Annotated in this window: 50 protein-coding genes, 1 tRNA gene and 1 pseudogene; 24 read left to right on the top strand and 28 right to left on the bottom strand. The window is 71.1% G+C overall.

Features of this window, described 5'->3' with window-relative positions; translation table 11 throughout:
• Window positions 1-64 precede the first annotated feature (64 nt).
• From WH85_RS25445 to nagA, 3 genes are read left to right on the top strand one after another with little or no spacing between them, the layout of a single operon-like run.
• Complete coding sequence (locus tag WH85_RS25445; protein WP_045744519.1) at window positions 65-988, top strand: SIS domain-containing protein; 924 nt, start codon at window positions 65-67, stop codon at window positions 986-988.
• On the top strand, window positions 985-1,920 hold the full coding sequence (locus WH85_RS25440; protein ID WP_045744518.1) for an ROK family protein: 936 nt from the start codon (window positions 985-987) through the stop codon (window positions 1,918-1,920). Before WH85_RS25445 ends, WH85_RS25440 begins: the two co-directional genes overlap by 4 nt.
• Window positions 1,917-3,014, top strand: a complete 1,098-nt coding sequence (nagA, locus tag WH85_RS25435) for an N-acetylglucosamine-6-phosphate deacetylase (protein WP_045744517.1) — start codon at window positions 1,917-1,919, stop codon at window positions 3,012-3,014. Before WH85_RS25440 ends, nagA begins: the two co-directional genes overlap by 4 nt.
• A 6-nt stretch (window positions 3,015-3,020) precedes the next feature.
• Here nagA and WH85_RS25430 read toward each other — a convergent pair.
• Window positions 3,021-3,097 (bottom strand) — tRNA-Thr (locus tag WH85_RS25430).
• Between the two features lie 139 nt (window positions 3,098-3,236).
• Between WH85_RS25430 and WH85_RS25425 the strand changes: the two genes are divergently transcribed.
• Window positions 3,237-4,322, top strand: a complete 1,086-nt coding sequence (locus WH85_RS25425; RefSeq protein WP_045744516.1) for an ABC transporter ATP-binding protein — start codon at window positions 3,237-3,239, stop codon at window positions 4,320-4,322.
• Window positions 4,323-4,381: 59 nt separating this feature from the next.
• On the opposite strand, the gene WH85_RS25420 is transcribed toward WH85_RS25425, so the two are convergent.
• Window positions 4,382-5,968 (bottom strand): PQQ-binding-like beta-propeller repeat protein, encoded by a 1,587-nt coding sequence (locus WH85_RS25420; RefSeq protein ID WP_045744515.1) that lies wholly within the window; start codon window positions 5,966-5,968, stop codon window positions 4,382-4,384.
• A gap of 135 nt (window positions 5,969-6,103) precedes the next feature.
• On the opposite strand from WH85_RS25420, the gene WH85_RS25415 reads away from it, so the two are divergent.
• Entirely contained in the window at window positions 6,104-6,535 is a 432-nt protein-coding gene (locus WH85_RS25415) for a GNAT family N-acetyltransferase (RefSeq protein WP_045744514.1), read from the top strand.
• Window positions 6,536-6,627: 92 nt separating this feature from the next.
• On the opposite strand, the gene WH85_RS25410 is transcribed toward WH85_RS25415, so the two are convergent.
• Complete coding sequence (locus tag WH85_RS25410) at window positions 6,628-8,088, bottom strand: hypothetical protein (protein WP_157411209.1); 1,461 nt, start codon at window positions 8,086-8,088, stop codon at window positions 6,628-6,630.
• 123 nt (window positions 8,089-8,211) lie between these two features.
• On the opposite strand from WH85_RS25410, the gene WH85_RS25405 reads away from it, so the two are divergent.
• The gene (locus tag WH85_RS25405; RefSeq protein ID WP_045744512.1) at window positions 8,212-9,957 is read left to right on the top strand and encodes an NAD-binding protein; all 1,746 of its coding nucleotides are present in this window, start codon (window positions 8,212-8,214) and stop codon (window positions 9,955-9,957) included.
• Between the two features lie 34 nt (window positions 9,958-9,991).
• On the opposite strand, the gene WH85_RS25400 is transcribed toward WH85_RS25405, so the two are convergent.
• Entirely contained in the window at window positions 9,992-11,221 is a 1,230-nt protein-coding gene (locus tag WH85_RS25400; protein ID WP_045744511.1) for a DUF4032 domain-containing protein, read from the bottom strand.
• Between the two features lie 90 nt (window positions 11,222-11,311).
• On the opposite strand from WH85_RS25400, the gene WH85_RS25395 reads away from it, so the two are divergent.
• The gene (locus WH85_RS25395; protein ID WP_045744510.1) at window positions 11,312-12,772 is read left to right on the top strand and encodes a trypsin-like serine peptidase; all 1,461 of its coding nucleotides are present in this window, start codon (window positions 11,312-11,314) and stop codon (window positions 12,770-12,772) included.
• A gap of 10 nt (window positions 12,773-12,782) precedes the next feature.
• Complete coding sequence (locus tag WH85_RS25390) at window positions 12,783-13,523, top strand: phosphatase PAP2 family protein (RefSeq protein WP_045744509.1); 741 nt, start codon at window positions 12,783-12,785, stop codon at window positions 13,521-13,523.
• A 13-nt stretch (window positions 13,524-13,536) separates the two neighbouring features.
• Here the strand turns inward: WH85_RS25390 and WH85_RS25385 are convergent, their stop codons facing one another.
• The 3 genes from WH85_RS25385 to WH85_RS25375 are packed head-to-tail and all read right to left on the bottom strand — an operon-like array spanning window position 13,537 to window position 19,487.
• Window positions 13,537-13,917, bottom strand: a complete 381-nt coding sequence (locus tag WH85_RS25385; RefSeq protein ID WP_045744508.1) for a TY-Chap domain-containing protein — start codon at window positions 13,915-13,917, stop codon at window positions 13,537-13,539.
• The gene (locus WH85_RS25380; protein WP_045744507.1) at window positions 13,914-14,402 is read right to left on the bottom strand and encodes a DUF6301 family protein; all 489 of its coding nucleotides are present in this window, start codon (window positions 14,400-14,402) and stop codon (window positions 13,914-13,916) included. Before WH85_RS25380 ends, WH85_RS25385 begins: the two co-directional genes overlap by 4 nt.
• 51 nt (window positions 14,403-14,453) lie before the next feature.
• Complete coding sequence (locus WH85_RS25375; RefSeq protein ID WP_245674085.1) at window positions 14,454-19,487, bottom strand: polymorphic toxin-type HINT domain-containing protein; 5,034 nt, start codon at window positions 19,485-19,487, stop codon at window positions 14,454-14,456.
• A gap of 351 nt (window positions 19,488-19,838) precedes the next feature.
• Between WH85_RS25375 and WH85_RS25370 the strand changes: the two genes are divergently transcribed.
• Window positions 19,839-20,933, top strand: a complete 1,095-nt coding sequence (locus WH85_RS25370) for an outer membrane protein assembly factor BamB family protein (protein ID WP_045744506.1) — start codon at window positions 19,839-19,841, stop codon at window positions 20,931-20,933.
• Between the two features lie 3 nt (window positions 20,934-20,936).
• On the opposite strand, the gene rlmB is transcribed toward WH85_RS25370, so the two are convergent.
• From rlmB to WH85_RS25350, 4 genes are all read right to left on the bottom strand, one after another.
• Window positions 20,937-22,061 carry a 23S rRNA (guanosine(2251)-2'-O)-methyltransferase RlmB gene (gene rlmB, locus WH85_RS25365; protein WP_045744505.1) on the bottom strand — a complete coding sequence of 375 codons (1,125 nt, stop codon included), beginning with the start codon at window positions 22,059-22,061 and terminating at the stop codon, window positions 20,937-20,939.
• A complete protein-coding gene (cysS, locus tag WH85_RS25360; protein ID WP_045744504.1) occupies window positions 22,061-23,473 on the bottom strand; it encodes a cysteine--tRNA ligase in 1,413 nt (470 codons plus the stop codon). The genes rlmB and cysS overlap by 1 nt, the downstream gene beginning before the upstream one ends.
• Window positions 23,474-23,537: 64 nt before the next feature.
• Window positions 23,538-25,190, bottom strand: coding sequence for a S8 family serine peptidase (locus tag WH85_RS25355; RefSeq protein ID WP_045744503.1), 1,653 nt, complete (start codon window positions 25,188-25,190; stop codon window positions 23,538-23,540).
• A 72-nt stretch (window positions 25,191-25,262) separates the two neighbouring features.
• Entirely contained in the window at window positions 25,263-26,618 is a 1,356-nt protein-coding gene (locus WH85_RS25350; RefSeq protein ID WP_425394663.1) for a class II fumarate hydratase, read from the bottom strand.
• A 336-nt stretch (window positions 26,619-26,954) separates the two neighbouring features.
• Here WH85_RS25350 and WH85_RS25345 point away from each other — a divergent pair, with 336 nt between their 5' ends.
• Together WH85_RS25345 and WH85_RS25340 are read left to right on the top strand one after the other, a co-directional pair.
• Window positions 26,955-27,455, top strand: a complete 501-nt coding sequence (locus WH85_RS25345; protein WP_045744501.1) for a hypothetical protein — start codon at window positions 26,955-26,957, stop codon at window positions 27,453-27,455.
• Window positions 27,456-27,645: 190 nt separating this feature from the next.
• Window positions 27,646-27,885, top strand: coding sequence for a GntR family transcriptional regulator (locus tag WH85_RS25340; RefSeq protein ID WP_281179081.1), 240 nt, complete (start codon window positions 27,646-27,648; stop codon window positions 27,883-27,885).
• 461 nt (window positions 27,886-28,346) lie between these two features.
• Here WH85_RS25340 and WH85_RS25335 read toward each other — a convergent pair whose 3' ends face one another.
• The 3 genes from WH85_RS25335 to WH85_RS25325 form a co-directional block, all read right to left on the bottom strand.
• On the bottom strand, window positions 28,347-30,014 hold the full coding sequence (locus WH85_RS25335) for a fumarate hydratase (RefSeq protein ID WP_045744499.1): 1,668 nt from the start codon (window positions 30,012-30,014) through the stop codon (window positions 28,347-28,349).
• Between the two features lie 74 nt (window positions 30,015-30,088).
• Window positions 30,089-31,381 carry an outer membrane protein assembly factor BamB family protein gene (locus tag WH85_RS25330; RefSeq protein ID WP_052720787.1) on the bottom strand — a complete coding sequence of 431 codons (1,293 nt, stop codon included), beginning with the start codon at window positions 31,379-31,381 and terminating at the stop codon, window positions 30,089-30,091.
• Window positions 31,382-31,443: 62 nt separating this feature from the next.
• The gene (locus WH85_RS25325) at window positions 31,444-31,929 is read right to left on the bottom strand and encodes an Lrp/AsnC family transcriptional regulator (RefSeq protein WP_045744498.1); all 486 of its coding nucleotides are present in this window, start codon (window positions 31,927-31,929) and stop codon (window positions 31,444-31,446) included.
• Window positions 31,930-32,057: 128 nt separating this feature from the next.
• Here WH85_RS25325 and WH85_RS25320 point away from each other — a divergent pair, with 128 nt between their 5' ends.
• Window positions 32,058-33,017 (top strand): RDD family protein, encoded by a 960-nt coding sequence (locus tag WH85_RS25320; protein ID WP_045744497.1) that lies wholly within the window; start codon window positions 32,058-32,060, stop codon window positions 33,015-33,017.
• Window positions 33,014-34,096, top strand: a complete 1,083-nt coding sequence (gene hisC / locus WH85_RS25315; protein ID WP_045744496.1) for a histidinol-phosphate transaminase — start codon at window positions 33,014-33,016, stop codon at window positions 34,094-34,096. Before WH85_RS25320 ends, hisC begins: the two co-directional genes overlap by 4 nt.
• Here hisC and WH85_RS25310 read toward each other — a convergent pair.
• Window positions 34,086-35,306, bottom strand: coding sequence for an MFS transporter (locus WH85_RS25310; RefSeq protein ID WP_245674084.1), 1,221 nt, complete (start codon window positions 35,304-35,306; stop codon window positions 34,086-34,088). The genes hisC and WH85_RS25310 overlap by 11 nt on opposite strands.
• Before the next feature lie 47 nt (window positions 35,307-35,353).
• On the opposite strand from WH85_RS25310, the gene WH85_RS25305 reads away from it, so the two are divergent.
• On the top strand, window positions 35,354-36,625 hold the full coding sequence (locus WH85_RS25305) for an ROK family protein (RefSeq protein WP_045744494.1): 1,272 nt from the start codon (window positions 35,354-35,356) through the stop codon (window positions 36,623-36,625).
• Window positions 36,626-36,638: 13 nt separating this feature from the next.
• On the opposite strand, the gene WH85_RS25300 is transcribed toward WH85_RS25305, so the two are convergent.
• Window positions 36,639-37,787, bottom strand: a complete 1,149-nt coding sequence (locus WH85_RS25300) for an outer membrane protein assembly factor BamB family protein (RefSeq protein WP_045744539.1) — start codon at window positions 37,785-37,787, stop codon at window positions 36,639-36,641.
• Between the two features lie 52 nt (window positions 37,788-37,839).
• A complete protein-coding gene (locus tag WH85_RS25295; RefSeq protein ID WP_211275438.1) occupies window positions 37,840-38,682 on the bottom strand; it encodes a hypothetical protein in 843 nt (280 codons plus the stop codon).
• A 78-nt stretch (window positions 38,683-38,760) separates the two neighbouring features.
• Here WH85_RS25295 and WH85_RS25290 point away from each other — a divergent pair, with 78 nt between their 5' ends.
• Window positions 38,761-39,918, top strand: a complete 1,158-nt coding sequence (locus tag WH85_RS25290; RefSeq protein WP_045744493.1) for a homogentisate 1,2-dioxygenase — start codon at window positions 38,761-38,763, stop codon at window positions 39,916-39,918.
• Window positions 39,919-40,013: 95 nt separating this feature from the next.
• Here the strand turns inward: WH85_RS25290 and WH85_RS25285 are convergent, their stop codons facing one another.
• The 5 genes from WH85_RS25285 to WH85_RS25265 all read right to left on the bottom strand — a co-directional run bounded on the left by WH85_RS25285 (window position 40,014) and on the right by WH85_RS25265 (window position 43,624).
• Entirely contained in the window at window positions 40,014-41,183 is a 1,170-nt protein-coding gene (locus WH85_RS25285) for a tetratricopeptide repeat protein (RefSeq protein WP_045744492.1), read from the bottom strand.
• 18 nt (window positions 41,184-41,201) lie between these two features.
• Window positions 41,202-41,588, bottom strand: coding sequence for a PPOX class F420-dependent oxidoreductase (locus WH85_RS25280; RefSeq protein WP_045744491.1), 387 nt, complete (start codon window positions 41,586-41,588; stop codon window positions 41,202-41,204).
• A gap of 125 nt (window positions 41,589-41,713) precedes the next feature.
• The gene (gene ispF, locus WH85_RS25275) at window positions 41,714-42,190 is read right to left on the bottom strand and encodes a 2-C-methyl-D-erythritol 2,4-cyclodiphosphate synthase (RefSeq protein WP_045744490.1); all 477 of its coding nucleotides are present in this window, start codon (window positions 42,188-42,190) and stop codon (window positions 41,714-41,716) included.
• Window positions 42,191-42,382: 192 nt separating this feature from the next.
• The gene (gene ispD, locus WH85_RS25270; protein ID WP_045744537.1) at window positions 42,383-43,093 is read right to left on the bottom strand and encodes a 2-C-methyl-D-erythritol 4-phosphate cytidylyltransferase; all 711 of its coding nucleotides are present in this window, start codon (window positions 43,091-43,093) and stop codon (window positions 42,383-42,385) included.
• Between the two features lie 45 nt (window positions 43,094-43,138).
• Complete coding sequence (locus tag WH85_RS25265) at window positions 43,139-43,624, bottom strand: CarD family transcriptional regulator (protein ID WP_014447856.1); 486 nt, start codon at window positions 43,622-43,624, stop codon at window positions 43,139-43,141.
• Between the two features lie 335 nt (window positions 43,625-43,959).
• Between WH85_RS25265 and WH85_RS25260 the strand changes: the two genes are divergently transcribed.
• A complete protein-coding gene (locus WH85_RS25260; protein WP_045744489.1) occupies window positions 43,960-44,733 on the top strand; it encodes a hypothetical protein in 774 nt (257 codons plus the stop codon).
• 142 nt (window positions 44,734-44,875) lie between these two features.
• Here WH85_RS25260 and WH85_RS25255 read toward each other — a convergent pair whose 3' ends face one another.
• The 3 genes from WH85_RS25255 to WH85_RS25245 are packed head-to-tail and all read right to left on the bottom strand — an operon-like array spanning window position 44,876 to window position 47,554.
• Complete coding sequence (locus WH85_RS25255; protein WP_045744488.1) at window positions 44,876-45,328, bottom strand: DUF6023 family protein; 453 nt, start codon at window positions 45,326-45,328, stop codon at window positions 44,876-44,878.
• Complete coding sequence (locus WH85_RS25250; RefSeq protein ID WP_045744487.1) at window positions 45,325-46,389, bottom strand: type III polyketide synthase; 1,065 nt, start codon at window positions 46,387-46,389, stop codon at window positions 45,325-45,327. The genes WH85_RS25255 and WH85_RS25250 overlap by 4 nt, the downstream gene beginning before the upstream one ends.
• Window positions 46,390-46,399: 10 nt before the next feature.
• On the bottom strand, window positions 46,400-47,554 hold the full coding sequence (locus tag WH85_RS25245; protein ID WP_045744486.1) for an acyl-CoA dehydrogenase family protein: 1,155 nt from the start codon (window positions 47,552-47,554) through the stop codon (window positions 46,400-46,402).
• Window positions 47,555-47,957: 403 nt separating this feature from the next.
• Here WH85_RS25245 and WH85_RS25240 point away from each other — a divergent pair, with 403 nt between their 5' ends.
• From WH85_RS25240 to WH85_RS25225, 4 genes are all read left to right on the top strand, one after another.
• Entirely contained in the window at window positions 47,958-48,698 is a 741-nt protein-coding gene (locus WH85_RS25240) for a hypothetical protein (protein WP_052720785.1), read from the top strand.
• 138 nt (window positions 48,699-48,836) lie between these two features.
• Window positions 48,837-50,258: a DNA repair protein RadA gene (gene radA / locus WH85_RS25235; protein ID WP_045744484.1), complete on the top strand. Its 1,422-nt coding sequence runs from the start codon at window positions 48,837-48,839 to the stop codon at window positions 50,256-50,258.
• Between the two features lie 167 nt (window positions 50,259-50,425).
• The gene (gene disA / locus WH85_RS25230; protein WP_425394662.1) at window positions 50,426-51,526 is read left to right on the top strand and encodes a DNA integrity scanning diadenylate cyclase DisA; all 1,101 of its coding nucleotides are present in this window, start codon (window positions 50,426-50,428) and stop codon (window positions 51,524-51,526) included.
• Window positions 51,527-51,812: 286 nt separating this feature from the next.
• A complete protein-coding gene (locus tag WH85_RS25225) occupies window positions 51,813-52,439 on the top strand; it encodes a hypothetical protein (protein WP_045744482.1) in 627 nt (208 codons plus the stop codon).
• Window positions 52,440-52,466: 27 nt separating this feature from the next.
• Here the strand turns inward: WH85_RS25225 and WH85_RS25220 are convergent, their stop codons facing one another.
• Complete coding sequence (locus tag WH85_RS25220) at window positions 52,467-53,363, bottom strand: HhH-GPD family protein (RefSeq protein ID WP_045744481.1); 897 nt, start codon at window positions 53,361-53,363, stop codon at window positions 52,467-52,469.
• Window positions 53,364-53,384: 21 nt separating this feature from the next.
• Here WH85_RS25220 and WH85_RS25215 point away from each other — a divergent pair, with 21 nt between their 5' ends.
• The 4 genes from WH85_RS25215 (at window position 53,385) to WH85_RS25200 (ending at window position 55,793) form a co-directional block, all read left to right on the top strand.
• On the top strand, window positions 53,385-53,894 hold the full coding sequence (locus WH85_RS25215) for a glycine cleavage system transcriptional repressor (protein WP_045744480.1): 510 nt from the start codon (window positions 53,385-53,387) through the stop codon (window positions 53,892-53,894).
• Window positions 53,891-54,430, top strand: a complete 540-nt coding sequence (locus WH85_RS25210) for a peptide deformylase (protein ID WP_045744479.1) — start codon at window positions 53,891-53,893, stop codon at window positions 54,428-54,430. Before WH85_RS25215 ends, WH85_RS25210 begins: the two co-directional genes overlap by 4 nt.
• Before the next feature lie 93 nt (window positions 54,431-54,523).
• Window positions 54,524-55,276, top strand: a complete 753-nt coding sequence (locus WH85_RS25205; protein ID WP_045744478.1) for a hypothetical protein — start codon at window positions 54,524-54,526, stop codon at window positions 55,274-55,276.
• 7 nt (window positions 55,277-55,283) lie between these two features.
• A complete protein-coding gene (locus WH85_RS25200; protein ID WP_045744477.1) occupies window positions 55,284-55,793 on the top strand; it encodes a 2'-5' RNA ligase family protein in 510 nt (169 codons plus the stop codon).
• A 7-nt stretch (window positions 55,794-55,800) separates the two neighbouring features.
• On the opposite strand, the gene WH85_RS25195 is transcribed toward WH85_RS25200, so the two are convergent.
• Together WH85_RS25195 and WH85_RS25190 are read right to left on the bottom strand one after the other, a co-directional pair.
• Window positions 55,801-56,391 (bottom strand): DUF4291 domain-containing protein, encoded by a 591-nt coding sequence (locus tag WH85_RS25195; protein ID WP_045744476.1) that lies wholly within the window; start codon window positions 56,389-56,391, stop codon window positions 55,801-55,803.
• 174 nt (window positions 56,392-56,565) lie between these two features.
• Window positions 56,566-56,812, bottom strand: a pseudogene (locus WH85_RS25190) (ATP-dependent Clp protease ATP-binding subunit ClpC); the annotation flags it as partial.

Here is a 56,812-nt window from a genome sequence, read left to right as displayed (position 1 = left end):
GCTCTGTCGCGGTAATGCCCCGTAACGGGCGGTACCGCGCAGCAACTACCGGTGAGGAACAGTCATGAGCCATGTCAAAGCGGAAATCGCCACCCAGCCCGAATGCTGGCGGCAGGCGGCGAAACTAGCCACCGCACCGGGACTCCCGCTTCCCGGCGAACGGGTCGCCGTCGTCGGATGCGGCACCTCCTGGTTCATGGCCAAGTCGTACGCGGTGCTCCGCGAGCAGGCCGGCCAGGGCGAGACCGACGCCTTCCAGGCCTCCGACTTCCCGCACGGACGGCGCTACGACCGGATCGTCGCGATCACCCGCTCCGGCACCACCACCGAGGCCCTCGACGTGATGCGTGAGGCCGGTGCGAACACCCCGGTCACCGCCATCACCGCGGACGGCTCCCAGCCGGCCGCCGAGATCGCCCGGCACGCCGTGGTGCTCGACTTCGCCGACGAGCAGTCGGTCGTGCAGACCCGCTTCGCCACCAGCGTCCTCGCCCTGCTCCGCACCCACCTGGGCACCGACATCGAGGCCGCCGCGCAGGACGCCGAGGTGGCCGTCCGACTGCCGCTCCCGGTGCACCCGGCCCTCTTCGACCAGATCACCTTCCTCGGCCGGGGCTGGACCGTCGGCCTCGCCGAGGAGGCCGCCCTGAAGTGCCGGGAGACGGCCGGCTTCTGGACCGAGTCGTACCCGGCGATGGACTACCGGCACGGACCCATCTCGATCGCCGGACCGCGCCGCGTGGTGTGGGCGTTCGGCGACCTGCCGGCCGGTCTCGCCGACGAGGTGGAGGCCACCGGCGCGGCGTTCGTACACAGCCGCCACCACGGTGGGTACGCCTCGCTGGGCCGCTGGGTCGGCGGCCGGGAACCCCTGGACCCGATGGCCGACCTGGTCCTGGCGCAGCGGGTGGCCGTGCTCCTGGCCACCACGCAGGGCGTCGACCCGGACCACCCCCGCAACCTGACCCGCTCCGTGGTCCTCACGTGAGCGATCAGGTCGTCGTCGCCCTCGACGTCGGGGGCACCGGAATGAAATGTGCGCTGGTCCGGCCGGACGGCACGGTCCACCACGAGGAACGGCACGCCACCCCGGCCGACCGCGGCCCCGAGGCGGTCACCGAGACCATCCTGGCCGTCGCCGCGTCGCTGGCCGGGAAGGCGCGGGCCGACGGCCTCACCCCGATCGCGGCCGGCATCGGGGTGCCCGGGGTCGTCGACGAACAGAACGGCGTCGCGGTCTGGTCGGCGAATGTGGGCTTCCGGGACGTACCCCTGCGGGATCTGGCCGTGCAGCGGCTGGAGCTGCCCGTGGCGCTCGGCCACGACATGCGGGTGGGCGCCCTCGCCGAAGCCCGGCTCGGTGCCGGGCGGGGTCGGCGGCACGTGCTGTTCGTGGCCATCGGCACCGGCATCTCCGCTGGTCTGGTGATCGACGGCGCCGCCTATCCGGGCGCCCACGGCGCGGCCGGCGAACTCGGTCATGTGGTGGTCCGCCCCGGCGGCACCGCCTGCGGCTGCGGCATGCGCGGCTGCCTGGAGGCGGAGGCCGGCGGCAAGGCCATCGGGCGGCGGTACGCGGAGCTGTCCGGCGAGCCGGGCGCGACCGCGTACGACGTGACCACCCGTGCCGCCCGGGGCGAGGAACTGGCCGTCCGGGTCTGGCAGGACGCGATCGAGGCCCTGGCCGACGGGCTGATCACCGCGCAGGCGCTGTACGACGTCGGCGTGATCGTCCTCGGCGGTGGACTGGCCGAAGCCGGCGACGCGCTGCTCACCCCGGTTCGCGCCGCCGTCGCCGCGCGGGTCACCTTCCACCGCTCCCCGGAGATCGTCCGGGCCGGACTCGGCGACGCCGCCGGCTGCCTGGGCGCCGCGCTGCTCGCCCTCGACGCACTCCCCGCCCAGGAAAAGAGCACATGACCCGCATCTCCGGCCGGATCGTCACCCCCGGCGCGGTCGTCACCGGCCACCTCGACCTGGACGGCCCGACGATCACCGCGATCGTGCCGGATGCGTCGGCCGGTGCCGACGTGATCGTGCCCGGCTTCGTCGACCTGCACTGCCACGGCGGCGGCGGGCACACCTTCACCACCGGCGACCCGGACGCGGCCCGTGGCGCCGCCGGGTTCCACCTGCGGCACGGCACGACGACGATCCTGGCCAGTCTGGTGAGTTCGCCGTACGAGCTGATGCTGGCCGCCACCGGGGCGTACCGTCCGCTGGTCGCCGACGGGACCATCGCCGGGATCCACTTCGAGGGCCCATACCTCTCGCACGTCCGCTGCGGCGCCCAGAACCCCGCCTACCTGCGCGATCCGGTGCCCGCCGAGCTGACCGGTCTGCTCGCGGCGGGCGGCGGCGTGATCCGGATGATGACCGTCGCGCCCGAACTGCCCGGCGCACTGGACGCGATCGGTCTCCTGCGCGACAACGGGGTGCTGGCCGCCGTCGGGCACACCGACGCGACGTACGACCAGACCCTGGCCGGGGTGGCAGCCGGTGCGTCGGTCGCCACCCACCTGTTCAACGGCATGCGCCCGCCGCATCACCGCGAGCCCGGCCCGGTCGTCGGCCTGCTCTCGTCGACGGCGTCGGTGGAGTTGATCGCCGACAACATCCACCTGCATCCGGGCATGCTGGCGTTCGCCGCCCGCAGCGCCGGCCGGGACCGCTCCCTGCTGGTCACCGACGCGATGGACGCCACCGGCATGCCGGACGGCCGGTACGACCTGGGCGGTCAGGAGGTGGTGGTCGCCGACCGGGTGGCCCGGCTGGTCCGGGACGGCTCGATCGCGGGCAGCACCCTGACGATGGACGGTGCCCTGCGCAACGCGGTTGCGGCGGGTCTCTCGCTGCCGGAGGCGTCCGCGATGGCCTCGACGACCCCGGCCCGGTTGTTGGGCCTGGCGGACACGCTCGGCGCTCTGGCACCGGGCCTGCGCGCCGATGTGGTCGTTCTCAGCCCGGATCTGCGCCCTGAACGCGTGTTCCGGGCCGGCATTGCGGTGGAATAGAACGAGTGGAGCCCCCGGTCGGGATCGAACCGACGACCTCCCGTTTACAAGACGGGTGCTCTGGCCAGCTGAGCTACAGGGGCGGGTCGGAAGTCAGCATAACGTCCCGAGATGCCGTCACCATCTTGGCAGGTGGGTCAAAACGAAATACGGTGGCGGGGCTGTTCCTTCTACTCGGATCGTCCGGCACGTTCCTGCCGGTGGAAAGGAAGTCGATACACCATGGCTACCGTCACTTACGAGAAGGCGTCCCGGATCTACCCGGGCACCGAGCGTCCCGCGGTCAACGAGCTCAACCTCGAGATCAGCGACGGCGAGTTCCTCGTCCTGGTCGGCCCGTCCGGTTGTGGCAAGTCCACCAGCCTGCGCATGCTCGCCGGCCTGGAGGATGTCGACCGCGGCCGCATCCTGATCAACGACAAGGACGTGACGCACCTCCCGCCGAAGTCCCGTGACATCGCGATGGTGTTCCAGAACTACGCTCTCTACCCGCACATGACGGTGTACGAGAACATGGCCTTCGCCTTGAAGCTGCGCAAGACCCCGAAGGCCGACATCGACAAGGCCGTCAAGGAGGCCGCCGCCCTGCTTCAGCTGGAGGAGTACCTCTCCCGCAAGCCGAAGGCGCTCTCCGGTGGTCAGCGTCAGCGTGTCGCCATGGGCCGCGCGATCGTCCGTAAGCCGCAGGTCTTCCTCATGGACGAGCCGCTGTCGAACCTCGACGCCAAGCTCCGCGTCCAGACCCGTTCGCAGATCGCGTCCCTGCAGGCCAAGCTGGGCGTCACCACGGTCTACGTGACCCACGACCAGGTCGAGGCCATGACCATGGGTCACCGGGTGGCGGTCATGCTGGACGGCGTGCTGCAGCAGGTGGACACCCCGCGGGCGCTCTACGACACCCCCGGCAACGTCTTCGTCGCCGGCTTCATGGGCTCCCCGGCCATGAACATCAAGACCGTTCCGCTGACCGAGACGGGCGGCAAGTTCGGTTCGCTCACCATCCCGCTGACCCGCGAGCAGGTCGAGGCGGCGAAGAGCGGCGACGGCAAGGTCACCATCGGGTTCCGTCCCGAGGCGGCCTCCGTGGTCAGCGAGTCGCCCGACGCGCTGCCGATCGTCGTCGACCTGGTCGAGGACCTCGGCTCGGACGCCAACGTCTACGGTCACGCCGACCTGGACGGCACCCAGGAGCGTTTCACGGTGCGGACCGAGCGCAGCAACATGCCGAACATGGGCGAGACGGTCTACATCAAGCCGCAGCCGACCGCGCTGCACGTGTTCAACGCCGGCACCGGCATCCGGATCTGACGCCGGACACTGAGAACGGCCGGTCCCTTCGGGGGCCGGCCGTTCTCGTATGACGGGGACTATTCGGAGAACCGGTAGAGGACGAAGTTCTCCTTGCCCACACAGGCCAGGGCGTAGGTGTTCCACGAGCAGGTGTCCGGCCGGACACCCAGGGCCTGGCCCAGTTCGACCGGCTCGCCGCCGAGCGGGACTCCGGCCACCGAGCGGTCCTCCGCGTACCCGGTGGTCAGATCGTCCGAGAAGCGCAGCAGATTGCCGTCGTTGAGGCGGACCGTGACGCCGGGCTGATCGCTCCACACGGCTTTGCCGTCCGCGCCGATGAGCGTGGTGGTCGTGGTGGTGACCGCCGCGACCGCGTCGCCGACCGGCACCAGCGAGGTGACGTCGGGGACCGGGAGCCGCCACTTCTCGCCGAGACCGGTCACGTCCAGTGCCACCACTTCGGCTTTCTTCCGGTCGTACCCCGGCGTCTCCACGAAGCAGAGCAGTTCGCCGCACGGGGTCAGCTTGCCGAGGTCGGCGCCGGACTGTTGCGAGGTGTAGAGCGCCACCGGCTCCGCCGTGTTGATCTTCGCCAGGTCGTAGGACCAGATCCGCCGGGAACTGCCGCTCTCCGGGACGAAGAGCCGGCCGTCGTGCGCGACCATGCCGGAGCCGGTCGCGGCGATCTCGTCCCGCTCGGCGGTGGTGCCGAGCTCGCGCATGTCCCGGACCATCACCGCGCCGCGTGAGGTGACCTGCACGAACGGGTTGTCGTCCGCCAGGGCTGGGTTGATCGCGGTGCCGGTCGCGTCGGCCGGGCCGGTCAGATCCGCCGGCGTGGTCGGCACGACGATGGTCGAACCGATGGTGTTCCTGGTGACCTGAACCGTCCCGCCGGTGCCGGAATCCAGGCTGTACAGCAGCTTTCCGCCGTCGGCGACGACGAAGACGACACCGGTTCCCAGGTGGATGCTGTCCGCCGCGGCCAGACCGTCCCGGTGCCAGACGGAGGCGCCGCCGGACTCGTCGAGCAGCTCCATCCGGGTCTCCGTGCTGCCACTGCCGATCCCGGCGACGAGCAGCGGACCGGCCTCGGTCGCGACCAGCCTGTCCCAGCGAGCCGCGGAGAGGGTGGTGTTCCCGTGCCAGAGCTCCTCGCCGCTCGCCGTGTCGACAGCGGTCACCGCGGCCACCCCGTTCGCGGCCGCACTGACGTAGTAGGCCCGGTCGCCGATCACCGTCGCGTCCGAGAACGCCGAGGTCAGCGCGATGCCGGGGGTGAAGACGGATGGCTCGCCCAGGCGGTGGAAGTCGATCGAACTGCTCGGCCAGAGGACCACCGCGGCGGTCACCCCGAGTGCGACGGCGGCGGCGCCTGCCGTGCTCCAAAGACCGATTCTGTACGCTCGGCGCGACCGTCCACCGGTCTTCCCCGCGGGGTCGCCCACCCCTGGCGCCGGTGTGCCCGCCGAGGGGCCGCTGACCTGGTACGGCAGGTGACCGCCGGCCGCGACGGCCGCCGCCTCCGCCTCGGCCCACGGGTCGACGGGCCGGGCGTACTGCACGTCGGCGACGGTGGGTTCGGAGAACGACGGGTCGATCCGGGTCGGGTCCGGTGGTGAGCCCGGCTCTTGCCTGGTCTCGTCGTGGCCCTGTGCCGCCATCACGCTGCCCTTCCGCCGCTCGTACCGCCGCCACGCTACCGACCGGCGTGCGGTTGATCAGTCCACCGACCGGCCGTGACAGTGTCCAGCGATCGAGTGCTTCGTCACGCCGTCCGGCCTGGTTAACGTTGACGGATGCGGATCGAGCGAGCCACCGCGGTGGCCGAGGTGCAGCGTGCCGCCGACCTCTTCGACGCGCCGCCGCTCGAGGCGGCGACCCGTCGTTTCCTGTCCGAGCCCACCCACCATCTGCTGCTGGCGTACGACGACGCGGACCGCCCGGTCGGCATGATCAGCGGGGTGGAGACCACACATCCGGACAAGGGCACCGAGATGCTGGTGTACGAGCTCGGGGTGGCGCCGGTGGCGCGGTTGCAGGGCATCGGCGCGGCGCTGGTCGAGGCGCTGGCGGAGCTGGCCCGGCGCAACGGCTGTTACGGCATGTGGGTGGCGACGGAGACCGACAACAAGGCGGCGCTGGCGACCTACCGGCGGGCCGGGGCGCTCGAGGAGATGACGTTCACCCTGCTCAGCTGGGATCTGGTCGAGGATCCCGGCCGCGCCTGAAGCCGGCACGGCGGGACTGGCGGACGACAGCGCGGGAGCGCGTGCCGATGGACGTACGGCACGCGCTCCCGCGGGTTCTGCGACTGTTCGAACTACTTGGTCGAGGGGACGCCCTCGGCCGGCTCCTCGAACAGGCGCGGGTCGGCCTTGACCGGGTCCTCAGTGCCTGCGTCGGCCGTGGCCTGCTTCGAGGTCACGGACGGCGTGGCGGACGGGGTCACGGTCGCGGTGGCGGTCGGCGCCATCGTGCCGGTGGTCGCCGGGGCGGTGGTCGCCGGGGTGGCGGCCGACGCGCTCGGTGCCGCGCTCGGCGACTGGGTGGCGTTGTGCTTCTTCTTGTCGTGCTTGTCCTTCTGGCCCGGCTCGTCGGTGTCGTCGTCGACCGGCGTACCGCCGGCCGGCATGCCCAGGGCGGTGCCGACCCGCTTCTGCACGTTGTTGCTCACCGGGACGACCCCGCCGAGACCACCGAGCAGCGGGCCCTCGTCGTCGACCGAGGCGCTCTCGGTGAGGTGCCCGCAGCCGCAGTTCTTGCCACCCTGGTGGCCGTAGCCGCCGACCTGGTGGCCGTAGCCACCACCCTGCTGGTGGCCGCCGCCGAGGCCCGGGAAGCCCGGGATGCCGGCCGGGCCGAGACCGCCGGCCATCGGCAGCCCGGTCAGCGAGCCGAGGCCGCCGCCGTGCGCCAGGTTGTGCCCGGCGTTGGCGAACTGCTGGCCCAGGTTGCCGTGGGCCACGTTGTGCCCGGAGTTCGCGAGCCCCTGGCCCAGGCCGCCCAGGCCGTAGTCCCCGCCACCGTTGGAGACGGTGGTGTGGGTGTAGGTGTAGGTCCGCTTCTGGTTGCCGTTGCCCAGGCCGTAGGCACCGTAGTTCCCGTGGGCGAGGTTGTGGGCCAGGCCGGGGAGCGAGGTGCCGTTGCCCGCGCCGTAGTTCCCGTGAGCCAGGTTGTGGGCCAGGCCGGGGAGGGCGATGCTGTTGCCCGAACCCGCGAGGGCGTTCAGGGGCAGGGTGCCGAAGGGCAGGCTGCCGGTCGGCAGGTTCCCGACGGGCAGGTTCCCGGTCGGCAGGTTGCCGGCCGGGGTGTTGCTGTCGTTGCCGTACCCGTGCTTGTTCGGGCGGTTCGGCTTGGTTCCGCTGAGCACGTCGGCGTCGGCCACCGCCGGCTTCTTGTTCGGCTTGGCGTACGGCTTCTCGCCGCCACGCTGGTCGTCGAGGTCCATCGGGGCCTCGTCGTCGACGAGGACGTCGTCGTCCATGGCGCCGGCGTCGATGACGTCGTCGCCGTAGCCGCCGGCGCCCATCACGGCGTCGGGCTCGTCGCCGTGATGCAGTTCGATGAGCGACTGACCGCTGAGCGGGTCGGCCGCCATGGGGGTGGAAAGCTGCCAGTCACTGGTCGCCGCGTACGGGTGGGCGAGGCCGTGCAGAGCGCTCTGCAGGGGATCACGGGCCGCTCCGGCGCCGCCGACCACGTCTGCCTGGGCGGGCGTAGCCGCTCCGAACAGGAGGAACATCCCGCCGGCGACAGCTCCGGCACACCACAACTTACGCACTGAGTCTTCTCCTGACCACATCGGACAACGGGTTGGTGTATTTGCTACCAACTCGGACGAAAGGTTCGGATGGGGCAACGAGCGGCCCCGCGAGAGGGTTCCGGCTGACTACGATCTGCAAACGTGAGCGCCACATCCGTATCCGGGCAGCCCGACCACCATTCGTCCGATGAGGACGGACGGCGGCATCTGGTGCTCTGTGGAGCGGATGCGCTGGTCTACACCCTTGCCGAGGAGCTGGCGAATTCACGGCACGGAATCCGGATCACCGTCATCACGCCGCTCCGGTTGCGTTCTGACGTCCCAAATCTCTCCACACTTCGCGACCGCGGTGTCGAGTTGCGCACCGCCGACCGGCTGGACGAGACGACTTTCCGGGACGCCGGGCTCGACGGGGCCACGGCGCTCGCGCTGATCATGCCGGACGACATGGTCAACCTGCATGCCGCGCTCTGCGCCCGCGAGGTCGAGGCCGAACTGCGGGTGGTGGTGCGGATGTTCAACACCGGCCTGGGCCGCAGCGTGGCCCGGCTCTTCCCCGGCTGCACGGTGCTCTCCGACGCCGAGATGGCCGCACCCGCCTTCGTCGCCGCCGCGCTGGGCGAGGTCGCACCCACCCACTTCCGCCGGTCCAACCGCACCTTCTACCTCGCCGAACGCACGGACGTCCCGGACCGCCGGGTGATGCTGACCCTGGCCACCATCGCCGACGACGGGGAGATCGGCGTGCTCCCGGCCGAACCCGGCCCCGAGGGGACCCGCTCCACCGATCTGGTCCTCGCCGAAGCCGTCGGCGGACCACCCGGCGAGGACGTCACCCGGCGGCTGCTCGTCCGGGCCGGCCGCCGGCGGCGACCCCTGCGGGCCGTGGCACGCGCGATCAACGCGGCCCTGAGCCGCAAGCTCGGCCTCGCCGTGCTGATCACCCTGGCCACCACGCTGCTGGCCGGTGCGGTGCTGAACAAGTTCGACGACAGCCCGCACGGCGTCTGGGAGTCGATCTACATCACCCTGCTGACCGCGGTCGGGTCGTCCGATGTGGAGGTCGGGCGCAACGCGATCGCGCAGGCCGCACAACTGGTCCTCACCATCGCCGGCCTGGCCCTGCTCCCACTGATCACCGCGGCGGTCGTGGACGGCATGGTCAACGCCCGGCTCGCCCTCGCCGAGGGCCGGGTCCCCCGCGACCTGAGCGACCACATCGTGCTGGTCGGCCTCGGCAACGTCGGCACCCAGGTGCTACGCCAACTGCACGACCTCGGCGTCCGGGTGGTGGCGATCGACCAGGACCCGAACGCCCGCGGCATCGAATCGGCCCGCAGACGGGGAATCCCGGTGGTCGTCGGCGACGCGTCCGTCGAGGAGACCCTGCGGGCCGCCTCGGTCGACACCTGCCAGGCGCTGGTCGTGCTCTCCACCAACGACCCGGTCAACCTGCAGGCCGCGCTGCGCGCCCGGGACGCCCGTCAGGACCTGCGCGTGGTGCTGCGGCTCTTCGACGACGACTTCGCCAAGCGGGTCGAGTCGACGTTCCAGATCGACACGTCCCGCAGCGTCTCCCGGATCTGCGCACCGGTGTTCGCCGCCGCCCTGCTGGAACGGCACGTGCACGCCACCATCCCGGTCGGGCGGCACACCGTCATGGTCGCCACCCTGGAGGTCGCCGCCGGGTCCCCCCTGGACGGTGCACCGCTGTCCCAGGCCGAACAGGACGGGGCGTCCCGGGTGATCGCGCTGTCCGCGGTCGGCCAGGAGTGGATGGACTGGGTGCCGGATCGCCGCCGGGTACTGGCCGCCGGCGACCGGATCCTGGTGGCGGCCCGCCGCGGCGGGCTGCACGCGCTGTCCGAGATGACAGCGCAGGACTAGACACGTTCCGCGGTCCGGGCGCGAACCCCGTCCGTCAGATCAGCTCGGCTTCGACGGTGCTCAGCGCGTCCGCGTCCACACCGAGGACGGCCTGCTCGTCGGGCATGTTGACGAGCACCTCGGAGAGGTAGGACTGGACCGCCGGGGCCATGCCGACGTCCCGGCCGGCCTCCTCGGACAGCAGCCACTTGTGCTGGATGATCTGCGAGAAGATCTCCTGCGGCTCCAGCTTGCGGCGCAGGTTCACCGGCACCGCGCGTACCACCGGCTCGAAGACCTCGGTCAGCCAGCGGTGCGCGGCCTGCTGCTCGTCGGTCAGGTGACTCTCCGCGCGGTACGCGTCCAGATCGTTGAGCAGTGCCCGGGCCTGGTTCTCCTCGGCGTCCAGGCCGGTCAGGCGCATCAGGCGGCGGGTGTGGTAGCCGGCGTCGACGACCTTCGGGCGCACCCGGTAGCCGCCGTCCACGGTGGACATCGACACCTCGGCGATGTCGAAACCCATCTCGTTGAGGCGGCGGATCCGGCGCTCGATGTGGTGCCGCGCGTCCTTCGCCACCTCCTGCTCGTACGTCACCTCGTGCCACAGACGCTCGTAGCGCGCGACGATGTCGTCGACCACCGTCTCCGGGTCGATCGACTCGTGCAGCAGCTCGGCGGCCTGCAGGTCCAGGCACTCCCCGAAGATGTTCAGCCGCAGGATCTCGATGTCCTCGCTGCGCTGGCCCTCGGACAGTTTCGGATAGAGGTTGCCGGTCTCGGCGTCCACCAGATAGGCCGCGAAGGCGCCCGCGTCCCGGCGGAACAGCGTGTTGGAGAGCGAGCAGTCGCCCCAGGAGAAACCGGTCAGGTGCATCCGCACGATCAGCGCGGCGAGCGCGTCGAGCAGGCGGTTCATGGTGTCCGGCCGCAGCACACGGGAGAACAGCGCCCGGTACGGCAGGGAGAACTGGAGGTGCCTGGTGACCAGCACGGTCTCCAGCGGCTCGCCTTCGGGGGTCCGCCGGTCGGTGGCGATGGCGACCGCCTGCACGGCCGGGAAGTCGATCCGCTCCAGCGCGCGGAGCAGGTCGTACTCCTTCTCGGCGATCCGTTCCCGGGTCTCCTTCATCGCATAGACCGTGTCGTTCAGCTTGACGAAACGCACGATGTGCCGCGAGATGCCCTGCGGCAGGGCGACCAGATGGTCGGCCGGCCACTCCTCGAGCGGAATGTGCCAGGGCAGATCCAGCAGCGCGGGGTCGATGAGGGCGGAGGTGATGCGCACCGCCCAAGTGTGCCCGTTCGTTCGGCGCGTCGCGTCCGTACGTGGCTCGTTACACAGGTGCGAAACGGCCGACGACGTAACGGGAGTGGCATGCGACGCAGGACTGGCATCGTCATCGGAGCATGCGCCGCCCTGGCGCTGGCCGCAACGGCCGGCGCGGTGGCGTCCGGGTCGGCGGGGGAACAGCCGGCCGGGGTCTGGCACGAGGCGAGTGCTGTGGAGCGTACCCCCGTGTCGGCGCGGGGGAAGGCGACTGCCGCGCCCAGCGGGAAACCGGATCGTGCGGCCCGGCCGGAGACGACCGCCCCGACCGGAACCGACCCGTCCGTGCCGGGGAGGTCGGCGGGTCGGGAGTCGGCGGGTCGGGGGTCGGCGGGTCGGGGGTCGGCGACCGGGAAGCCGACGGACGAGAAGGCGACGGCGGGCGCCGGGACGCCGCGGAAGGGTCAGGACGCGCGGCTCGAGTCGGCGGCCACCAGCCGGCAGCGGGTCGGCGAGCTGCTGCGGGTGGAGAAGCTGCTCGGCTACCTCGCCGGACCGCAGACCGAGACGTTCCGCTACCCCGGCGCCTCCTACGTGAAGGTGCACTTCGACCGGATGGCGATGGCGCCCGGCGACCACGTGACCGTTTCGAACCCGGAGAAGACCGAGTCCTACCGCTACGACGCGCCGGCCGCGGTCGACACCGGCGGCGCCGACCGCTGGGCCATGTCGATCACCGGCGACACGGCGGTCGTCGAGGTGCACCGGGCGGCCGACCCGCTCGGCCTCGGCGCGGCGCTGGGCAGCCTCGGCGTCCACGTCGACCGGGTGGCCCGCGGGTACACCCGCACCGAGCAGCGTCGTGAGAAGGCGGGCCGGGCCGGGCCGGGGCGTGAGGAGTCGGTCTGCGGCGTGGACTCGTCGACCGACGCGGTCTGCTACCGCTCGGCGGATCCGGTGGCGTACACGAAGTCGAAGGCCATCGCCCGGCTGCTGATCAACGGCACCGAGCTGTGCACCGGCTGGCGGGTCGGCGCCAAGAACCGCATGATCACCAACAACCACTGCCTGACCTCGTCGGAGGAGGCCTACGACACCGAGGTCTGGTTCAACTACCAGTGCGCGACGTGCGGCGGCTACGACGTGTTCAAGCCGACCAAGGTGTGGGGCGACAAGGTGCTCGCCACCGACAAGGTGCTCGACTTCACGCTCTTCTCGGTGGACGGCTTCGCGTCGGTGGAGAAGTTCGGGTACCTGACGCTCGACACCGTGCGCCCGATCAAGGGGCAGGAGCTCTACGTGCCGCAGCACCCGGCGGGCGAGCCGACCCGGATCGCCGGGGGCCAGGGGGACAAGGCGGGCAACTGCGCGGTGGAGGATCCGGCCTACACCGGGTACGCGGCCCAGTCGGACGTCTCCTACTACTGCGACACCGCGGGCGGTTCGTCGGGTTCGCCGGTCCTGTCCCGCGCCACCAACAGGGTGGTGGCGCTGCACCACTTCGGCGGATGCCCCAACTCGGGCGTACGCGGCGACCTGCTCGCCGCCAAGTTGCGTACCTACCTCTAGTTTTGGAGGGGTGACCTCGCCCCGCACTCTGAGCTGGTGGCCCGACGCACTGGCCGCGGGTGCCCTCGTCTGGCTGACCGCGGCCCTCGCCACCGGCCTCCTGCTCGACCTGGACGTGGCGGTGGCCGACTGGGTGTTCGCCCACCAGCCGCCGGTCGTCTACTGGACCGCCCGCACCTTCAACTATCTGGGCCAGGGCCTGACGGTGGTGACGCCGATCGCGGCGATCCTCACCTTCTTCCTGGTCCGCCGGACCCGGTCGGTGCGGGCGATGCTGCCGCTGATCGTCACGTTCGTGCTGACCTACGTGACGATCGGCCCGATCAAGCTGGTCTTCGACCGGGCCGCACCGCGTTTCACCGGGCCGGACCGGGCCGAACTCTTCAACCCGGCGGCGATCGGCGATCTGGGGATGAGTTACCCGTCCGGGCACATGGGCAACGTGATGACCTGGTACGCGATCATCGCCCTGCTGACCGCCGCGCTCCTCGGCCGGCGCCTGCACCCGTGGGAGTGGGTGACGATCCGGGTCGCCCCCGTGGTGATCGTCTTCTGGACCACGGTCTACCTGGGTTTCCACTGGGTGACCGACTCGGTGGCCGGGCTGCTGCTGGGCCTGGTGCTGGCCCGCGTCCTGCAGCGCATCCCCTGGGAGCGGCTGCCACTGCCGGCGTTCCTGCACCGCTGGGACCGCCCGGCCGGCCTGAACGCCGACAGGCCCGGCCACGAATCGGCCGAGCCTGTCATCTAGCGATCGAATCCGGTCAGGACTGGAACGAACGGTGCCCGATGTCGGACACCTCGGTGACGCCGTAGACGTCCCGCAGCGTCGACACCATCAACTCGGCGATCCGGGCCGCGTCCCGGCTGTGCAACGGCCACTTCGGGACCTCCAGCCACCAGTTCAGCCGGGACGGCCGTTCCGGGGGCTGCCAGCCCTTCGCCGCCAACTCCCGCTCCTGCTCCGGGCCGAGACGCCCGTCCGGCGGCAGGAACTCGTTGGAGACCGCGTCCAGCGCGAGACCGCCCGCCAGCTGCACGAGTTCCGTGTACCGGTTGCCGGGCGCCTCGACGATGACGACCTGTCCGGTCGCCAGCCGCGGAAGGCGGTCGGCGATCTGCTCGGTCAGTTCCTCCCAGCTCATGACAGCGCCTCGGTGACCCGGTCCCAGTCGTCCTGGAACCGGTTGCTCGCCCAGGTCACCGTCACGGTCGATTCGAGGAGCGTGATCAGGACGGTGCTGTCGTCGAACCGCCAGCGCACCGTCGGCGGCTCGTCCTGCTGCCGGGCTGTCGGCTCGCCCAGGACGGTGGCACTGTCGTCCACCGCGTCGGCGAAGACGTCCCGGAGGAAGCTGTCCCGTTCCGGCCCCTCGTCCCAGATCGGCTGCGTGATGCGCAGCTTGAGATCGTCGACCTGACCGTCCCGGAACGCCATCCGGAGCCGGTCCCCGGGCACGCCCAGTCCGGCATCGGCGAAGGCGCCGTTGTCGTACGACTCGAGCAGCGTCCAGCCCATCGTCCGGCACAGCTCCTCGACGCCGTCCGGCTGCCAGGACCAGCGCACGTCCCTCATCTGTGTCACCGCTGTTCGCAGCGCGTCGGAACCGATCCGGGCCCAGGTCGTCACGCGTCTCTCCTCACGGGATGCCTTTCGCATCCTTTCACGGTCATCGGGTGGCTACGGAGTTCCGGCGATGGAGATGACTCCCCGGCCGAGGCCGGTCAGGGAGAAGTCGAGTTCGTACTCCACCGTCGTCACCAGGCCCGTGGGTGACGTCTTGACCTGCAGATAGATGATCTGTTTCGGATCGTTTCCGTCGAGGACCCGCTGGAACTTCCCACGCAGTACCGCATCCTTGGCGAGCAGCGGTCCGAGCTTGTTGTCGTACTGGAGCATGTGCCGCAGGTACGCGGTGCTCATCTGCTGCGCCCGGATGTACGGGCCGGTCAGGTCCTTCGGGTTCCGGACCAGCCGGCTGCCGAGGTTGCTGCCGGCGCCCTTCTCCTCGATCACGATGATCCGGCCGCCGTTGCTCTCGTCGAACAGGACCCGGTCGAGGTTGCCGGACGTCCCGGGTGCGTCATCGGCCGGCGTGATCTTCTTCGCGGTCGGGAACTCGGTCCGGGCGACGTAGTCACCGCCCGCGGTGCCGAGGTCCTGACTGGCGTCCCGGAGATCGACGGTCAGCTCGTTGTAGGTCTTCCCCTTCTCGCCCAGGTCGAGGAGTTCCTTGCCGGTGAGGTACGGTTCGGCCTTCTCCAGGAGGTTGGCCATCCTCTTCGGGCTCATCGAGGCCTCGTTGACGATGATGCCCTTCGGGGACAACTTGGTCGCGATGGGACCGAGGATCTTGTCCCAGATGTCCTTACGCGGATCGAAGACGTTCTTACGGCCCTCGACACCGATCTTGACCCCGGCATCGCTTGCCGCGTTGGTCGTCGTCGACTTGCCGGGAACAGCGGTCACGTCGATCTTCGTGGGACCGCTCGAGATGAACTCGCCGGACGCGGTGTCGTGCAGCTTGCCGTTCACATCCCGCCACGTACCGATCGGGTCACCGACGAAGTGCGTGTTGGCGTCGCTGCCGACCCGCAGCGGCTCGCCGCTCGGAGACGTCGGAGAGAACTCCGCGGGGGCCAGGTCGTTCTCGCCGTACCGCGGAATGTCGGGGTCGTTGATGCAGTCCTCGTTGTGCACGAGGACCGGCGTCCGGCCGGCCAGCACGTAGTACGTGTGCACGTCCGCCACGGTCAGGTCGAACATGTCCCGGGAGCCCCAGTGCCGGTGTACCCCGGCCACCGTGGCCTCGCCGTCGTGGGCGAGCAGCGCGTCCCCGGCGTCCAGGGCCGCCGCGTCGTCCCAGTGCTGGTCGGTGACGTTCCAGAACGGGTGGTCGGACGTGGTGCGCACGATCGCGCGGCTGCCGTCCGCCGCGGTGACGGTGACGTCGGCGAACCGCTCGTCGAGGTTCCGGTGCAGTGCGGTGACCGGCCGCGCCGAGGTCCGCCCGGTGAGCGGGTCGGTGGCGAGCACCTGGTCGCCGAGCCGGATGGACGCGATCCCCTTGGTCGACCCGTCGGCCATCAGCACCGGCGTCTCGGGGGTGAAGCTGCGGCCCTTGGTGCAGGCCTTCAGCAGGCCTTCCAGCAGGTCGGTGAGGTTGATGTCGATGTTGTCGAGCCCGCGGATGGCGGCCTCGACGGCGGAGAAGCCCTGGCTGTCGACGACGGCCTTGAGCGCCTTGAGTTCCGGCGTGGTGAACTTGAGCCGGTCCGGCAGGTCGACGTCCAGGTCGAGCAGCTTGGCCACGTTGATCGCGCCGAGGTCCTTCAGCGCCGCATCCATCGCGTCGGCACCGAACTTCTTGATGCCGGCCATCAGGTCGCCGTTGAGGAGCTTCTTGAGGCCGTCGGTGAGGGTGCTCTCCAGCACCCGGATGCCCCCGGCCACCTTGCTCACCTTGGGGATGACCAGGCTGGCGATGTCGTACGTCCACAGTCCGAGGAACTTGGCGTACTCGCCGTTCTGCCACTCCTCCAGGTGGATGAGCGAGCCCGGGTCCTGGATCAGGCCCTTGACGCCCTCCACGAGCATGTCGCAGGCCTCTTCGGAGTCCGGCGTGTTACCTGGGCTGTTCCCGCCGGGGCCGAACGCGCACAGACCGGACAGCCAGATGCCGCCGGCGGACTCCACCGCGCCCTCGTTGATGGACTTCAGGTACTCCCGTACCTTCGGGTCGTCGAACTTGCCGTCGATGAACTTGCTGAAGCTGTCGCGCCAGCTCTGCATCCACGCGGTCTGACGGGCCTGTTTCTCCGCCTTGGACAGCTCGGCGACCTGGTCGACCGCGCCGGTCAGGTTGTTGGCCAGGTTGGTCATCTCGACGGCGACGAGTTTCATCGCGTCGGCGACCTTCTTGGCGGCGGCGGCCGCGGTGGTGACCTTCTTGGTGATGGTGCTGACGTTGTCGGCGGCCTTCTCCGCGGTGTTCGCGAAGCTGCGGGCCGAGTTGGCGGCCTGCCGGGCCACCGCCGCGTCGTGACCGGCCTCGGTGGCGACCCGGTCGGCCCCGGCCGCGTACGCCGCCGCCTTCTTGGCCGCTGCGGCGGCGTCCTTGGCTGCGGTGACGGCGCCCTTCGCCTCGGCCGCGGCACCGATCGCCGCGTCGATGGCCACCTTGGAGGCGCGGATCGCCCGTTCGGCTTCCTCAGCGGCCTTCTTGGCCGCCTCGTACGCCGGTTTGACCTGGTCCTGCGCCTTGAGCGCCATCTCCGCGGCGTGCACCGCGGCGGCTTCGGCGTCGACAGCGTGCTGTTCGGCCTGAGTGCTCTGCTCGGTGCTGATCAGCAGGGCGCTGTGCGCGATGTCGATCGCCATGGCGGCGTCGTTGTCGGTCTCCGCGTAGTAGGACGCGATGTCGAGGGCCACCGCTACCGGTTCGGCGAGGGCCAGGGCGGACACCCGGGCGTTGACCGCGTTGCGGCCGGCCACCCGGCTCTGGAACGACGCGATGCCCGCCTCGTTCACCGCGGCGTCCGCCGCCGACTGGGTCAGTTCGGCGTTCGCCTTGGCGGCCACCGCCTGGTTGACGGCGGCGCGTGCGGTGTTGACCGCCTGCCGGGCGTACTCGTTGGCCTTCTGTGCGTCGGCGATGGCCTTGTTGGCCGCGTTCGCCGCGCTCTGCGCCTCCCGCTTGGCGCCGGCCGCCGCGGCTGCGGCGGCGTCGGCCTCGGCACGGGCGGCAGCGGCCGCGGCCGCTGCCCGCTGTGCCGCCACCGCTGCGGCGTCGGCTGCCGCGGCGGCGGTGTTCGCCGCACCTCGCGCGGCGGTCTCGGCGGCGCGGAGGCCCGGCAACTGCGCGTCGATGATCCGGACCTGCTCGGCCGCCTTGTCGCCCTCGGCGGTGCCCGCCTTGGCGATCGCGTCCGCCGCGTGCGCGGCCCGGCTCAGTTCCTTGGTGTTCCGTTCGTTGATGTACTTGTTGGCCTCGACGGCCTTGTTCCGGGCGTCCGAGGCGAGACCCTCGAAGCGCTTGGCCGAGGCGTTCAGCTCGTCGCCGGCCGCCTGCGCCTTGAGGCCCTTCTCCGAGGCGATCTCCTGCTGGGCGACCGCCTTCTGTGCCGCTGACAGCGCGATCGTCTGCTGGACCACGGCGATCGACATCTGCTGCCGGGCGATGTTGCGCTGCACGACGGCCGCGTTGTAGTGGTCCTCGGCCTGCTGGGCCTTGGCCCATGCGTCCTGGGCGTCCTGCTCGGCGCGCAGCCGCTGCTTGCGGGCGTCGGCCTCGGCGGCCTTCGCCGCGGTGGCCAGCTTCTCCGCCTGGTCGGCCAGCTTCGTCGCGGTGGCCTGGTTCCTCTCGGCGGCCTCCCGGTACTTGACCGCGTTCTTCATCTCGATGGTCGCGTTGCGGTCGGCGTCGAGTGTCTTGCCGGCCGCTTCGGTGGCCTTGGTGGCGCTGCAGACGGTGTCCGCGGCCAGCTTCGCCGCGGTGGCCGCCTCGCTCTGCGCCATGAGCACTTCGGCCCAGTCGACGCCGTTCGACAGCCCGGTCGCCATCAGCACCCGTGCGGCGGTATCCGCGACACCCGCGTGTGCGGCGACCTGGTCGGCGTTGCGGGCGGTGACGACCGCCTCGGCGCACGCGTCGGCGCTCAGCCGGGTCAGGTCGGCGGTGTGGGTCTGCCCGCCCGCCTTACGGATCGGCAGGTCGGCGGCGTAGATCGCGTCGGCCTGCTTGGCGTACCTGTTGGTCAGCAGCATCGAGTTGGCCGTGATGGTCAGCGACTGGGTCGCGGCCACGCTCGACTCGATGATCGTCGTGCGGGCGGTCGCCGCCCGGGTGGCCCGGTTCGCCAGGTCGATGAGGTCCTTGAGCGACTGGGACCGCGCCGCGAGGGCCGCCTCGATCTGGGTCTGCGCGGCGGCGTCCCGAGCGGATGCCGCCTTGTAGCCGGTGTTGTAGAACTCGGCGATGGTCGCCGGGTCCTCGCTGTCCAGCGCCATCTGGCCGGCGCTGGACACCTCGTAGCCGCCGGCGGCGACGATCTGCACGACCCGCGCCTTGATCAGCTTGGCCTGCTCGGCGGCGTTCAGCTCGTCCTGTTTGTCGGCCGCGACCGCGGCCTCCTTGCCGATCGCCACGAAGTCGGCGATCTTCAGGTCGTTGTTGGTGGCCAGCACCGCCGCCGCGCGCTCGCGCAGGATCGGCCCGCCGGTCTCCGCCCAGCCGGCCACCAGAACCCGGTTGGCCGCCGCGATCTGCTTCTTACGCTCGTCGGCCACGGCCCGGTAGATGGGCAGTGCCTTGTCGAGGAACGCGATGAACTCGTCCGGATCCTCGGTCAGCAGCACCGCCGCCGCGGCCGCCCGCACTTCCGGGTCCTCGTCGTAGTCGGCGAGATCCTGGATCAGCATCCGGTTCAGTTCGAACTCGTCGATCGGGCCCTGGGCGAGCAGGCGCTGTTCACTCTGCTGCGCGGCGACCCGTTCCATCTCGATGGCCTCGGCCAGGGTCAGCGACCGGGCCGCCACCGGCAGGCGTTCCGCCGCCGCGGCGGGCACCGACACCGCCTGCGGCAGCAACGTCACCGCGGCGAGGCCGGTGGCCAGGGCGAGCAATCGTCGGGATGGGACTTTGCGACGTGTACGCCGTGCGTACAGGTGGTCGCGGAACATGGAACCCCCGTAGAGCTGATCGATGAAGCGCACGAGGACGTCGGTATACGTGTGCGGCTGCTGTAGGGGCCGCGACAACGGACCTCGGCCGCAAACCTTCGTCGATCGACTGACATGCGCGGCCGGCGCGATTCATGGATCCCCCGAACGCCCTGGAGATCGACGCCGTGCGAGCCTTCCGCCCCGTCGCTTCAATGAAAAGGATTGATGCTGTCGCATATTTAAGCAGTAATCGGATCACCACGATAGGCGGGTTTGATCAATGCCCGTGGGGGACGATGAGGGATCCACCACACTGGAGGCGTCCCATCCGGCTCACCCCACGATCGCGTGGTGGTCCGAGGATCCGACGCGGCGAGCCCACAGGATCGATTCGATCCTGGTATGAGTTCTGCACTGGTCGCCGCGATACTCGCGGTCCTCACTCTGCCTTCGGAGTGGGCCCAGCCGGGCTACGGTCCCGGCGCCACCTACTACAACCCGGGTGAGACCCGGCTGACGGCGGCCACCGTCGGCACGGCCGTCGAACGCTGGGCGATCAAGACCCACGACGCGCCGGACTGTGAGGTCGGCAGGGAACCTCTGGCCGCCTACGGCAAGGTGTTCAGCAGCGACCCGGGCGGTGTGGGCGCCTACGACCCGGTGACCGGGCAGTTGCGCTGGCATGCGCCGCTGTCCCGGCGTGGTGTCACACGGATGGCGGTCTCCGGCGGCTCGCTCGTCACCCTCACCTATGCCTGCGACACCACGGCCAGTTTCCTCACCGCCTTCCGCACCTCGGACGGGGCCAGACAGTGGGAGATCCCGGTCGGCGGGCTGGCCCAGGACATGGTCGTGGACCGGGGTGTGGTCGTCGTCGACACCCGCCCCGACTTCGCGCTGGCCACCACCGGGTACCGGCTCACCGACGGCACGCAGCTGTGGCAGCTCACCGGCACCCGCGGGGACGGCCTGCTGTCCTCAGGCGGCCGGCTGCTGCTGCGGACCGAGAAGCAGGGGACCCGGGTCGTCTCGGTCGCCGACGGGACGACGGTCTGGGAGAAACCCCGCAACTGGTACGCCGTCGGCAGCGACCCGGCCGGCACCCGCTTCTACATCGGTGGCTCCGGCACCGGGCTGGCCGCCGTGGACGCGGCCACCGGCACGGTCCTATGGAGCAGCGATCAGCCCGCACCGAACGTGACCGCCGACGACAGGCACGTCTACGTACCCCGGCAGCGCACCATGATCTGCCTGGACGCGCGGACCGGTAAGCGACTGTGGGCGGTGCATCTGGGCGACGGCGCCGGGCAGCCGGTGAGCGCCGGCGGCCTGCTCTACAGCCCGGCCGGCATCGACGAGCCACTGTCGGTCGTCGACGTGCGCACCGGGCGGCCGGTCCGCACCGCGAAGATCCCCAGCACACAGAACTACGCGCCGATGGTCGCCGGCGGCCGACTCTTCGTGACCGACGGCGACCGTCTGCGCGCGTACTTCTGAGAGCTAGCTCTGGTAGAGCCGGCGGCGGGTCACCTCGGCGAGGGTCACCGCGGCGGCCACGCTGGCGTTCAGCGACTCGACGTCGGACGCCATCGGGATGCGGACCCGCAGGTCGCACGTCTCGCCGACCAGGCGCGACAGACCGCGCCCCTCGGAACCGACCACCACCAGCAGCGGGCCGACCGCGGCCTCCAGCTGGTAGAGATCGGTCTCGCCGTCCGCGTCCAGGCCGATCGCGGTGAACCCGGCCTTCTGCGCCGTCTTGACCGCCCGGGTCAGGTTGACCACCTGCGACACCGGCACCCGCGCCGCCGCGCCGGCACTGGTCCGCCACGCGGTCGCGGTGATGCCCGCGGCACGCCGCTCGGTCATAAACACACCGTGCGCGCCGAACGCGGCCACCGACCGGATCACCGCGCCCAGGTTGCGCGGGTCGGTGATCCCGTCGAGCGCGACCAGCAGCGGAGCGGTCTGCTCCAGCGACGCTGCGACCAGGTCGTCGAAGTCCTCGTACGCGAACGGCGGCACCTGCAGGCCGACGCCCTGGTGCAGCACCCCGCCGGTCATCCGGTCCAGTTCGTTGCGCCCGATCTCCAGGATCGGGATGCCCCGGTCGCCGGAGGTCCGGACGATCTCGTTGATCCGGTCGTCGACGTCGATGCCCTGCGCCACGTACAGCGCGGTCGCCGGCACGTTCGCCCGCAGCGCCTCCACCACCGGGTTGCGCCCGAGCAGCAGCTCGGGGCCTTCCTTGGTGGGGTTGGAGCGGCGACCCGGCGCGACCCGCGGGCCCCGAGGACCGGCGGCACGGCCGCCACGGGTGGTGGGACGGCTGACGCCGGCGCCACGGCCACCGCCGCGACCCCAGGTGGTGTCCTTGGAACCGGGCACGCCGATCTTGGGCGCCCGGCCCTCGGCCGCCGCCGCCTTGCGTTCCTTCTCCTGCTTACGCGCGGTCTTCTCGGGCAGCTTCTCGGTGCCCGAGTAGCCCTTGTGCCACGGGCGCTCGTCGGCGGGCAGGGTCTTGCCCCGGCCCTTGAGCCCGGCGCGGTTCTTGCCGCCGGAGCCGAAGGACGCGCCCTTCTTCGAGGTGGCGCGCTTGCTCGCGTTCTGTGAATTTCCCGGCATCAGTGTTCTCCTACCGTCCAGCGCGGACCGGCCGGAGTGTCCTCCACCTGAATACCCGCGTTCTTGAGCTGGTCCCGCACCGAGTCGGCGGCAGCCCAGTCCTTCCTTGCGCGGGCCTGCGCCCGCTGTTCCAACGCCAGGGCGACGAGACCGTCGACCACCGGCTTGAGATCGTTGCCGCCCTCGCCGCCGTCCCAGGCGGCGTCGAGCGGGTCGAGGCCGAGCACGCCGAGCATGGCCCGGACCGCGGTCAGCGCACCCCGGATGGCCGGCTCGTCACCCGCGGTCAGGGCGGTGTTGCCCTCGCGGATGGTGTCGTGCACGACGGCCAGCGCCGCCGACGTGTTCAAGTCGTCGTTCATCGCCTCGGCGAAGGCGGGCGGCACCGCCTTGGGCCGGCCGGGGCCGACCACCTCGGCGGCACGCCGGACGAAGCCCTCGATGCGCTGGTAGGCCACCGCGGCCTCGCGCAACGCCTCGTCGGTGTAGTCGATCCGGGAGCGGTAGTACGGGCTGCCCAGGTAGTAGCGCAGCTCGACCGGGCGGATCCCGGACTCGATCACCGACGGCAGGTCGATGACGTTGCCCAGCGACTTGCTCATCTTGGACTTGCCGAGGTTGAGCAGGCCGTGGTGCACCCAGAACCGGGCGAAGCCCAGGCCGGCCGCCTTGGACTGGGCCAGCTCGTTCTCGTGGTGCGGGAACGTCAGGTCCAGGCCGCCGCCGTGGATGTCGAACTCGTCGCCCAGGTAGCGCCGGGCCATCGCCGAGCACTCGATGTGCCAACCCGGACGGCCCCGGCCCCAGGGGGACGACCAGGACGAGTCGGCGGGCTCGTCGGCCTTGACACCCTTCCACAGGGCGAAGTCACGGAAGTCGCGTTTGCCGGGCTCACCACCGTCGGTGGGAACGCGCATGTCGGCCGGGTCCTGCCCGGAGAGCGCGCCGTAGCCCTCGAAGGACGGCACGTCGAAGTAGACATCCCCGTTACCGGCGCTGCTCGGGTAGGCATGGCCGTTCTCGATCAGCGTCGTGATCAGCTCGTGCATCTCGATGACGTGCCCGGTGGCCAGCGGCTCGTAGGTCGGCGGCAGGACGTTGAGAGACCGGTAGTCGCGATCCAGCAGGAGGCGGTTCTGATAGGCGATCGCCCAGTACGGCTTACCCTGCTTGACCGACTTCTCGAGAATCTTGTCGTCCACGTCCGTCACGTTGCGGATGAACGTGACCTCGAAACCGGTGTGCAGCAGCCAGCGGCGGAGCACGTCGTAGTTGACGGCGGAGCGGAGATGGCCGATGTGTGGTGAGGACTGCACGGTGAGACCACACAGGTAGATCCCCACCTGACCGGGCGTCATCGGGACGAAGTCCCGGACCGATCGGGTCGCGGTGTCGTACAAGCGCAGCGTCACCGTACAAGGGTACCGGCCCACCGCCCCGCCCGTACCACACGGGCGGGGCGGTGACCCGGAGCGGCTAGCGGCCGCCGACCGCCGCGTACGCGTCGACGATGCCGTGCCCGTAGAACCCGTTGAACTGCTCGCCACCGCTGCAGTACGCGTCGAACTCGGCCTCCCGGCCCTCCCGCACGTAGCTCTGCAGGCGCGGCTCGGGGCAGGCCTGCTCGGCCGCGCTCTGGTAGAGGCGCTTCTCCACCAGATCCGGCGCCAGGGTCTTCCCGCCGCGACGGTGATCCGGGACGCCGTACCGGCTGACGATCAGCGCGGCGACACCGGAGGCGTGCGGAGCGGCCATCGAGGTGCCCTGCAGATAGGTGTAGTACCCGCACCTACCGGCCTTGGTGCACTCCTTGAGCACCGTGCCCTCGCCGTCCGGGGTGATCTCGCCGAACTCGTCGACCAGCCCCTCCTCCTGCAGCACCTTGAGCGGGTAGCTGGAGAGGATCTCGTTGCCCACCGTGCGGTACGTGTCGGTGCCGAACCCGTCACGGAACCACCCGCCGGGCGCGGCGACCGAGATCTGCTCGGTGCCGTAGTTCGAGTAGTCGGCCTTGGTCTTCGACGGCCCGATCGAGGACACCCCGATCACGTGCGGGCCCTCGGTCGGCAGGTCCCAGCAGGATGTGTTGTCGATCGGCCGCGGGTACGGGTCGGCGCCGTAGTCCGGGCTGCTCACGTCGGTCCGCGGCTTGCCCAGGTCCTCGTGGTTGTTGCCGAGCGCACCGACCAGGGTGACACCCTTGCGGTGCGCGTACTCCAGGGCCCGCTTCATGCCGGTGATGATGGCCCGCTGCTCGGCCTGGTCCTCCGGGCTGTCCGCCGGGTTCGCGGTGCAGTTGTAGAGCCACGGGTCGACGTAGAAGGACATGTTCACCACGTCCAGGCCGACGTCACCGGCGTACGTGAGGGCGTTGACCACCGGGTCGAGGAAGAAGTACCCGGAGTCCTGGCCGCCCTTGAGCTCGACCAGGGTGACCCCGGGCGCGACGCCGGACAGGCCGGTGCCGTTGGCCGCCGCGCCGATCGTGCCGGCCACGTGCGTGCCGTGCCCGCCGTCGTCGGTGCCGATCGGGTCGAGGCAGCTCGCCACCTCGCACGGGCCGTCGACGTCGACGATGTCCGGCGCGAAGTTGCGGGACAGTTTCGCGTTGAAGTTGGGGGCGAGGTCCGGGTTCGAGGCGTCCAGACCGGTGTCCAGCACGCCGACGGTCACGCCGCGATCACCCGGCTCGATCTTGCGGGCCTTGTCCGAGCGGACCATCGCCAGGCCCCAGAGCTGGCTGTCGAGCGGGTCCAGTCTCGCCGGGCCGCCCTTGCCCCGGCCCGCGCCCTTCGCGGTCCGGTCGATCTTCTCGATGCCGTTCGGTGCGCGGCCGAGGGCCCGGCGCTCGCTCGCCCCGATCAGGGCCGCCGAGGCGGTCGCCTTGCTGCCGAACCGGCTGTCGGCCGAGCTGACCCGGTAGACCCCGACGGTGTCGTTGCTGGTCACGATGGTGCCGCCGGCCGCTGTGATGGCCTTCGCGGCGTCCGTGGCGGAGACCCCGTCGGCGGCCACCACCGTGTATTCGACCGTGTTACCGGGTTCCGCCACCGCGGAACCCGGGATCACGGCCAGAAAAGCCAAGCCCGTCGTGGTGACGACGGCCCCCGTGATGAGGCGTCTTCTCATGGAATGCGCTCCTCCTGGAAATGGAACCTAGGAGGATCAGATCGAGAAGAGTGAGTTTTTACAAGAGTCGATTCATGGCCGGGTCATCCGCAGCACGTCGAGCGCCTCGTCCAGCTGCGCCTCGGTGAGCTTGCCGGACGCGACGTGCCCCCGGTCGATCACCACCTGGCGGATGCTGGCACCGGAGGCGAGCGCCTGCTTGGCGATGGCGGCCGCCTCGTCGTACCCCAGGTGGCGGTTGAGCGGGGTGACGATGGACGGGGAGCCCTCGGCGTACCCGCGGGCGATCTCCTCGTTCGCCTCCAGCCCGGCGATGCACCGGTCGGCGAACTGACGGGCGACCGCGGCCAGCAGCCGGATCGACTCGAGCAGGTTGCGGGCCATCACCGGCAGCATCACGTTGAGCTCGAAGTCGCCCTGGGTGCCCGCGAAGGCCACCGTCGCGTCGTTGCCGATGACCTGCGCGCACACCTGGCGCACCGCCTCCGGCACCACCGGGTTCACCTTGCCCGGCATGATCGACGAGCCGGGCTGCAGGTCGGGCAGGCGCAGCTCGCGCAGGCCGGCCCGCGGACCGGAACCCATCCAGCGGATGTCGTTGGCGATCTTGTAGAGGCCGACGGCCACCACCCGCAACTGACCCGACGCCTCCACCAGCGCGTCCCGGGCGCCCTGCGCCTCGAAGTGGTCCCGGGCCTCGCTCACCGGCAGACCGGTCTCCGCCTGCAGCAGCGCGATCACCGCCGGGGCGAACCCGGGCGGGGTGTTCACCCCGGTGCCGACCGCGGTGCCGCCGAGCGGCAGCTCACCGAGCCGGGGCAGGGAGTCCCGGAGCCGTTCGACGCCGTTGGTGACCTGCCGGGCGTACCCGGAGAACTCCTGCCCGAGAGTGACCGGCGTGGCGTCCATCAGGTGGGTCCGGCCGCTCTTCACCACGGTCGCGAAGGCCCCGGCCTTGGCGGTCAGGGCCGACGCCAGGTGCTCCAGGGCCGGGACCAGGTTCTGCGAGAGGGCCTCGGTCGCGGCCAGGTGGATCGACGAGGGGAAGACGTCGTTGCTCGACTGCGAGGCGTTGACGTGGTCGTTCGGGTGCACCGGACGGCCCAGCTCCCGCGAGGCCAGCGTCGCGATCACCTCGTTGGCGTTCATGTTCGACGAGGTGCCCGACCCGGTCTGGAACACGTCCACCGGGAACTGATCGTCGTAGCCGCCGTCGGCGACCTGCGCCGCGGCCGACGCGATCGCCTCGGCCAGGTCCTTCTCCAGAACGCCCAGGTCGGCGTTGGCCCGCGCGGCGGCCCCCTTGATCCGGGCCAACGCCCGGATGTGCGACGGCTCGAGCCCTCGCCCGGAGATCGGGAAGTTCTCCACGGCCCGCTGCGTCTGCGCACGCCACAGGGCATCCGCGGGCACACGGACCTCGCCCATCGTGTCACGTTCGATCCGGAAACCACTCTCGTCAGTCGTCACCGGACCATCCTCTCTCGGCTTCCGCCGGTCGTCCGCCGCTCGCCGTCCAGGGCCAAGGACCCTTTCGGGTACGCGGTGAGGCCCCTCCCGCAAGGTGACACTCCGACCCTCGGGCTTGACTGAGAGTAGTTCTCATGTGCCACGCCGACGCCGTGTTCACAAGAGGCGGAACGGCCTGCTCAGGCTCCCGCAACCAGCCCATTCCGTGGCCCGATGATCACTGTGGGTTGGACGTGGACGGAAACGGAACGTACCGTCGGCGGAGTTTGGTCCCCCGACGAAGAGGATCCACTGATGCGAGGCGCCATCCTGGCCGCGGTCGTCGGCGGCATGCTGCTGTCCGCCGGCTGTGCCGCGGACACCAGCGAGGTCGCGGCACCGGCCCCCACCTGGGCGACGCCCGCCGCCACCGTGGCCACGCCCGACTACTCGGCCGACACCGAGCAGGTCTGCGGCCGCCTGGACAAGGTCTTCACCACCGCCCTCGGCGACTTCGGCACCCAGATGGGCAAGATGATCGCCCACAAGGAGGCCAAGGACACCGACCAGGCGGAGAAGGCGGAGAAGGCGGCCGCCGCCGAGCTGAAGACGGTCGGCAGTCAGATACGCAAGGAGACCGCGGCCGCGCAGAACCCGGATCTCAAGCAGGCCGGCGTGACGTCCGCCGACAAGTTCGAGAACAGCGCGAAGGACCGGGAGTACATCGCGGCCATCAAGACCGCCAAAGACCTGGACCGGACGCTGAAGACCCAGCTCGAGGAGTGGCTCAGCCCGGTCGCCGGTTACTGCGGCTGACCCGTTCCCCTCGTATCCTTCACAAGGCGAAGGCCCGGCGCACTTTCTCTGCGCCGGGCCTTCGCCTTGTCCACGGGCGGCCCTGCCACTCGCCGCCGCACTGCCGGAGTTCATCGTAAGGTGTAGACGTCTTGAACGTCCAGAACGTATTTCACGATCGTGCACGTTCTGAACGTTCTAGCTTGAGGTGGTGACGATCGATCCGCTCGCGCCGACACCGCTGTATGTCCAGCTCGCCGACCTGCTCGCCGGCATGATCGAGCGCGGCGAACTCGCCGAGGGCGCCTCCCTGCCCAGCGAGTCCTACCTCCAGCAGGAGCACGGGCTGGCCCGCGGCACGGTCCGCTCCGCCGTTCGCCTCCTCCGCGAGCGCGGCCTGGTCACCACAGCCCCGCAGCGCGGCACCTACGTCAACCGCCACCCTGCCTGAGGGCCGGCCCTCACCTGATACGCCCACCCTCACGCCCGCGAGCACCAGCCCGCCCCCACGCACACGAGCACCGGCCCCAGCCGTCGCCCAGAGCACCCCAGCCGTCGCCGGAGCACCCCAGCCGTCGCCCACGGCTCACCCCGGCCCACGAACCGACCACAGCCGACGGCTCAGCCACCTCCGGCCGTCGCCCACGGCTCCATTCCGTCTCCCGAACAGCCGCAAACGACGGCTCAGCCACCCCAGCCGTCAGCCATGGTCGACCCGCGAGCCGAAAACAACCACAGACGACGGCTGAGCGATCCGAGCCGTCACTGACGGCTATCCGGCGCCGACCGAGAACCGTGGACCACGGCTGAACGATCCGAGCCGTCACCGGCAGCTGCCCGGCACCGGCCGAGAACCGTGGACGACGGCTGAACGATCCGAGCCGCGGACGACAGCCGGGTACTGCAAAACCGTCAGGCCCTGCCGCTGATCTGGAACAGACTCTTCGGCTTGGTGACCTCGGCGAAGAAGTCGTTGCCCTTGTCGTCGACGACGATGAAGGCCGGGAAGTCCTCGACCTCGATCTTCCAGACCGCCTCCATGCCGAGTTCCGGGAACTCGAGCACCTCGACGTGCCGGATGCAGTCCTGGGCGAGCCGGGCCGCCGGCCCACCGATCGAGCCCAGGTAGAACCCGCCGTATCTCTGGCACGCGTCGGTGACCTGCTGGGACCGGTTGCCCTTGGCCAGCATGACCATCGAGCCGCCGGCTGCCTGGAACTTCTCCACGTACGAGTCCATCCGGCCGGCCGTCGTCGGGCCGAACGAGCCGGACGCGTACCCCTCCGGGGTCTTCGCCGGGCCGGCGTAGTAGACGGCGTGGTCGCGCATGTAGTCCGGCATCGGTTCGCCGGCGTCCAGCCGTTCGGCGATCTTCGCGTGGGCGATGTCGCGGGCCACCACCAGGGAGCCGGTCAGCGACAGCCGGGTCTTGACCGGGTACCTGCCGAGTTCGGCGCGGATCTCGGCCATCGGGCGGTTGAGGTCGACCCGCACGGCGGGCTCCTCGCCCATCTCGACGTCGGGGAGGTAGCGGGCCGGGTCGGTCTCCAGACGTTCCAGCCAGACACCCGACGGCGTGATCTTGGCGACCGCCTGGCGGTCCGCGGAGCAGGAGACGGCGATCGCGACCGGGCAGGACGCGCCGTGCCGGGGCAGGCGGATCACCCGGACGTCGTGGCAGAAGTACCGGCCGCCGAACTGGGCGCCGATGCCGAAGTCGCGGGTCAGCTCCAGGACCGCGGCCTCCAGCTCGAGGTCGCGGAAGCCGTGCGCCAGCATCGTGCCGGAGGTCGGCAGGTTGTCCAGGTATTTCGCGCTGGCCAGCTTCGCGGTCTTGAGCGCGTGTTCGGCGCTGGTGCCGCCGACGACCACGGCCAGGTGGTAAGGCGGGCAGGCCGACGTGCCGATCAGGCGCAGTTTCTCGTCCAGGAACTGCATCATCCGCTGCGGGTTGAGCAGCGCTTTCGTCTCCTGGTAGAGGTACGACTTGTTGGCCGAGCCGCCGCCTTTGGCCATGAACAGGAATTTGTACGCGTCCGGCTGGCCGCCCGGGTCTTCCGCGTACAGCTCGATCTGGGCCGGCAGGTTGGTGCCGGTGTTCTTCTCGTCCCACATGGTCAGCGGGGCGAGCTGCGAATACCGCAGGTTCAGCCGGGTGTACGCCTGGTAGACCCCGAGGGCGATGGCCGCCTCGTCGGTGCCGTCGGTGAGCACGTGCCGCCCACGCTTGCCCATCACGATGGCGGTGCCGGTGTCCTGGCACATCGGAAGGACGCCGCCGGCTGCGATGTTCGCGTTGCGCAGCAGGTCCATCGCGACGAAGCGGTCGTTGGGCGACGCCTTCGGGTCGTCGATGATGGATCGCAGCTGGGTGAGGTGCGCGGGGCGCAGGAAGTGCGCGATGTCGTGCATGGCCTCGGCGGTCAGCTGGGTCAGCGCGGACGGCTCGACGGTCAGGAACCGGCGCCCGCCCGGGCCCTCGACGACGTCGACGCCCTCGTCCGTGACCAGACGGTATTCCGTCTGGTCGGCACCGGTCGGGAGGAGCGGCGAGTAGCTGAAATCGGCGCCTTTGCTCATGAGCCGCAAGCCTAAGCCAGCGACGGTCGGGCGTGCGAACCCCTCCCCCACGTTCTGTCACCGGCGGCCCGGTTTCAGGCGAACGGCAGGTACGCCATGTCCCGCCCGGAGACGGCGATCATCCCGTCCGGGCCGGTCGCGAAGATCTTCGCGTCGGTCTTCACGTCGGCGCGGACGGTGCCGTTCTTCAGCGTCAGGGCGGTGACCCGGCCGCGGCTGACCACGATCACCGCGTGCGGGGTGAGCGCCGCCTCGGTCTTCGCCCGCCCGGTGAGGGTCCAGACGGCCTTCTTGCGGCCGAGGGCGTACCCGCGCAGGGTGTCGTCCTTGCGGATGACGGCGTAGGTGTCGTCGACGGCGAGGACGTCCGACTCCTTGTCGCCGTACCAGAGGTTCCGCCCGTCGTTGCCGTTGATCAGGACTTCCCGCCCGTACGGGTCGACGCCGAGCAGCACGTTGTAGCCGCCCGCCGGGTCGTGTTCCTGAACGCAACCGGATCCGTTGTCGGCGGTCCGCAGGTTCAGCCCGTCGCGCTGCCACACCACCTGACCGCTCGGCGGGTCGGTGGCGACCACCCCGTAGTAGCAGGTGCCGTCGCGGGCGGTGCCGGTCACCGTGAGGACCCGGCCGCCGACCACCACGATCCGCTGTTCGCGGGTGGGCCGGACGGTCTGTGCCAGCCGTCCGGTGGCGGTGTCGACGACGCGGATCTGCCCGTCGTCGGGGAAGCCCAGCAGGCCGGGCATCGAGGGCGGCCCGGTGATGTCGTCGTCGACGGTGTCGGCGGTGAGGCGCCGGGTGTCGGGCAGGTCGGGGTTGGCGGCGTCGAGCACGAATCCGATGCTGCCGCTCTCCACCGACCACCGCCGGGTGTTCGTCTTCGGGTCCCAGGCCGTGATCCGGCAGTCGCCGCCGCCGGCACAGCTCAGGTCGACGATGGCCTCCCGGTAGGTCCACACCGCGGCGGCCGTGGTGTCCGACCGTTTGACGGCGCCGGTCGCCGGGTCCAGCACCTGGTATCCCTTGGTGAGCAGCCGGCCGGTCACGACCACCGCGTTGGCGCCCTTCCCGGCCATCGACGCCCAGTCCGCGTCGGAGGACCAGAGTTTGACTCCGGCGGTCAGCCCGTACGCCTCGATCGACGTCCGGTACTCCACGATCACCGAGTCGCCGGCGATGGCGACGCTCTGCGGGGTGCCGCCGAGTTGCTGCTGCCAGCGGGCGCCGGGGGCGACCGGTCCGCTGGTGGTGACCCAGGACCACAGCTGCGGGAACGGGTTCCACACGCCGGTCGCGGCGAGCACGGTGACGACGACCGTGGCGGCGACCAGCGTGAGTCCTTTCCAGGAACCGCCCGGTGAGGCCATTCGGGCAGGGTAATGACATCGATCCGCGGATGCGGAGAGCGAGGAATGTCCGTGTCGATCGGTTATGGCCTACTTGCCGCGTGGACCAGGGGCACCGTCCGGTACCGGATCAGCTCGGCCAGCGCGATGATCGTGTGCGCCCGGACGATGCCCTCGTACCCGACGATCTTGTCGATCACCCGCTGCAGGTCGGCGTTGGAGCGGGCCACGATCCGGCACAGGATGTCGCCGCTGCCGGTGATCGTGTGCGCCTCCAGCACCTCGGGGATCTCGGCGAGGTGCTCGGCGACCGCGTCGTGCCCGTACCGCTGGCTGATCTCCAGGGTCACGAAGCTCATCACCCCGAAGCCGATGGCGGCCGGTGCCACCTCCGGGCCGAAGCCGACGACCGCGCCCCGGGCGGTCAGCTTGTCGAGGCGGGCCTGCACCGTGCCCCGGGCCACCGCGAGCCGGCGGGAGAGCTCCAGCACCCCGATCCGCGGCTCCGCGCGCAGCAGGGCGATGAGGCGGGCGTCGAGATCGTCGAGCTGGACAGTCTGCTCCTCCATCCCCGGAACCTACCGGGACCGAGCGGGCGCAACAGCGGCGCGACGACCTGTGACACTGTGAACAGGCCCCGCGGATCGGTTCTCCGGCCCGCAGGGAACCGTCAGGCTGTCGTGGTAAAGGTTTGCGCATGAGTTCCCTTCCCGCGGGTTGGTACAAAGACCCGGCCGATACCAGCACCCAGCGTTACTGGGACGGTGAAGGCTGGCTGGGCAAGGCCATCCCGGCTGACGCCGTCCCGCCGGACGGCCCGCCCGCGGTCGAGGAGGAGGAGCCGCCCGCCGAGCCCGAACCGGTGGCCGCCGAGCCGGCGCCCGCCGCCCCACAGCCCTATGCGATGCCCCCGGGGCAGCCCACCGCGGTGGGCCCGCCGGCCGGCTGGGCGCCGCAGCCCCCGCCGCCCCCGGGCTGGCAGCCTCCGCCCGGATGGCAGCCCCCACCGGGCTGGCAGCCGCAGCCGGGCCAGCCGATGCACGCCTACCTCTATCCGATGCCGCAGGCCCAGCCGCACGGTTTCGCCCTGGCCGGCCTCGGTGCACGGTTCACCGCCCGGCTGATCGACATCCTGGTCGTGCTGGTGCTCAACATCGTGGTCAACGGCTGGTTCGTGTACGAGTACTGGCAGGACTTCCTGCCGATCCTGCACGAGTACATGGCCCAGATCGCCGCGGGCAACCAGTCGCCGGTCGTCGAGCCCACCTCCCGGATGCAGACGCTCAGCGTGGCGATACTGCTGGTCACCACGCTGCTCTGGCTGGCCTACGAAGCACCGTCGATCGGCGGCCGGGGTCAGACCCTGGGCAAGCGGATGCTCGGTATCAAGGTGATGGGCGTGGAGAGCACCAAGCCGATCGGTTTCGGTCGCGCGTTCTCCCGCTGGGCCGGCCTCGGCATGTGGACCCTGTTCTGGTGGTGCGGGATCGGCCTGGTGGTGCAGTTCTTCGGGGCGCTCTCGCCCGCATTCGACCCGCGCCTGCGGCAGGCGTGGCACGACAAGTCAGCCGCCACCGTCGTCGTCGCCGTCCCGCGCCACGCATCAACCACCGTCGAGCCCGCACCGAGCGGCGACGCCCCTGGAGGATCGAAGTGACCCGCCTGACCCGCCCCGACCTGGACGCACTCCCGAACTACGTGCCCGGGCGCAACGTCGCCGACCTGGCCCGCGAACTGGGCATCGCCGAGGCGGTCAAACTGGCCAGCAACGAGGTGCCGTTCGGCCCGCTGCCCGGGGTGGTCGAGGCGATCACCGAGGCGGCCGCGAGCGTGCACCGCTACCCGGACATGGGCGTGACCCTGCTGCGGGAGGAGATCGCGTCCCGGTTCGGGGTGGACGCGGACCGGGTGGTCACCGGCTGCGGGTCGGTGGCGCTGGCCGAGATCCTGGCGAAGGCGACCTGTCTGCCGGGCGACGAGATCGTCTACTCGTGGCGGTCCTTCGAGGCGTACCCGATCATCGCCGCGGGTGGCGGCGCGGTGAGCGTGCGGGTGCCGAACACCGCGGCGCACGGTCACGACCTGACCGCGATGGCCGAGGCGATCACCGACCGGACCCGGATGGTGCTGGTCTGCAACCCGAACAACCCGACCGGCACCAGCCTGCGCAAGGCCGAGATCGACCGGTTCCTGGACGCGGTACCCTCCGACGTGCTGGTGGTGCTCGACGAGGCGTACCGGGAGTTCGTCGACGACCCGGCCGTGCCGGACGCGTTGGAGACCTACGGCGACCGGCCCAACGTGGTCGTGCTGCGCACGATGAGCAAGGCGTGGGGGCTGGCCGGCCTGCGGATGGGTTATCTCGTCGCGCAGCCCGAGGTCGCGGCCACCATCCGCAAGGTCGTGACGCCGTTCTCCACCAACACCCTGGCGCAGGCCGCGGCGATCGCCGCCCTGGGCCGGCAGGAGGAGGTACGCCGCCGCTGCGCGATCGTGGTGTCCGAGCGGAAGCGGGTCACCGAGGCGCTGCGCGCGCTCGCCGTCGAGGTGCCGGACAGCCAGGCCAACTTCGTCTGGTTGCCGCTCGGCGACCGGACCGCCGCGTTCGCGACGGCGTGTGAGAACCGTGGCGTGATCGTGCGGGGCTTCCACCCGGACGGCGTCCGCGTCACGATCGGCACCCCCGAGGAGAACGACCTGTTCCTGGCCGCCGCCGAGGCCGCTCTCAAGGAGTGATCTGAGCCTCCTCCTCGGCCCGGTGGTGGTCCTCGGCGCTGATCCGGTGCGGGAAGACCGCCGGCGAGAAGACCACCAGCAGTGTCGCGACCAGTGCCAGCCCGGCCGCCAGCAGCGGCAGCGTGCCGAGTCGTTGCGCGCTCACCAGCCGCTCGCCGATGAACGCGCCGCCGCCGATGCCGATCTGGAAGGCCACCACGTACACCGCGGAGGCCGCGTCCCGGGCGGCCGGGGCCACCCGCAGCACCGCCGCTGCCAGAAATACCGGCACGGCGGTGAAGGCGCCGCCCCACAGCAGCGTCGCGACCACGGTCGGGACTCCTCCGAGCACCGGTGCGAGCAGCCCCACGGCCAGCGTGATGATCGCGAGCAGGCCGATCAGGATCGGTCCCGGGCGCCGGTCGACGAAGCGTCCGACCACGAAGTTGGCGATCAGTCCGACCGCGCCGTACCCGAGCAGCAGCGCGCTCAGCCCGGCGCCGTCGAGACCGGCGTCGCGGCGTACCAGCGGCGCGATGTAGGTGTAGGCCGCGAAGTGCCCGATCACCAGGGTCGCGGTGATCAGGCAGAGCCGGGCCACCCGGCCGTTGCGCAGGATCCGGACCGCGTCGCGCAGCTGCTGTCCGGTGCTCGTTCCCAGGTCGCGGGGCAGCGCCGGTAGTTTGGGCAGGACCAGGACGAGCAGCAGCACGCCGATCGCGCCGGCCGCCGCGAACATCCCGACCGCCGTACGCCATCCCAGCCACTGCCCGACCGCGGTGCCCAGTGGCACGCCGAGCACGATGGCCAGCGAGTTGCCGAGGAAGACCAGCGCGGTCGCGCGGCCGGCCTGTCCCGGTGGCGCCAGGCGTGCGGTGATCGGCCCGATCACCGACCAGAACACCCCGTGTGCGAGCGCGCAGAGCAGCCGGGAGAGGGTGAGCACGGTGAAGTTCGGGGCGAGGGCCGCGGCGGTCTGCGACACGGCGAACACCGCTACCGTGACGGCGATCAGCAGGTGCCGGGGCACCCGCATGGTGAGCGCCGTGAGTGGGATGGTGCTCACGGCGGCGACGACGGCATAACTGGTGAGCAGCAGACCGACCTGCGCCTCGGGGACGCCGAGGTCGGCGGAGATCTCGGGCAGCAGCCCGACGGGGAGGGTTTCGGCGGTGACGTAGCAGAACGAGGATGCGCCGAGGACGACGAGCGCCGGGCGGTTGAGTCTCACCACCGCAGAATAAGCTCTGATAAAGAGCATAAAAAGGGAGAGGAAATGTGACGACGCGCTCCACCGAACTCCTGCGAGTGGTGCACAGCCGTCCCGGCGTCACCCGCGCCGACGCGGCCCGCCTCCTCGGCGTCGGCACCGGCGCGGCCACCGAGCTGGTCACCAAGCTCAGCAAGGCCGAACTGCTGGCCCAGGCCCCGGCCGCGCCCAGCGGCACCCGCGGACGCCCGACCACCGTGCTCCTGCCGCACCCGGGCGGCCCGCTCGTGCTGGCCGCCGCGATCACCCACGAGTCGTGGCGGATCGACGTGGTCGAACTGGGCGGCACCACCGCCGCCTCCCGCACGGGACGACACGCGGGCTCCGACTGGCCCGCCGTGCGCACGGCGGTCGCGGCCGCGATCCAAGACCTCCTGCGGGGGTACGCGCACCGCCCGCGCGCCATCGGCGTCTCGGTTCCCGGCACCGTCCGTTCGCTGCGACTGCAGGCCGCCAACGCCGGCTGGCACGACGCCGACCTGACCGAACTCTGGCCCGGCGCCGAGGTCTTCGTGGCCGGCAACGACGCCACCCTGGCCGCCGCCGCCGAGTCGCACCGCGGCGCCGCCGCCCAGGCCACGGTCGCGCTGCACCTGCGGATCGACGCCGGACTCGGCGGCGCGGTCGTCGAGCACGGCCGCCCGGTGATCGGCGCCCACGGCGCGGCCGGCGAGTTCGGCCACATGCCGTTCGGCGACCCGGCGGTCCCGTGCCCCTGCGGCGCGCACGGCTGCTGGGGCTCGGCCGTCGACGGCACCGCCCTGGCCCGCCATCTGGGCGACCCGACTCCGCGCGACCCGGTCACCTACGCGCGTCGCGTCATCGCCGTCGCCCGGACCGCCGTCGCCCGGACCGCCGTCGCCCACACCGCCGGCACCCGTGACTCCATCACCCGCGCCCCTGGAACAGCGAACGCCGAAGCCACGAGCGCCGACCGGCCGGACCGCTCCACCCGGTCCCGTCAGGACCTCGCCGGACTCCCGCCACCGGACCCCACGGATGCCCTGGACGCGGTACGCGCCGCCGGGACAGCCCTGGGCCGCGGCATGGCGGGTCTCGTCAACGCCCTCGACGTGGACCTGATCACGCTGGGCGGCCTCGGCGCGGACCTGCTCGACACGGTCCCGGAGCAGATCCACGACGCCTACCGGCGCGGCCTCATGATGATCCACCGGGACACGCCACCGCCGGTGCTCCGGGCCACCCTCGCCGACGAGGACGGCCCGGTGGCCGGCGCCGCCGAGGAGGCCTGGGCCGCCCTGCTCCCCACACTGACCTGAGGCCGGGAGGGAATCAGAGAGACGCGATGATCACGGTGTCCAGGGTCAGGTAGTAGACCGGGGACTCCGGATCGTCCGGCGCGTTCGGCAGCAGACGCTCCATCGCCAGGTGGTCCCCGGACAGCCGGAACGCCCCCGGCTTCCACAGAATGCCCTCGTCGTCGACGGCGAGGGCGAACGAGCCGCTCGCGGAGCCGGTCCGCGGGTCCACGCTGATCACGGTGTTGTCCCTGGTCAACAGGACCACCCGCTTCTGCGCCGTGCCGAGCACCCGGGTCAGGCCGGTCCACGACGTCCACAGTTCGGCGCCGTCCGCGTCCTGGGCGACCACCCGGTCCTCCAGGGCCGTGACGATCACCCCGGCGGCCACCGTCGCGCCCGGGGCGTCCAGGGCGACGGCGCGCTGCGGCGGCAGGCTCGTACCGGCGAGCCAGCCCTGACCGGCGGCGTCCCGGAACCCGGCGCAGTTCGAGCTCTCCGAGTCGCAGCCGACCGGCGTCCACGGTCCGGACGGCCACGTGGTGATCGCGGCACCGGTGACCCCGTCGTAGACGCTCGCCTCGCACACGTACGCACCACCGGCCGTGGTGAAGCCGCCGGCACACGAGGACGTCGTCGAGGCCTGCCACCGCGGTGTCCCGGTGCTCACGTCGTACCCCGCAAGGGTTTGATCGTCGCTCGCCAGCACCGCGCCCGCGGCGAGTCGCAGACCCGGCGGCGCCCACACCACCGACGCTCCGGTGCGGTGCCCGGTGTATCCCGGACCGGCCGGACCGTCCTGCCGCCAGGCGATCTCCCCGGTCCGCGCGTCGATCGCCACCAACTCGCCGTCCGACCAGCGGGTGACGACCGTCGTGCCGCTCGCCACCACCCCGCTCAGCTGTTGCGGCCAGCGGCGCAACGACCAGCGGGCGGTGTACTGCGTCCGCCCGTCGACCGGGCCGTCGGCCTTGACCTGGTGTTTCGCGGCATAGACGCGGATCCTGCCGTCAACGATCAGCGGCGCGACCGGGGTGTGCCCGGTAGCACCGGGTGACCGCACGGCCAGCTCCGGATAGGGCGTGGTGGCGACCGCCAACACCTCGGTCGGCGCGATCACCCGCCAGCCGATCAGGCCACTCACCAGGAGAAGAACAACGGACGCGAGGGTTCTCAGCAGCATCCGGGTCACGGCCGGAAGTATTCCAGGTCAGTCTGGGACGGCCCCCGCGCCGTCACTCATAGCCGCCGTTGACCAACCCGAGCCGGACCAGTTCGGTGAGCGGCTCGACCACGTTGGCCGCGCCGAACCCGGTGAACAGCGGCCGGGGATCGTCGCGCCGGACCCGGGCCGGTTCGACCAGCGGCACCGGGTGGGTGGCCGCCAGCGCCTCGGCCACCTCGGCGACCTCGCCGCCCTCGGCCGCGAGCACCGACGCGATCAGGATGTTGAGGAAGCCGTGGTGGGTGAAGCCGGTCTCCGGGTCGGTGTGCCGGGTGGCGTGCCGCAGACCGGCCGCCAGCCGGAACGACAGGCCCCGGTCCCGGCAGGCGCAGATCACCGCGGCCAGCTCGACCGGGGTCGGGAAGAGCTCCGCGGCCAGCCCGCCGACCCGGAACTTCGGCGCGATCGACAGCCCGGCGTCGCGGGCCTCGGCCACCGAGTCCAGGGCGGCCAGCAGTCCCCAGCTCAGCGGGATCTCGGCGTAGACGCGCAGACCGGGGTGGGCGGCCGCGAACGAGCCGAGCGCGGCGATGCCGGGCTGCGGGTCCTCGCCACGGCGGGCCACCGCCGCCTCGACGTGCCCGATCGCCACCCCGGCGGCGGTCAGCTTGTCCACGATGGCCGGCAGCACGGCGGCCGGCACGTCGCCGATCAGGCCGGCCGAGAGCCGGGGCGCCGGCTCGGCGCCGACGATCGAGGCGGGCAGCAGCAGCGCGCCCAGCAGATCCGAGTACCACGACGCGGTGTGCTCGTGGAACTTCAGCACCGCGTCGGCGAGGCCGATCGGGCTGGGCGGGAGCAGGGACGCGTCATCGACCAGCCCGGCATAGAGCGGAGGCACCATCGTTGACACGAACCCGAACCTAATGGACGCTGCGAGAAACGGACAACCAAGTCCGCTATGTCGCTTTCCAATCTGGTGGAGGCAACGATGCCTTACTACCGCAGCGTCGGCGAGGTGCCCCACAAACGGCACACGCAGTTCCGGCGCCCCGACGGAGGCCTGTACGCCGAGGAACTGATGGGCCAGGAGGGCTTCTCCTCCGACTCGTCGCTGCTCTATCACCGACATCCCCCCACCGCGATCGTCACGGCCGAGGTACACGAACCACCGGCCGTCCGGCAGACCGCCAACCACCCGCTCAAACCCCGCCACCTGCGCACCCACAAGCTCGACGCCGGACCCGCGGACGCGGTGCTCGGCCGCCGCCCGCTGCTCGCCAACAGCGACGTCCGGATCGGGTACGCCGTAGCCGACCGCCCCTCCCCGCTCTACCGCAACGCCGTCGGCGACGAATGCCTGTACGTCGAGGACGGCACCGTCACCGTCGAGACCACCTTCGGCGAACTGCGGGCCGGCCCCGGCGACTACGTGATCGTCCCGACGTCGGTGGTGCACAGGATCGTCCCGCACGGCACCGCCCGGCTCCTGACCGTGGAGGCGACCGGCCACATCGGCCCGCCCAAGCGTTACCTGTCGTCGCGGGGCCAGTTCCTGGAACACGCGCCGTACTGCGAACGCGACATCCGCGGCCCCGGCGAACCGTTCACCGCGGACGGCACCGACGTCGAGGTGCTGGTCCGGCACCGGGCCGGCTGGACCCGGCACGTCTACGCCCACCACCCGTTCGACGTGGTCGGCTGGGACGGCTGCCTGTACCCGTGGATCTTCTCGATCCACGACTTCGAGCCGATCACCGGACGGGTGCACCAGCCACCGCCGGTGCACCAGACGTTCGAGGGGCCGAACTTCGTGATCTGCTCGTTCGTCCCGCGCAAGGTCGACTACCACCCGTTGGCGATCCCGGTGCCGTACAACCACCACAACGTCGACTCCGACGAGGTGATCTTCTATACCGGCGGGAACTACGAGGCCCGCCGCGGCTCCGGGATCGAACAGGGGTCGATCTCGCTGCACCCGTCCGGTTTCACACACGGCCCGCAGCCCGGGGCGGTGGAGAGGGCCCTCGGCGTGGAGGCCTTCGACGAACTGGCCGTCATGGTCGACACGTTCCGGCCGCTCGACCTCTGCGAGCCGGCCCTGGGCGTCGAGGACAGCGGTTACGCCTGGACCTGGAACCGCGCCTAGGAAGAGGTCCTCTCCCGCTGCTGACCGGCCTCCGCCGGTCAGCAGCTCCCGCCGCCGGTCAGCGGCTTCCGCCGGCCAGCAGCTCCCGCCGTCGGTCAGCGGCGGGAGAGGACCGCCAGCAACTCGGCGACCGCCGCCGCCACCATCGCCGCGATCAACGTCGGCAGGCCGCCCACCACCGCGTAGGCCAGCAGGAACAGCGGCGCCATGAACAACAGGTAGGCCGAGACAGCCAACCGGATGTTCCCGGCCCGCAGCCGGGCCAGCACCACACCGACCGGCTCGGGCAGCCGGCTGCGCAGCCAGAAGAGCACCGCGACGAACACCAGCACGCCGATCAGACCCGCCCACGCCCGGGAGATGCCCGGACTGATCTGGGTCATCGCCGCGGTCAGCACCGCCGCGATCAACGTGCCACCCGCGCCGAACTGCACCGTCTCCCGCAGACCCTCAGCCGCCTCGTCCGAGACGTCCAGGACCGGGCGCGTCGGTCGCGCAATCCTGGCGTACGCGTCCTTCGCGTGAGTTTCCTTCTCGGTGTACGCGTCGAAGCCCGGTCCCGCGGCCGGCGGCTCCGCGCTCGGACTCCCGGCCGGCGGCTCCCCATCCGGGCCGGTGGCCGCGGCCGGCGCGTCGAGCGAAGCCTCCTCGGCCAGCGACTCCAGGGCCTGCGCCCACCGGCGGCGCTCCAGCCGGACGATCCCCACGTCCTGCCCCGCGTCGCCGATCGCCGCATCGAGTTCGAGCGCCTCGCCGTACGCCCGCTGCGCCAGGTCGAACAACCGCAGACGGGCGGCGACGACCGCCAGCACCAGGTGGGCCTCGGCCTCCTTCGGCGCCACCCGGACACCGTTCCAGGCGGCGTTCAGCGCCTCCTGCCCGTTGCGGGACTCACTCAGCAGGGCGGCTCCGGTGCGCTGCGCGTAAGCATCGTCGGGCCACCGGGCCAGGATCTCCCCGGCGTCACGGGCGGCATCCGCGTAACGCCGGATGTCGATCAGCGCCATCGCCCGGACCACCAGCGCGGTGAGCGCCGGCGGCTGAACCGTGGCGGCCCGGTCCGCGGCGGCGAACGCCTCGGCCGGTTGATCCGCGGCGAGGTGGATGCGGGCCAGGGTGGCGAGCAGCGCGGTCTCCTGCGGTGCGCTGCTCAGACCGGCGGCGATCTCGTCGGCCGCCTCGTCGTAGCGACCGAGATCGGCGAGCAGCAGGGCTCGTTGCCGGTGTTCCTCCGGCGTGGTGTCAGGCTCCAAGGGGGCGGGCACGTGCCGAGCGTAAGCGCTCTACCTGGAGATGACGTGAGTCGGGGTGAGGCGGCACACCACGCGCACCGTCCCCGGGGCGTCACTGGTCCACGGCTCGTTCGCGTACTTGTAACTCAGCTCGCCGATCAGATCACCCTCGTCGTCACAGAGCGCGACCACGCCCTCCACGGTGAAGTACGAGTACGGCTGCGCCGGGTCGTATCCGCAGATCGAGACCCGCGGCTCCCGTTCCATGTTCAGCGTCTTCCGGCGCCCCCGGATCGTCGAGAACACGACATGGTCGCCGTCCCGTTTGACCCAGATCGGCGTCGACTGCGGGCTGCCGTCCGCGTTGATCGTCGTCAGCACCACATACGTGGGGTTGTCGATCAGTTTCCGGGCGACATCCGGCAGGGCGACGGTCATGGCAGCGATCATGCCCGATACCGCCCGTGCCCTCCCCGTGACGCTGAACACCACACCGCCACAACCACCGCAAACTGCCGCAGACCCCACACGCGCTCATCCCGGCGGGGTAGCCCACCACCTGCTCAGGTGGCCGGATAGACCAGTGCGGTGGCGATCCCGGCCAGCCCCTCGGCACGGCCGGTCAGTCCCAGCCCGTCGGTCGTGGTGCCGGCCACCGTCACCGGCGCGCCGACCGCCTCGGAGAGCACCTTCTCCGCCTCGTCCCGCCGTTTGCCGATCTTGGGGCGTACCCCGACCACCTGCACCGACACGTTGCCGATCGCGAATCCGGCCTCCCGAACCCGGCGGGCCGTCTCGGTGAGCAGCGCCACCCCGGAGGCTCCGGCCCACTCCGGCCGGCTGGTCCCGTAGTTGCTGCCGAGATCGCCCAGCCCCGAAGCCGACAGCAGCGCGTCACAGGCGGCGTGGGCGGCCACATCCGCATCGGAGTGCCCGGCGAGACCCGGCTCACCCGGCCAGTGCAGTCCCGCCACCCAGCAGGGCCGAGAAGCGTCGAACGCATGGACATCGGTCCCGATACCAACCCGCGGAATGATCACCCCAAAAGCCTAGACACGTTCCGCGGTCAGGGCGCGAAGCCCATCCACGTGGTGTGCCCGATCAGACGGCAGCGACAGGACCCGGGACGACAGCAGAGCCGACCACCGCTGAATCCAGCCGCGGCAGGTCCGAGAAGGTCGGGCGAGATCAGGTCCGAGACGGTCAGGCGGGGGCGGTCAGGCGCGAGACGGTCAGACGGGGGCGTCGGGATCCGGGTGGGACAACAGGTAGCCGGCCACCACCAGGTCCAGGGGTCTGGTGATCTTCAGGGCCAGGTCAGAGCCGGGGACGCAGAGGACCGGGTGGCCGAGTTTCTCGACGGCGCCCGCGTCGTCGGTGTGGGCGTCGGCCGCGGCGGCGTGGGCGGCACGCAGGACGGGGGCGCGGAAACCCTGCGGGGTCTGGACGGCGCGCAGCACCGAACGGTCCACGGTGCCGAGCACCGTGCCGTCGGGGGCGGCTTCTTTGATCGTGTCGACCACGGGGAGGGTCGGGATGACCGCGTCGGCGCCGTCCCGGACGGCGGCGGCGACCCGTTCGAACAACGACACCGGAGCCAGGCAGCGGGCGGCGTCGTGCACCAGCACCACACCGATGTCGTCGGGCACCACGGCGAGCGCGGCCGCGACCGACTCCTGCCGTTCGGCACCGCCGGCCACGACGGTGACCGGGGCGATCCGGTCGAGCAGAGCGCGCACGTCATCGACACCGGCCGGCGGGGCGGCCACCACGATCATGCGAACCGAGGGCGCCGCGGCGATCCGGCGGATCGCGTGGACCAGAAGGGGCTCGCCATCGAGCAGGCGGAGCGCCTTGGGAGCGCCGGGCCCGAGTCGCAGGCCGGCGCCGGCAGCAGGAACGACGACCGCGACGTCACCGCGAGCATTGAGCATCGCGGTCACATCGCGGTCGTCGGTCACCGTTTGAAGAGGGATGGCGTCGGGTGATCAGGCCTCGGTGAGGACCTTGTCGAGCAGAACCTCAGCCTCGTCCTTGGTGCTCTTCTCAGCGAGGGCCACCTCACCGACCAGGATGTCGCGCGCCTTGGCAAGCATCCGCTTCTCGCCCGCCGACAGGCCACGCTCACGCTCACGACGCCAGAGGTCACGAACGACCTCGGCAACCTTCAGCGGGTTGCCGGAAGCGAGCTTCTCGAGGTTGGCCTTGTAACGCCGCGACCAGTTGGTCGGCTCCTCGGTGTGCGGAGCGCGGAGGACGTCGAAGACCTTGCCGAGGCCTTCCTCGCCGACCACTTCGCGCACGCCGACTTCTTCGGCATTCTCAGCGGGCACCCGAACCGTCAGATCGCCCTGGGCGACACGCAGAACGAGATACTGCCTTTCAACGCCCTTGATGACCCTAGTCTCGATTGCCTCGATGAGTGCGGCCCCGTGGTGGGGGTAAACAACGGTCTCGCCGACACTGAAAACCATAGGTTCGAAACCCCTTTCGCTGTGTCTAGGGTAACACGCCCAGGCGCCCGTGTCTCGCCCTGACGGTCACTGTTAGTGCAGCTCAGGGGCCCTGTGACGGGGCTTTCTACCGCTTGACAGCGACGCGAGAAGCTGCCTTCGTAACGCAATGTGACTGGTTAGTCACGACCCCTGCTAACGAGTCGGAAATTCCGGACCTGTTGGCTTTGTGAGATCAAGCTTATCGCTAATGTCCGCAACAGCGCACCACTGGCGATGCGGCCCCCCGTGCGGGAGGCTGGACGGGAGTTCCCCGACCGAAGCAGGATCTGGTCGGCCAGGGGGGAGGTTGAGTCATGGCTGGCGTGAGCGACAACAACGGCAGGCCGCCCGGGGGCGGTGCGCCCGACGACCTTCCCGATCTCCCCGAGGAGTGGGGGGTCATCGTCATACCGGACGACCTCTCCGCGCTCGCCGACGAGGTCGAGGCGGTTCGTGCCGAGCTGAACACGGCCGAGCCCACCACCCGGTGGCAGCGCGTGCTGCGGCGCCCGGCGGTCCGGCGTCTCCGGCGGATCGGCAGGTTCGCCGTGCGCACCCCCGCTTTGATCATCTCGGTGGCGGTGATGGTGACGGTGGCCAGCCTGTTCGCCTCGGCCTGGCCCGGACCCGCCCGCCAGCCCGCCACCCAGCGCACCTCCGGCACGGTCGACGAGCCGACCACCGGCGCGCTGCCCGCCACCGACCTGGTCGGCGCCGACGGACAGAGCGTCTCGATCCGTGGGCACCTCCCCGCGGTCGTGCTGCTCACCGACGGCTGCGACTGCGGTGCCCTGATCGCCGACACGATCAGTGCCGTCTCCGCGGAGACGGCCGTCCTGGTCGTTACGGTCAGCGCCGTCTCCGCCAGTCCGTCCGTCCTGCGACCACCGGCCCAGACGCCCCGGGCCGACGGCAAGAGCGTCACCTTCCTGCTCGACCAGACCGCCGGACTGCGCCGCCATCTGCGCCTCGGCACCCCGGACGGCACCGCCGCGGTGATCCTGGTGAACAGCTCCGGCGACATCATCCGCACTTGGCAACGAACCGCCTCGGTCGAGGACATCCGCCCCGACCTGGCCCGGCTCTGAGCTGGGGAGCGCCACACCGCGTGACCAGCCGTCAGACCCCACCGGCGGCGTGTGACGACCCCGGCGATCCGGCCGCGTACGACAACTGGGGCAATCGCGCAGGACAGCCCCAGTAATAAAGCCTCGACTGATATCCGGAAAATCAGCCGAGAGACCGCTCCAGCTTGTATCGGAAGATCACCGGCCCGGCGTCGTCCACCGCGATCCGCAGGTGCAGTTCGTCGGCGAGACCGAGGCTGAACATCTCCGGCGTGCGGTCGCCCGAGCAGGCCAGCCCGCGGCCCGACTCGTTCTCCGCCAGGCTCACCCGGACCCGGCTGCCCTCGGCGCCCGCGCAGACCACCGACACGGTGAAGTCGCCGCCGCCGACATCGGCCACCTCCTCGTGGCTGGTGCCGGCGGCGAGCGCCACGCTCGCCGCCATCTCCTGCCGCCCGGTGTCCGGCAACAGCTGCTCGGCGGAGCCCCGCCATTCGGCCACCCGCGCGTCGGTCGCCGGCCGCGGCGCCGCGCGTATCCACCACACCACGGCCGCCACCAGGATCAGCGCGGCGGTCGTGTGCAGCACCAGTCCTCGTCCCCGTTCGCCGTTCACGCTGTGAGAGTAGAGGCCTCCAGGAGAGTGACATAGAGCGTGAGTCCCGGGCCGAACGCGAGCATCAGGATGCGCCGCGGCGGCAACTGTCGTTTACGCAGCGCATCCAGCACCAACAACACAGTGGGTGAGGAGCAGTTGCCGTAGGCGGACAGCACCCCGCGGGAGGCCTCGAGCGCGTCGTCGTCCAGGCCCAGTTGTTCCTGGACGACGTCGAGGATGCGCGGACCGCCCGGGTGCACGGCCCAGCCGTCGATCGCGTCCACGGTCAGGCCGTGCCGGGCGAGCACGTCGTCGACCAGTCCGCGGACGTGCGCCGCCAGCACGGCGGGCACCTCGGCGGACAGGCCCATCCGGAACCCCAGGTCGGTGACTTCCCAGGTCATGTGGTCGGCGGTCGTCGTGTCGGTGACGGCGGCGACCTCACGCACGGCGTACCCCGCAAGGGCCTGGTCCCGGGGTGTGAGGACGACGGCGACCGCCGCGTCCGAGAAGAGGGCGTGCGACACGATCTGCTGGATGTCGGTGCGGTCCGCCGGGGGCTGCAGGTGCAGGCTGGTCAGTTCGGCGCAGAGCAGCAGCGCGGGTCGGCCGCGGGCGGTCACGTAGTCGGAGGTGGCGCCGAGTCCCGGCAACGCCGCGTAACAACCCATGTGCCCGACGAAGAGGCGTTGCACCGTCGGTGACATCCCGAGGTCCCGGGCCAGGAGGATGTCCAGGCCCGGGGTGGCGTAGCCGGTGCACGAGCAGACCGCGAAAAGACCCACATCGCCCGCGCTCAGCCCGGACGTCTCCAGAGCCCGGCTGACCGCGGCCTTGCCGAGCGGGATCGCCTCGGTCTGGTAACGGCGCATCCGGCGTTCGGTCGACCAGTTCGCGACGTCCTCCACCAGTGGGCTGACCGCGGCCTGCCGGGTCCGCACCCCGGAATTCTCGAAGATCCGCCGGGCGATGCGGCGTTGCGCCCCGGTGTACCGCCGGGCGAAGTAGCCGTCCCAGACCTCGGCCTGTGCCGTCGCGGGCGGCAGCGCCACGCCCATCCCACTGATCACCGCTGCCATGACCGGCCTCTCACCATCGGGGTGTGACGCCACCGGCGTCCGGGTCGCCGCCGAGAGCCTCCACGCCCAGCCAGTCCGCGCAGACGTCGCTGGTCGCGGGTTGCAGGGAGCCGGCCCGGGCGTCGCGGTAGAGCCGTTCCAGCTGGTTACCGCGGCGCATCGCCGAGGTGCCCGCCGCCTCCAGCATCGACGCGGCGACCTCGGCCGCGGTGGTTCCGGCGAGGAGTTTCGCCCGCCACACCCAGCGTTTCGTCTCGGCGTCGCCGGGTTTCTCGTCCACCCGGCGGGCGGCTTCCCGGACGGCGAGGTGCGCGGCCTCCACCGCCGCGTCGGCGCGACCGATCCGGGTGCGTACCGACGGCAGGTGGGTCAGGCCGCGTTCGGTGAGGTGGGCGACGGCGGCATCCACCGCCGCGCGGGCCACCCCGACGTAGACCGCCGCGTAACTGGCCACCATCCAGTGCGGCGCCAGTTGCGCCACCATCAGCGCCAGGCCCTCCACCCCGCCCAGGAGCGCGGCCGGCGGGACGGTGACGTCGATGTGCAGATCGTGCGAGCCGGTGGCGCGCATCCCGAGGGAGTCCCAGGTCTCCTCGACGCGCAGGCCCGGACCGGCCGGGACCAGGAACTGCGAGACCTGGGCGGGGTCGTCCTCGGCGCGGGCGGCGATCAGGTACGCGTCCGCGTGCCCCGCCCCCGAGCAGAACGTCTTGGCGCCGGCGATCCGGTACCCGTCCTCGGTCCGCCGGTACGTGGTGCTGATCTCGGACAGGCGGGAGCCGGCGCCGCGTTCGCTCATCGCGACCGCGTACCAGCTGCCCGCGGCGGCCGCCTTGAGGTGTTCGTCGCGGGCGGCCAGGGCCTCGTGCGGGAGTCCCAGGGTCTCGGCCATCCGGTCGCTGACCCCGACCAGGGCACCGGTGACCGAGGCGTGCATGTTGAAGACCAGCGCCGTGGCGCCGTTGCCGCGGGCCAGCTCGTAGGCGACGTCGGCGTACTCGGCGAAGCCGGCCCCGCCGCCGCCGAGCGTGGACGGCACGGTCAGTCCGAAGAACCCGGACGTGCGCAGGTCGGCGAAGTCCTCGACGGGGAACGTGCCGTCACGGTCGGTGGCGGCGGCGCGGGCGGCGAAGCGGGGGGCGAGTCTGCGGGCCTCATCAAGCATGAACCTCTCCTACCAAGCGGGAGTCCGGCGTGCGGCCGGCTTCGCGGCCGATGCCCTGATAGAGGACAACCGTGGAGAGCGTCGGAACAAGGCGACCACCACCGGGGGTACGCCGGAACGCGGGCCGCCGGAACAGGCCGGGAGGGGACATGCGGTCGAGCCTCGCATGAGATCACCCCACCCGCCACACCGGCGGTCACGCGACAAGCACTCAACGTGATCAAGTTGGCCCGTCCGGAACCCGGCGCGGCGGTCACCCTCGCCACCACGCTGCCGGCCTGCCGCCGGCCCTCAACGGCCGATCGACCTGATCACGGCGCCGGATGCCCGGGTAGGCGCACGCCGCCGATCGCCGCCCATTACGCTGATCTAACACCTTGGTGTCTCTATTTGGAGGATCGTGATGCGCTCGCTGCGAACCCGTCGCGCCGGCCTGGTCGCGGGTGCCGCCACGGTCGCTGCCCTGATCTCCGGCTGTTCAGCCGGTCAGGTCGCGGAAACCGCCATCCTGGACACGCCGATCGCCGGCGTGGACTCGGAGAGCGCCGACGGCAGTGTCCTGGTCCGCAACCTCCAGGTGGAGTACAACGGGATCGAGGGCTACGAGGCCGGCGAGAACGCCCCGCTGGAGCTCAGCCTCTACAACCAGACCGCCGAGGCGATCACCGTCACGATCACCAGCCAGGCGCCGGACCGCGCCCAGGTGGTCGCCGCCGACAAGGTCGGTTTCGTCGGTGCGGCGAGCCCGTCCGTGTCCGCGTCACCGTCGGAGAGCGCCTCCCCGTCGCCGTCCGGGGGTGCTTCGGCCTCCCCGTCGGCGAGCGAGAGCGAGTCCGCCGACCCGGAGACCTCGGACTCCGCGTCCCCGTCGGCCGAGCCCAGCGAGAGCGCCGCTCCGTCGGTCACCGCCGCCAGCATCAAGGTCGAGGCGATGAGCACCGCGCTGTTCCGTCCGAGTGACGCCAGCCCGCTGCAGGTCGTCGGCCTGTCCGAGCCGCTGAAGCCGGGCACCGCGGTCAACCTGGTCTTCGCGTTCAGCAACGGCGCCCCCGAGCTCGTGCTGCAGGCGCCGGTCGCCAGCCCGCTGACCCCGGCCTCCCGCGGTGCGGCCGAGGCCGTCGAGGGCTCCGAGTCGGAGCACTGAGCCCGAGCGCTCGGCCCGAGCACTGAGTTTCAAGCCCCGATCTTCAAGCCCCGAGTCGGAACGCCGGCCCGGGGCGCTGAGCTCGACCGCCGCGGGGCACCGGACCGGATTGTCGGACCGGCGAGCTAGCTTGTCGGTGTGACGTCCTCGAAGACCGCCAAGGCGCCCCGGCCCGCATACCTCTGCGACGCCTGTGGCCACCAGCCACCGAAATGGCTCGGCCGCTGCCCCGAGTGCGGCGAGTGGGGTTCGGTCGTCGAGTCCACCGTGAGCGTGCCGCTGGCCTCCGGCCGGGTGGTCAGCTCACGGATGCCGGCCGAGCCGGCCCGCCCGATCGCCCAGATCAGCGCCGCCCCCGCCCAGGCGGTGGCCACCGGTGTCGGTGAGCTCGACCGGGTGCTCGGCGGTGGCCTGGTCCCCGGTTCGGTGGTGCTGCTGGCCGGCGAGCCCGGTGTCGGCAAGTCCACGCTGCTGCTCGACGTCGCCCATCAGTGGACCAAGCACGCGGGCACCCCGTCGCTGGTGGTCAGCGGTGAGGAGTCGGTCAGCCAGGTCCGGTTGCGGGCCGAGCGGCTGGGTGCGCTGAGCGACCGCCTCTTCCTCGCCGCGGAGAACGATCTGGGCACGGTCATCGGCCACCTCGACGCGGTCAAGCCGGGCCTGCTCATCCTCGACTCGGTGCAGACCGTGTCGGCGCCCGGCACCGAAGGCGTCCCCGGCGGCGTCACCCAGGTCCGCGCGGTGACCGCCGCCCTGGTCGCGATCGCCAAGGAGCGCGGCATCGCCACCGTCCTGGTGGGTCACGTCACCAAGGACGGCCAGGTCGCCGGCCCCCGGGTGCTGGAGCACCTGGTCGACGTGGTGCTGCACTTCGAGGGCGACAAGCACTCCTCGCTGCGCCTGGTCCGCGGGGTGAAGAACCGGTTCGGCGCGGCCGACGAGGTGGGCTGTTTCGAGATGCACGAGGGCGGCATCACCAGCCTGCCCGACCCGTCCGGCCTCTTCCTCACCCGCTATCTCGAGCCGGTGCCGGGCACCTGCGTCACCGTGGCGATGGAGGGCCGGCGCGCCCTGGTCACCGAGGTGCAGGCGCTGATCGGGGCCGAGGTGCAGGGTTCGCCCCGGCGCACCGTCTCCGGGCTGGACAGCGCCCGCCTCGCCATGGTCCTGGCGGTGCTGGAGCGGCGCACCAAGCAGCTCAAGCTCTACAACCGGGAGGTCTTCGCGGCCACCGTGGGCGGCATCCGGCTGACCGAGCCGTCGGCCGACCTGGCGATGGCCCTGGCGGTCGCGTCCGGCGGTCTCGACCTGGCGATGGCACCGACCCTGGTGGCGATCGGCGAGGTCGGCCTGACCGGTGAGATCCGCCGGGTCGGCGCGGTGGGCCGGCGGATGGCCGAGGCGGCACGGCTCGGTTTCAAGGTCGCGCTCGTCCCGCCGGGCTGCGGCTCCGACGGCGAGGCCGGCGCGCCCAAGGGCATGGAGGTGATCGAGGTCGGTGATCTCCGGTCGGCGCTGCAGAGCGCGGCGCGCGCCTCGGCAGCCCACGGCACGCGGTGACTGATGGTCACGAATCATCACGCTACGGAGCATTCATCGAACCATGCCTCGTTGACGTGGATAACAGTCCGTAGAATGTCCAGGTGCCGCTCGACCGCGATGCTTCCCGACCCGCCGCAGCCAGTTCCACGCCGCGCCCCGGCGTCAACGGCGCGGGTCATCGCGCGATGACCCCGCCGACCGGCTCCGGACTCAGCGGGAGCGCCAGTGATCCGCTGCGCGCCAACCTCGCCCTGATGGCTCCCGGCACGGCGCTGCGTGACGGCCTCGAACGCATTCTGCGTGGCCGCACCGGCGCGCTGATCGTTCTCGGTTACGACGCGGTGGTCGAGACCATCTGCACCGGCGGCTTCGCGCTCGACGTGGAGTTCTCCGCCACCCGGCTGCGTGAGCTGTGCAAGATGGACGGGGCGGTGGTGCTCTCCAGCGACGGCACCCGCATCGTCCGGGCCGCCGTGCACCTGATGCCCGACCCGTCGATCCCGTCCGAGGAGTCCGGCACCCGGCACCGCACCGCCGAGCGGGTGGCCAAGCAGTCCGGCTTCCCGGTGATCTCGGTGAGCCAGTCGATGCACATCATCGGCCTGTATGTGAACGGGCAGCGCCACGTCCTGGACGACTCGGCGGCGATCCTGTCCCGGGCCAACCAGGCGCTGGCCACCCTGGAGCGCTACAAACTGCGCCTCGACGAGGTGTCCGGCACCCTGTCCGCCCTGGAGATCGAGGATCTGGTCACGGTCCGGGACGCGGTCGCCGTGGTGCAGCGTCTCGAGATGGTCCGCCGGATCGCCGACGAGATCTCCGGTTACGTGGTGGAGCTCGGCACCGACGGCCGGCTGCTCGCCCTGCAGCTCGACGAGCTGATGGCCGGTGTCGACGCCGACCGCACCCTGGTCATCCGCGACTACCTGCCGACCGGCCGCAAGTCACGCACCCTCGACGAGGGCCTGGTCGAGCTGGACCTGCTCACCGCCACCGAGATGATCGACCTGATCGCGGTGGCCAAGGCGATCGGCTACGCCGGGGCCTCGGACGCGCTGGACTCGGCGGTGTCGCCGCGTGGGTTCCGGCTGCTCGCCAAGGTGCCCCGGCTCCCTCCGCAGATCGTCGACCGGCTGGTCGATCACTTCGGCAGCCTGCAGCGGCTGCTCGGCGCGACGGTGGAGGATCTGCAGGCGGTGGAGGGTGTCGGCGACGCCCGGGCCCGCGGGGTCCGGGAGGGCCTGTCCCGGCTGGCCGAGGCGTCGATCCTGGAGCGGTACGTCTAGGACCCGTTCCCCCGCCGGTGAGATGGGTCACTCCAGCTTCGGACAGTCGGGTTGAGGTAAGCCGCATAAGCCGCCAATCCGGCACGACTTCACCGACGACACGATCACCCTGCGTAGTCAACCCTTTCGGGTTCGCCCGACGGGGACCTACCGTTGCGGCCAGCCGCTCGTCGCGGCGTCCCGCAGGGGAGATTCTGATCCGGGCCGAGCAACTTATCGGTCACCGCATGACGGCCCGGGGAGTCAGTGGTGAGACCGCCCCCGACCCGACATCCGGGGGCCGATCTTGCGCTGGTTCACGCTCGCTCTCGGCGGCGCCGTCCTGGCCACCGCCGCCTTCACCGGTGCCGCATCCGCGGTGGGCTCGTCCCCGGACTGTGCCACCGCCGCCACCGCGACCTACCGGCACACGTTCGACGGGGCCGGCGGCACCGCCACGGTCACCGCCGAACAACCGCTCTGTGCGGGCCAGGAGCAGGCGTTCACGCTGGTGTCGTACACCGATCAGGGATCGGCCTACGACAGCGACCGGGTGTGGATCACGGCGGACCGGTCGACAGTCACCATGGAGGTCGCTGTGCCGGCCTGCCGCGCCCGGGTGGTCGGTTCGATCGGCGCGAAAGCCGGCGGCACGAGCCTGGACACGTACCGGGGCGGGACCGGCGACTGCACGGTCACCCCGGCCGTGAGCTTCGAGAGCTACTGCGACGGGGTGCTGCACATCCGGCTGGGCAACGGCACGGACGCGACGGTGGACGCGGTGTTCCAGGTCCGCGGGAAGACGGTCCGGGTCGCCCCGGGCGAGAGCACCGACCAGGTGTTCCGGACCACGGAACCGGTCGAGGTCCGGGACAGTTCCCCGGCCACCCACACCGGGGTCTGGGCCGATCCGGGGACCTGCCCGGCCTCCTGACGGGGGCCGGGCTCACGGTAGGCGTACTCAGAAGAGCTTTTGAACGTCGCCTTTCGGGCCGTCTCCGGCAAGGACGAAGTCCTCACCCAGCGATTCGACGAGACCGTCCTCGACCAGCCCGGACAGGGCGCGGGCGCGCTGCACCTCGTCGGTCCACACCATGTCCAGGCGCTGGCGCGGCACCGGGCCCTCGGTGTGCCGCAGCACCTCCAGCAGCAGCCCCCGCACCTGCCGGTCGGTCCCGGCGTAGCGCTGCGGCTTGCGGCTGGGGCCCTCCGGCAGCGGCTCGCCCTTCAACCGCCAGGCGCAGACCGTGTGGAACGGGCAGTCCACGCACTTGGGCGACCGGGCGGTGCAGACGATCGCGCCCAGCTCCATGAACGCGATGCTGGCGACCGCCGCGGTCTCGGCGTCCTCGGGCAGGAGCGCCTCCATCGCCACCAGGTCGGCGGTCGTGGTGGCCTGACCGGCGTCCGGTTTGCCCTCGACCACCCGGCACACCACGCGGCGCACGTTCGTGTCGACCACCGGATGCCGCTGGCGGTAGGCGAAGGTGGCCACCGCGCGGCCGGTGTACGTCCCCACCCCCGGCAACGCCAGCAGCTGGTCGAGGTCGTCCGGGACCCGCCCGTCGTGGCGTTCCACGATCGCGACCGCGCAGGCGTGCAGGCGCATCGCCCGCCGGGGGTAGCCGAGCCGCCCCCACATCCGGATCGCCTCCGACGGCGGATCCTCGGCGAGCGCGGCCGGATCGGGCCACCGCGTCATCCAGGATCTCCAGGCGGGTTCCACCCGGACGACGGGGGTCTGTTGCAGCATCACCTCGCTGACCAGGACCCCCCAAGGAGTGGTGTCGGGCTGCCGCCAGGGCAGATCCCGAGCGTTGGCGTGGTACCAGGCGATGGCGTCGTCGGCGAGAGTCATAGCAGGACTTACTGTAGGCGGGTGCATGAGCTAGCCATCACCGTCATCGGTCCGGACCGGACCGGCATCGTCGCCGACGTGGCCGAAGCCCTCGCGGGCGTCGGCGCGAACCTCACCGACTCGACGATGACCCGCCTGCGGGGCCATTTCGCGATGACCCTGGTCTGCAACGGCCCGACCGCCGAGGAGGTCGAGGGCGCGCTGGCCCCGATCACCACCGGCGGTCTGCTGGCCACGGTCCGCCGGGTCGAGCCCGAGTCGGACGGCAAGCCGGCCGGCGAGCCCTACCTCGTGAGCGTGCACGGCGCCGACCGTCTCGGCATCGTCGCCGCCGTGACCAGGGTGGTCGCCGCCGCGGGTGGCAACATCCTCGATCTCACCACCCGGCTGACCGGCCCGCTGTACGTGCTGGTCGCCGAGGTCGATCTGCCCGCCGGCGCCGGTGAGGAGCTGGCCGAGCGGCTCGCCGTGGCCGCCGCCGAGCTGGGCGTCGACGTGACGTTGCGGCGTTCCGATTCGGAGATCCTGTGAGCGACCCCGACCTCCAGTGGACCGGGCCCGAGGGCCGGGTCCTGCCCGTGGTCACCGCCCCGGCGAGTGTGCTGAGCACGGTCGGCGAGGAGGTCGACCCCACCGACCCGGCGATCGTGCAGCTGGCGGCGGACCTGGTTTCCACCATGCGGGTGTCACCGGGTTGTGTCGGTCTGGCCGCTCCGCAGGTTGGTGTCGGCGTGCAGATGTTCTCCCTGAACGTCGTCGGCCACCCGAAGACGGCCACCTCGCACGGCACGTTCGTGCTCTGCAACGCGAAGATCATCGAGGCGAGTCGCTGGCGTCCCGGACGCGAGGGCTGCATGTCGGTGCCCGACCTGACCGGCGACGTCAAACGGGCCGGCCGGATCGTGGTGGAGGCGGTCCTGCCGGGCAGCGGCGAGGCGGTCACCATCGCCACCGACGCGTTCGAGGCCCGCGCCCTGCAGCACGAGATCGATCACTGCGGCGGCAAGCTGTTCCTCGATCGGGTGGCCGGAGCACACGCCATCTACCAGCGCAAGGTCTACCTCTGACGGCAGTCTCTAACGAGCGAATCGCGAGTTGGTGTCGCATAACCGGCGCGTCGTGCACATGGCGCCGGGTATGCGGTCTACCGTGTGCGCATCATGCGTGCGACGGTTGGTCCCCTCTCAGCCTCTGTCTACTGGCGGCGGCGCGCGGTCGTTCTCGGCGCGGTGCTGCTCGGCGTCATCGTCCTCTTCGTGTCCTGCTCCGGCGGGGACGACAAGGATTCGGGCACCAAGAACGCGTCGACGCAATATCCGACGCCCGCACCGGCGTCGGCCTCACCGACCCCGTCCTTCCTGGACAGTGCGCCGGGCGCCGGTCCCGCGCTGCCCGACCCGGCCGATCTTCAGTCGGCGACGCCGGACGACAACGAGCTGCCGGCCGGCACCGACCCGACCGTCACGTTCGGCTCCACCGCGAGCGCCGGCTCCGGCACGGCCGCGCTGCCCGCCGACGGCACCTGCGCCGACTCCGAGCTGTCGGTGACGCCGATCCCGGCGGCCGCCGAGGTCAAGCGGGGCGTGCCGGTCGAGCTCCGCATCAAGGTCAAGAACGTCGGGACGCGGACCTGCAACCGCGACGTGGGCTCCGGCCCGCAGGAGCTCTACCTGGAGCAGGGCGCGCAGAAGTTCTGGTCGTCGGACAAGTGCAACCCGTCCGCCGACAGCGACCTGCGGTCCTTCGCCCCGGGTGCCGAGCGCGAGTACCAGGTCACCTGGAACGGCCGCCAGTCCACGCAGTGCGAGGGCACCACCCCGTCCGGTCCGGTCCCGGCCGCCGGGCAGTACGAACTGCGGTCCCGCCTCGGCACGATCATCAGCGAGCCGGTCACCCTGTCGATCGTCGCCTGACCGTCCCTTGGTCGCCGCACTCGAGCTCTACCTGGACGTAGACGCGACACGACGACTTCGTACCCTCTGGCGCGCGCTGGAGGCCGAAGGCATCCCGACCATGGGATCACTGCACCAGAAGCACCGGCCGCACATCTCGCTCGCCGCCGCCCACCGCCTCGACCCGCATGCGGTGGCGGACGCGCTCAGCGGCTTCCAGGTCGCCCGGGACCTGACGGTGAGCATGGACTTCGCCGGCCAGTTCGTCGGGCGGGTCCTCTGGCTGGGCGTCACGGTGACCGCCGAACTCCTGGACCATCACCGGGCCGTCCACGACCGTCTGACGGCCGGCGGCGTGGAGGTGTGGGAGCACTACCGGCCGGGCCGCTGGGTCCCGCACTGCACCGTGTCGTTGCGTGTCCCCAACCCGATGATGGCGCCGGCGATCCGTCGCTGTCTGGAGATCCTGCCCCTGCGTGCCACGGTGACCGGCGCCGCCCTGGCCGACCACGCCAACGACATCCTCCACCCGCTCTGAGACACGGTCAGGTCGCGGCGGCGCCCAGACGTGCGGCCGTCTCCGGTGGCAGCGGGTAGGGCCGCTCGGCCGGCAGCAGCGCTGCGGCGGCCGTCTCGTCCCCGGCGCCGAGGTGGTCGCGGATCGTCCGCACCAGCGGCGTCACGTCGGTGATCGACACCGTCCACTCGTCCACGTAGCGCGGCACCGCGGAACCGCCCAGCCCCAACTGCAGCGACCGGTACGGCAGCGCCCGCAACCGCAGGTCCCGTTCCGGATCCCACTGCACCCGGGTCGGTGCCCGTTTCAGGTCCCGCTGCCACGATGCCCGGTCACTGTGGAGACCGCGCACGTAGTGGCTCAGCGAGGCCCGTTCCAGCGCCCACTCGAACCCGTCGCGGGTGATCGTCACCGCCAGCACCCGTTCCTGGCCCGCCGCGGTGGCCCACGAGCAGCGGTACATCATCCACAGGAACGACGGCTTGATCCAGGTCATCCGGTCCCGTTTGAACGGCTCCACGAACCGTCCGGCGGCCACCGCCGGCGTTGCGATCGCCGTCGAGTAGGCCTGGTAGACGGTCACTGTTCGATCGTCGTAGTCGGCTCGTACTTCATGCATCCGCCGATGATCCGTCCGCGGCCTTGTCCGGGCCATCGATTTTGCCGCGCACTTCAGGCGAAATATCGGTCAACCGCTCCAATGAGTTGTTAGCGAAGAATCATGTGATATGCGGTATCGAACAGCAAGAACGGCCCGGACCGAAAGGTCCGGGCCGTTCTCGATGAAACCGTCCTACTCCTCGGTGTTACTGACCCCGAGGTCGGCCGGAACCGCATCCGGCACCGACACGCCACGGTCAGCCCCGCGGAAGACCAGCTTGGCCTTCTCGACCTTCTCCGGGTCGCCCTCGCAGTCGACCACGACGATCTGGCCGGGGCGCAGTTCGTTGAAGAGGATCTGCTCGGACAGGGTGTCCTCCAGCTCGCGCTGGATGGTCCGGCGCAGCGGGCGGGCGCCGAGGACCGGGTCGAAGCCCTTG

This window comes from Actinoplanes rectilineatus (assembly GCF_000962825.1).
Lineage (GTDB): Bacteria > Actinomycetota > Actinomycetes > Mycobacteriales > Micromonosporaceae > Actinoplanes > Actinoplanes rectilineatus.
The sequence above is the reverse complement of the archived record's forward strand: the minus strand, read 5'-3'. Positions and strand labels throughout refer to the sequence as shown.

What these genes read in the sequence shown, in the direction of transcription:
- WH85_RS25445 (WP_045744519.1), top strand. Translation starts at nt 65, where the DNA reads ATGAGCCATGTCAAAGCGGAAATCGCCACCCAGCCCGAATGCTGGCGG.
- nagA (WP_045744517.1), top strand. Translation starts at nt 1,917, where the DNA reads ATGACCCGCATCTCCGGCCGGATCGTCACCCCCGGCGCGGTCGTCACC.
- WH85_RS25425 (WP_045744516.1), top strand. Translation starts at nt 3,237, where the DNA reads ATGGCTACCGTCACTTACGAGAAGGCGTCCCGGATCTACCCGGGCACC.
- WH85_RS25420 (WP_045744515.1), bottom strand. Translation starts at nt 5,968, where the DNA reads ATGGCGGCACAGGGCCACGACGAGACCAGGCAAGAGCCGGGCTCACCA.
- WH85_RS25415 (WP_045744514.1), top strand. Translation starts at nt 6,104, where the DNA reads ATGCGGATCGAGCGAGCCACCGCGGTGGCCGAGGTGCAGCGTGCCGCC.
- WH85_RS25395 (WP_045744510.1), top strand. Translation starts at nt 11,312, where the DNA reads ATGCGACGCAGGACTGGCATCGTCATCGGAGCATGCGCCGCCCTGGCG.
- WH85_RS25385 (WP_045744508.1), bottom strand. Translation starts at nt 13,917, where the DNA reads ATGAGCTGGGAGGAACTGACCGAGCAGATCGCCGACCGCCTTCCGCGG.
- WH85_RS25370 (WP_045744506.1), top strand. Translation starts at nt 19,839, where the DNA reads ATGAGTTCTGCACTGGTCGCCGCGATACTCGCGGTCCTCACTCTGCCT.
- rlmB (WP_045744505.1), bottom strand. Translation starts at nt 22,061, where the DNA reads ATGCCGGGAAATTCACAGAACGCGAGCAAGCGCGCCACCTCGAAGAAG.
- WH85_RS25355 (WP_045744503.1), bottom strand. Translation starts at nt 25,190, where the DNA reads ATGAGAAGACGCCTCATCACGGGGGCCGTCGTCACCACGACGGGCTTG.
- WH85_RS25350 (WP_425394663.1), bottom strand. Translation starts at nt 26,618, where the DNA reads ATGGGCGAGGTCCGTGTGCCCGCGGATGCCCTGTGGCGTGCGCAGACG.
- WH85_RS25345 (WP_045744501.1), top strand. Translation starts at nt 26,955, where the DNA reads ATGCGAGGCGCCATCCTGGCCGCGGTCGTCGGCGGCATGCTGCTGTCC.
- WH85_RS25335 (WP_045744499.1), bottom strand. Translation starts at nt 30,014, where the DNA reads ATGAGCAAAGGCGCCGATTTCAGCTACTCGCCGCTCCTCCCGACCGGT.
- WH85_RS25330 (WP_052720787.1), bottom strand. Translation starts at nt 31,381, where the DNA reads ATGGCCTCACCGGGCGGTTCCTGGAAAGGACTCACGCTGGTCGCCGCC.
- WH85_RS25325 (WP_045744498.1), bottom strand. Translation starts at nt 31,929, where the DNA reads ATGGAGGAGCAGACTGTCCAGCTCGACGATCTCGACGCCCGCCTCATC.
- WH85_RS25320 (WP_045744497.1), top strand. Translation starts at nt 32,058, where the DNA reads ATGAGTTCCCTTCCCGCGGGTTGGTACAAAGACCCGGCCGATACCAGC.
- WH85_RS25300 (WP_045744539.1), bottom strand. Translation starts at nt 37,787, where the DNA reads ATGCTGCTGAGAACCCTCGCGTCCGTTGTTCTTCTCCTGGTGAGTGGC.
- WH85_RS25290 (WP_045744493.1), top strand. Translation starts at nt 38,761, where the DNA reads ATGCCTTACTACCGCAGCGTCGGCGAGGTGCCCCACAAACGGCACACG.
- WH85_RS25280 (WP_045744491.1), bottom strand. Translation starts at nt 41,588, where the DNA reads ATGACCGTCGCCCTGCCGGATGTCGCCCGGAAACTGATCGACAACCCC.
- WH85_RS25265 (WP_014447856.1), bottom strand. Translation starts at nt 43,624, where the DNA reads ATGGTTTTCAGTGTCGGCGAGACCGTTGTTTACCCCCACCACGGGGCC.
- WH85_RS25260 (WP_045744489.1), top strand. Translation starts at nt 43,960, where the DNA reads ATGGCTGGCGTGAGCGACAACAACGGCAGGCCGCCCGGGGGCGGTGCG.
- WH85_RS25250 (WP_045744487.1), bottom strand. Translation starts at nt 46,389, where the DNA reads ATGGCAGCGGTGATCAGTGGGATGGGCGTGGCGCTGCCGCCCGCGACG.
- WH85_RS25245 (WP_045744486.1), bottom strand. Translation starts at nt 47,554, where the DNA reads ATGCTTGATGAGGCCCGCAGACTCGCCCCCCGCTTCGCCGCCCGCGCC.
- WH85_RS25240 (WP_052720785.1), top strand. Translation starts at nt 47,958, where the DNA reads ATGCGCTCGCTGCGAACCCGTCGCGCCGGCCTGGTCGCGGGTGCCGCC.
- disA (WP_425394662.1), top strand. Translation starts at nt 50,426, where the DNA reads ATGACCCCGCCGACCGGCTCCGGACTCAGCGGGAGCGCCAGTGATCCG.
- WH85_RS25220 (WP_045744481.1), bottom strand. Translation starts at nt 53,363, where the DNA reads ATGACTCTCGCCGACGACGCCATCGCCTGGTACCACGCCAACGCTCGG.
- WH85_RS25205 (WP_045744478.1), top strand. Translation starts at nt 54,524, where the DNA reads ATGCGTGCGACGGTTGGTCCCCTCTCAGCCTCTGTCTACTGGCGGCGG.
- WH85_RS25195 (WP_045744476.1), bottom strand. Translation starts at nt 56,391, where the DNA reads ATGCATGAAGTACGAGCCGACTACGACGATCGAACAGTGACCGTCTAC.